The 53930-nt window shown below is 71.3% G+C and carries 52 protein-coding genes (1 of these 52 only partly in view); 32 read left to right on the top strand and 20 right to left on the bottom strand.

The genetic code is table 11. From position 1 onward, the window contains the following. The coding region (locus tag BLR02_RS30130) for a helix-turn-helix domain-containing protein (RefSeq protein ID WP_143018143.1) at positions 1-238 on the bottom strand (238 nt) is incomplete at its 3' end. A 149-nt stretch (positions 239-387) separates the two neighbouring features. Between BLR02_RS30130 and BLR02_RS28815 the strand changes: the two genes are divergently transcribed. Beyond that, positions 388-582 carry a hypothetical protein gene (locus BLR02_RS28815; protein WP_143018233.1) on the top strand — a complete coding sequence of 65 codons (195 nt, stop codon included), beginning with the start codon at positions 388-390 and terminating at the stop codon, positions 580-582. Between the two features lie 386 nt (positions 583-968). Here the strand turns inward: BLR02_RS28815 and BLR02_RS21575 are convergent, their stop codons facing one another. Continuing rightward, positions 969-1988: a phosphotransferase family protein gene (locus BLR02_RS21575; RefSeq protein WP_090664611.1), complete on the bottom strand. Its 1020-nt coding sequence runs from the start codon at positions 1986-1988 to the stop codon at positions 969-971. Positions 1989-2081: 93 nt separating this feature from the next. Between BLR02_RS21575 and BLR02_RS21570 the strand changes: the two genes are divergently transcribed. Continuing rightward, on the top strand, positions 2082-2543 hold the full coding sequence (locus tag BLR02_RS21570) for a TspO/MBR family protein (RefSeq protein WP_090570089.1): 462 nt from the start codon (positions 2082-2084) through the stop codon (positions 2541-2543). Here BLR02_RS21570 and BLR02_RS21565 read toward each other — a convergent pair whose 3' ends face one another. The 4 genes from BLR02_RS21565 to BLR02_RS21550 all read right to left on the bottom strand — a co-directional run bounded on the left by BLR02_RS21565 (position 2544) and on the right by BLR02_RS21550 (position 6177). Next, positions 2544-3494 carry a Bug family tripartite tricarboxylate transporter substrate binding protein gene (locus tag BLR02_RS21565; RefSeq protein ID WP_090570075.1) on the bottom strand — a complete coding sequence of 317 codons (951 nt, stop codon included), beginning with the start codon at positions 3492-3494 and terminating at the stop codon, positions 2544-2546. 63 nt (positions 3495-3557) lie between these two features. Then, complete coding sequence (locus tag BLR02_RS21560) at positions 3558-4334, bottom strand: enoyl-CoA hydratase-related protein (RefSeq protein WP_090570092.1); 777 nt, start codon at positions 4332-4334, stop codon at positions 3558-3560. A 14-nt stretch (positions 4335-4348) separates the two neighbouring features. Then, positions 4349-5416, bottom strand: coding sequence for an LLM class F420-dependent oxidoreductase (locus BLR02_RS21555; protein WP_218128021.1), 1068 nt, complete (start codon positions 5414-5416; stop codon positions 4349-4351). After that, positions 5413-6177, bottom strand: a complete 765-nt coding sequence (locus BLR02_RS21550) for a glutaredoxin domain-containing protein (RefSeq protein WP_176849726.1) — start codon at positions 6175-6177, stop codon at positions 5413-5415. Before BLR02_RS21550 ends, BLR02_RS21555 begins: the two co-directional genes overlap by 4 nt. A 151-nt stretch (positions 6178-6328) precedes the next feature. Here BLR02_RS21550 and BLR02_RS21545 point away from each other — a divergent pair, with 151 nt between their 5' ends. Beyond that, positions 6329-7417 (top strand): TRAP transporter substrate-binding protein, encoded by a 1089-nt coding sequence (locus tag BLR02_RS21545; RefSeq protein WP_090664609.1) that lies wholly within the window; start codon positions 6329-6331, stop codon positions 7415-7417. A 36-nt stretch (positions 7418-7453) separates the two neighbouring features. Here BLR02_RS21545 and BLR02_RS21540 read toward each other — a convergent pair whose 3' ends face one another. The 7 genes from BLR02_RS21540 to BLR02_RS21510 form a co-directional block, all read right to left on the bottom strand. Further along, entirely contained in the window at positions 7454-8833 is a 1380-nt protein-coding gene (locus BLR02_RS21540) for an HlyD family type I secretion periplasmic adaptor subunit (protein WP_176849725.1), read from the bottom strand. Continuing rightward, a complete protein-coding gene (locus BLR02_RS21535) occupies positions 8817-10520 on the bottom strand; it encodes an ATP-binding cassette domain-containing protein (protein ID WP_090664607.1) in 1704 nt (567 codons plus the stop codon). The genes BLR02_RS21540 and BLR02_RS21535 overlap by 17 nt, the downstream gene beginning before the upstream one ends. Beyond that, on the bottom strand, positions 10517-12253 hold the full coding sequence (locus BLR02_RS21530) for an ATP-binding cassette domain-containing protein (protein ID WP_090664606.1): 1737 nt from the start codon (positions 12251-12253) through the stop codon (positions 10517-10519). Before BLR02_RS21530 ends, BLR02_RS21535 begins: the two co-directional genes overlap by 4 nt. Before the next feature lie 4 nt (positions 12254-12257). After that, the gene (locus tag BLR02_RS21525; protein ID WP_143018231.1) at positions 12258-12974 is read right to left on the bottom strand and encodes a hypothetical protein; all 717 of its coding nucleotides are present in this window, start codon (positions 12972-12974) and stop codon (positions 12258-12260) included. A gap of 31 nt (positions 12975-13005) precedes the next feature. Then, a complete protein-coding gene (locus BLR02_RS21520) occupies positions 13006-14250 on the bottom strand; it encodes a glycosyltransferase family 4 protein (protein ID WP_090664604.1) in 1245 nt (414 codons plus the stop codon). Positions 14251-14253: 3 nt separating this feature from the next. Then, the gene (locus tag BLR02_RS21515; protein ID WP_090664603.1) at positions 14254-16449 is read right to left on the bottom strand and encodes a glycosyltransferase; all 2196 of its coding nucleotides are present in this window, start codon (positions 16447-16449) and stop codon (positions 14254-14256) included. Positions 16450-16538: 89 nt separating this feature from the next. Beyond that, positions 16539-17414 (bottom strand): calcium-binding protein, encoded by an 876-nt coding sequence (locus BLR02_RS21510; protein ID WP_143018230.1) that lies wholly within the window; start codon positions 17412-17414, stop codon positions 16539-16541. Positions 17415-17816: 402 nt separating this feature from the next. On the opposite strand from BLR02_RS21510, the gene BLR02_RS28810 reads away from it, so the two are divergent. Beyond that, positions 17817-20579, top strand: a complete 2763-nt coding sequence (locus BLR02_RS28810) for a beta strand repeat-containing protein (protein WP_143018229.1) — start codon at positions 17817-17819, stop codon at positions 20577-20579. Between the two features lie 72 nt (positions 20580-20651). On the opposite strand, the gene BLR02_RS21500 is transcribed toward BLR02_RS28810, so the two are convergent. Beyond that, positions 20652-21434 carry a class I SAM-dependent methyltransferase gene (locus BLR02_RS21500; protein WP_176849724.1) on the bottom strand — a complete coding sequence of 261 codons (783 nt, stop codon included), beginning with the start codon at positions 21432-21434 and terminating at the stop codon, positions 20652-20654. Positions 21435-21594: 160 nt separating this feature from the next. Here BLR02_RS21500 and BLR02_RS21495 point away from each other — a divergent pair, with 160 nt between their 5' ends. Next, the gene (locus BLR02_RS21495) at positions 21595-22968 is read left to right on the top strand and encodes a nucleotide sugar dehydrogenase (protein ID WP_090664600.1); all 1374 of its coding nucleotides are present in this window, start codon (positions 21595-21597) and stop codon (positions 22966-22968) included. 80 nt (positions 22969-23048) lie between these two features. Further along, positions 23049-23255, top strand: a complete 207-nt coding sequence (locus BLR02_RS21490; protein ID WP_090569708.1) for a hypothetical protein — start codon at positions 23049-23051, stop codon at positions 23253-23255. Between the two features lie 17 nt (positions 23256-23272). Here BLR02_RS21490 and BLR02_RS21485 read toward each other — a convergent pair whose 3' ends face one another. Next, positions 23273-23905 carry a pyridoxamine 5'-phosphate oxidase family protein gene (locus tag BLR02_RS21485; RefSeq protein WP_090569829.1) on the bottom strand — a complete coding sequence of 211 codons (633 nt, stop codon included), beginning with the start codon at positions 23903-23905 and terminating at the stop codon, positions 23273-23275. A gap of 157 nt (positions 23906-24062) precedes the next feature. On the opposite strand from BLR02_RS21485, the gene BLR02_RS21480 reads away from it, so the two are divergent. From BLR02_RS21480 to BLR02_RS21395, 18 genes are all read left to right on the top strand, one after another. Continuing rightward, positions 24063-24812, top strand: coding sequence for a YebC/PmpR family DNA-binding transcriptional regulator (locus tag BLR02_RS21480; RefSeq protein WP_090664599.1), 750 nt, complete (start codon positions 24063-24065; stop codon positions 24810-24812). A gap of 4 nt (positions 24813-24816) precedes the next feature. After that, the gene (ruvC, locus tag BLR02_RS21475) at positions 24817-25332 is read left to right on the top strand and encodes a crossover junction endodeoxyribonuclease RuvC (RefSeq protein WP_245704891.1); all 516 of its coding nucleotides are present in this window, start codon (positions 24817-24819) and stop codon (positions 25330-25332) included. Positions 25333-25387: 55 nt separating this feature from the next. Next, positions 25388-25996, top strand: a complete 609-nt coding sequence (ruvA, locus tag BLR02_RS21470) for a Holliday junction branch migration protein RuvA (RefSeq protein WP_090569715.1) — start codon at positions 25388-25390, stop codon at positions 25994-25996. A 47-nt stretch (positions 25997-26043) separates the two neighbouring features. Further along, positions 26044-27084, top strand: a complete 1041-nt coding sequence (gene ruvB, locus BLR02_RS21465; protein ID WP_090664616.1) for a Holliday junction branch migration DNA helicase RuvB — start codon at positions 26044-26046, stop codon at positions 27082-27084. Continuing rightward, positions 27081-27515 (top strand): tol-pal system-associated acyl-CoA thioesterase, encoded by a 435-nt coding sequence (gene ybgC / locus BLR02_RS21460; RefSeq protein ID WP_090664598.1) that lies wholly within the window; start codon positions 27081-27083, stop codon positions 27513-27515. The genes ruvB and ybgC overlap by 4 nt, the downstream gene beginning before the upstream one ends. Before the next feature lie 12 nt (positions 27516-27527). Further along, positions 27528-28286 carry a protein TolQ gene (gene tolQ, locus BLR02_RS21455; RefSeq protein WP_090569720.1) on the top strand — a complete coding sequence of 253 codons (759 nt, stop codon included), beginning with the start codon at positions 27528-27530 and terminating at the stop codon, positions 28284-28286. Positions 28287-28290: 4 nt separating this feature from the next. Beyond that, a complete protein-coding gene (gene tolR / locus BLR02_RS21450) occupies positions 28291-28809 on the top strand; it encodes a protein TolR (protein ID WP_090569724.1) in 519 nt (172 codons plus the stop codon). Positions 28810-28851: 42 nt separating this feature from the next. After that, positions 28852-30069: a hypothetical protein gene (locus tag BLR02_RS21445; RefSeq protein ID WP_090664597.1), complete on the top strand. Its 1218-nt coding sequence runs from the start codon at positions 28852-28854 to the stop codon at positions 30067-30069. 37 nt (positions 30070-30106) lie between these two features. Continuing rightward, positions 30107-31483 (top strand): Tol-Pal system beta propeller repeat protein TolB, encoded by a 1377-nt coding sequence (gene tolB, locus BLR02_RS21440; RefSeq protein ID WP_090569730.1) that lies wholly within the window; start codon positions 30107-30109, stop codon positions 31481-31483. Between the two features lie 212 nt (positions 31484-31695). After that, on the top strand, positions 31696-32175 hold the full coding sequence (gene pal / locus BLR02_RS21435) for a peptidoglycan-associated lipoprotein Pal (protein WP_176849727.1): 480 nt from the start codon (positions 31696-31698) through the stop codon (positions 32173-32175). Positions 32176-32324: 149 nt separating this feature from the next. Beyond that, positions 32325-33176, top strand: coding sequence for a tetratricopeptide repeat protein (locus tag BLR02_RS21430; RefSeq protein ID WP_090569735.1), 852 nt, complete (start codon positions 32325-32327; stop codon positions 33174-33176). Continuing rightward, positions 33148-34530 carry a tRNA lysidine(34) synthetase TilS gene (gene tilS, locus BLR02_RS21425; RefSeq protein ID WP_245704890.1) on the top strand — a complete coding sequence of 461 codons (1383 nt, stop codon included), beginning with the start codon at positions 33148-33150 and terminating at the stop codon, positions 34528-34530. The genes BLR02_RS21430 and tilS overlap by 29 nt, the downstream gene beginning before the upstream one ends. Before the next feature lie 69 nt (positions 34531-34599). Beyond that, complete coding sequence (gene ftsH, locus BLR02_RS21420) at positions 34600-36522, top strand: ATP-dependent zinc metalloprotease FtsH (RefSeq protein ID WP_090664596.1); 1923 nt, start codon at positions 34600-34602, stop codon at positions 36520-36522. Between the two features lie 10 nt (positions 36523-36532). Beyond that, complete coding sequence (folP, locus tag BLR02_RS21415; RefSeq protein WP_090664595.1) at positions 36533-37540, top strand: dihydropteroate synthase; 1008 nt, start codon at positions 36533-36535, stop codon at positions 37538-37540. A gap of 15 nt (positions 37541-37555) precedes the next feature. Continuing rightward, the gene (glmM, locus tag BLR02_RS21410; RefSeq protein ID WP_090569743.1) at positions 37556-38914 is read left to right on the top strand and encodes a phosphoglucosamine mutase; all 1359 of its coding nucleotides are present in this window, start codon (positions 37556-37558) and stop codon (positions 38912-38914) included. Beyond that, entirely contained in the window at positions 38911-39717 is an 807-nt protein-coding gene (gene thiD, locus BLR02_RS21405) for a bifunctional hydroxymethylpyrimidine kinase/phosphomethylpyrimidine kinase (RefSeq protein ID WP_090569747.1), read from the top strand. Before glmM ends, thiD begins: the two co-directional genes overlap by 4 nt. Beyond that, positions 39714-40598, top strand: a complete 885-nt coding sequence (locus BLR02_RS21400; protein ID WP_090569750.1) for a PhzF family phenazine biosynthesis protein — start codon at positions 39714-39716, stop codon at positions 40596-40598. The genes thiD and BLR02_RS21400 overlap by 4 nt, the downstream gene beginning before the upstream one ends. A 92-nt stretch (positions 40599-40690) precedes the next feature. Further along, entirely contained in the window at positions 40691-41329 is a 639-nt protein-coding gene (locus tag BLR02_RS21395) for a LysE family translocator (RefSeq protein ID WP_090664594.1), read from the top strand. Between the two features lie 19 nt (positions 41330-41348). Here BLR02_RS21395 and BLR02_RS21390 read toward each other — a convergent pair whose 3' ends face one another. Further along, positions 41349-42368: an AI-2E family transporter gene (locus BLR02_RS21390; RefSeq protein ID WP_090664593.1), complete on the bottom strand. Its 1020-nt coding sequence runs from the start codon at positions 42366-42368 to the stop codon at positions 41349-41351. Between the two features lie 107 nt (positions 42369-42475). Between BLR02_RS21390 and BLR02_RS21385 the strand changes: the two genes are divergently transcribed. The 5 genes from BLR02_RS21385 to BLR02_RS21365 all read left to right on the top strand — a co-directional run bounded on the left by BLR02_RS21385 (position 42476) and on the right by BLR02_RS21365 (position 48215). Further along, positions 42476-44110, top strand: a complete 1635-nt coding sequence (locus BLR02_RS21385) for an alpha-D-glucose phosphate-specific phosphoglucomutase (protein WP_090664592.1) — start codon at positions 42476-42478, stop codon at positions 44108-44110. A 47-nt stretch (positions 44111-44157) separates the two neighbouring features. After that, positions 44158-44943 carry a DUF1217 domain-containing protein gene (locus BLR02_RS21380; RefSeq protein WP_090664591.1) on the top strand — a complete coding sequence of 262 codons (786 nt, stop codon included), beginning with the start codon at positions 44158-44160 and terminating at the stop codon, positions 44941-44943. Positions 44944-45009: 66 nt separating this feature from the next. Continuing rightward, positions 45010-46188, top strand: a complete 1179-nt coding sequence (locus BLR02_RS21375; protein WP_090664590.1) for a phosphoserine transaminase — start codon at positions 45010-45012, stop codon at positions 46186-46188. After that, entirely contained in the window at positions 46188-47774 is a 1587-nt protein-coding gene (serA, locus tag BLR02_RS21370; protein WP_090664589.1) for a phosphoglycerate dehydrogenase, read from the top strand. Before BLR02_RS21375 ends, serA begins: the two co-directional genes overlap by 1 nt. A 72-nt stretch (positions 47775-47846) precedes the next feature. Beyond that, positions 47847-48215, top strand: a complete 369-nt coding sequence (locus BLR02_RS21365; protein WP_090664588.1) for a YybH family protein — start codon at positions 47847-47849, stop codon at positions 48213-48215. A gap of 179 nt (positions 48216-48394) precedes the next feature. Here BLR02_RS21365 and BLR02_RS21360 read toward each other — a convergent pair whose 3' ends face one another. Next, a complete protein-coding gene (locus BLR02_RS21360; RefSeq protein WP_090664587.1) occupies positions 48395-49183 on the bottom strand; it encodes an enoyl-CoA hydratase in 789 nt (262 codons plus the stop codon). A 72-nt stretch (positions 49184-49255) separates the two neighbouring features. On the opposite strand from BLR02_RS21360, the gene BLR02_RS21355 reads away from it, so the two are divergent. Next, on the top strand, positions 49256-50341 hold the full coding sequence (locus BLR02_RS21355) for a Zn-dependent alcohol dehydrogenase (protein WP_090664586.1): 1086 nt from the start codon (positions 49256-49258) through the stop codon (positions 50339-50341). Between the two features lie 36 nt (positions 50342-50377). On the opposite strand, the gene BLR02_RS21350 is transcribed toward BLR02_RS21355, so the two are convergent. After that, positions 50378-51214 (bottom strand): tetratricopeptide repeat protein, encoded by an 837-nt coding sequence (locus BLR02_RS21350; protein WP_245704889.1) that lies wholly within the window; start codon positions 51212-51214, stop codon positions 50378-50380. 36 nt (positions 51215-51250) lie between these two features. On the opposite strand from BLR02_RS21350, the gene BLR02_RS21345 reads away from it, so the two are divergent. Continuing rightward, a complete protein-coding gene (locus tag BLR02_RS21345) occupies positions 51251-52129 on the top strand; it encodes an SDR family oxidoreductase (protein WP_456303801.1) in 879 nt (292 codons plus the stop codon). Here BLR02_RS21345 and BLR02_RS21340 read toward each other — a convergent pair. Further along, entirely contained in the window at positions 52126-53274 is a 1149-nt protein-coding gene (locus BLR02_RS21340) for an HPP family protein (RefSeq protein ID WP_218128019.1), read from the bottom strand. The two genes, BLR02_RS21345 and BLR02_RS21340, sit on opposite strands and share 4 nt — an antisense overlap. 35 nt (positions 53275-53309) lie before the next feature. After that, complete coding sequence (locus tag BLR02_RS21335; RefSeq protein ID WP_090569787.1) at positions 53310-53798, bottom strand: RrF2 family transcriptional regulator; 489 nt, start codon at positions 53796-53798, stop codon at positions 53310-53312. A 76-nt stretch (positions 53799-53874) separates the two neighbouring features. Here BLR02_RS21335 and hmpA point away from each other — a divergent pair, with 76 nt between their 5' ends. Next, on the top strand, positions 53875-53930 hold the beginning of the coding sequence (gene hmpA / locus BLR02_RS21330) for an NO-inducible flavohemoprotein (RefSeq protein ID WP_090664584.1). The gene runs 1159 nt beyond the window's last position; the window shows 56 of its 1215 coding nt (coding positions 1-56); its start codon is at positions 53875-53877; its stop codon lies beyond the right edge, outside the window.

Raw genomic sequence — 53930 nt, 5'->3', positions numbered from 1 at the left:
CTTGGCCCGGCGCCTTGCGGTCAACCAGTCCAGTCGGGCCCTGGGCGTTGAACCGAACAACCCAGTCCCGGACGATCTGCACCGTCACCCCGCCGATCCGGGCGGCCTCAGTGCGCGACACTCCGTCGTAAACGGCAGCCAAGGCCAGCAGGCGACGGGCTTGGGCCGCATCCTTGGTCCGGCGAGCCGCAGCACGAAGCCCAGCTGCGTCAAAGTCAGCTCGGAGTGGGATGGGCATGGCGAAGCTCCCCTGTTCGCCATGTTGAATCAGAGCGACGCCAGTCTGGGAATCCCCAACGAGTCACGCTCTCGGAGACTTGGTATAACTTGTCCCATGTCGGTGACGTTAATGCCGTGCGTCCTCTCTGTCGGAAGGAGACCAGCACCGTGGATGACAAGACCAAGCCCACCGATGCCATGCCGCAACAGGTTGAAACAGATGCCGCACCGAAGGTTGGTGAAAGTTTAGCCAAGAGCGGGAACAGTCGCCGCCCTCCAGCCTCTGACCCCGCATCCAGCGAAACGAAAAGCAACGACATGAAGCCTGGGCCGCACCAACTGCAAGGCGGGATGCGCTCCTAAACCACGGGGTCGTGAGGCATCCTTGGCGGCTTCACCGATGCGGTGGCGGTGTCGTCCAGGCCAACTCGGCTTCTCGCCCGCTGCGGCTGAACTTGCGGCGGGGCGCTGGCACTCGCTCCGCCATGCCCTTCATTCGCGGCAGTGCGGCTCACTGTCGGGTTGGTCGTGTCTGTGACCGGGAACTTGGCTTGCGTACTCAGAAAACCTTGGGCCTCCGTCGTCCACATTCGTCTCGCCCCGCAGAACCCCTCACGCCGGAGCGAATCACGCGTGACCTAACGGATTCAAGATGTTCGCGGACAGACACTCAGGTCCGACCGGGCGGCGGCGGACCGAACATATCGGCGGGGTGTAGCGGGCCTGCGTAGCGGCACCTCCGGGTGCCGCTACGCCTCGATGCACTCCAGCCCGCGGCGGGCGAAGGCGACCGACAGCTCACCCACCGCCGCCGCATTCGCCGAGGCCGCCGTGCCCGTCCGTGCCCGCACCGCGATGCCCTCGAAGATCACCGCGAAGCGGAACATGGCGAAGGCCCGGTGGAAGGCCGTCAGCCGCGGCGCCGGCGTCCGCCGGCAGGCATAGTAATGCGCGACATACTCGTCCTCGCCCGGGATGCCGAGCGCGGCCAGGTCATGCCCGCGCATCCCGCCATACTCCTCCGGCGTGCTCCGCCAGGGGATGGTGCTGAAGGCGAGGTCCGCCATCGGATGGCCGATGGTCGAAAGCTCCCAGTCCAGCACCGCCACCACCTGCGGCCCGCCGGGGGCGAACATCACATTGCCAGGCCGGTAGTCGCCATGGACGATGCTGGCCTCGCCGTCATCGGCCGGGATATGCGCCGCGACCCAGCCCGCGAGGTCGGCCAGTTCCGGGATGTCGCGGAAGCGCTGCCCCTCCCACTGCTTCGTCCAGCGCCCCACCTGCCGCTCGAAGTAGTTGCCCGGCCGCCCGAACCCCTCGAGCCCCGCCTTCCGCCAGTCGACATCGTGCAGCCGCGCCAGCGTCTCGGCGAAGGAGAGATACATCGCCCGCCGCTCCGCCACCGCCGCGCCCGGCAGGTCGCAGGTGTCGAAGACGCGGCCCTCCACCCGGTCCATGACATAGAAGGGCGTCCCCACCACCTCCGGCCCCTCATGGAACAGCACGACGGGCGGCACGGGCACCGCGCTGCCGGCCAGCGCCCGCAGCACCCGCGCCTCGCGGTCCACCGCATGGGCCGAGGGCAGCACCTCGCCCGGCGGCTTCTTCCGCAGCACCAGGCGGCGATTGGCATAGCTGACGAAGAAGGTCGGGTTGGATTGCCCGCCGGAGATGCGCTGCAGCGCCATCTCCCCCTCAAGCCCAGGAATGGCCCCGCGCAGGAAGCCATCCAGCCGGGCGGCGTCGAATTCGGGCGCGTCGGCCATGGCTCCATCCTCCCCTTGTGCAGTCGCCGCGAGCATGGCGGCGGACGGGAAGGGGGGCAACCGCCCCGGCCGGGATTGCGCTATCCTGCCGCGATGACCAGCACCCTTGCCTTGCTCGGCTTCTTCGCCGCCTGCTTCCTCGTCGCCTGCTCCGGCGCGGTCTTCCGGCCGGATGCGTGGTACGAGGGGCTGGCCAAGCCGCGCTGGAACCCGCCCAACTGGCTCTTCGCCCCGGCCTGGACGGTGCTCTACATCCTGATCGCCATCGCCGGCTGGCTGGTCTGGCGCGAGGCGGGCTTCGGCCTGCCTCTCCTCGTCTATGCCGTGCAGCTCGTGCTGAACGCCGGCTGGTCCGGCCTCTTCTTCGGCATGAAGCGGCCGGACCTCGCCTTCGCCGAGCTGGTGCTGCTCTGGCTCTCCATCCTCGGCTGCATCCTGCTCTTCGCCCCGATCAGCGCGACGGCGGCCTGGCTGATGGTGCCCTACCTCGCCTGGGTCAGCTTCGCGGGCGCGCTGAACTTCGCCATCTGGCAGCGCAACCCGCGAGCCGCTTGATCAGCCGCTCTTGCGGCTCATCCCCGAGGCGATCAGTGCCGCCTCCACCCCCGGCTGCACCTCGCGGATCGCGGCCAGGGTCCGCGCTCCCTCGATCACCCGGCTGGCGATCCCGCCCGCCGCCTGACGCGCCAGCACCTCCGGGTCCCGCGCCGCGGCCATCAGCGCAGCCTCCAGCCGGTCCCGGATCGGCGCCGGCAGCCCCGCCGGCCCGGCCCAGATGATGAGCTGCCGCGTCGCCGTCTGGTATCCCTGCTCGATCAGCGTCGGCACATCGGGGAAGTCCGGCCAGCGATCGACGCTCGCACTCGCCAGCATCCGCAGATTGCCGCCCCGCACCAGCCCGATCATCTCGGAGGTGCCGGAATAGGTATCGACATGCCCGCCCGCCACCTGGCTCGCCGCCTCGGTGATGCTGGCGAAGGGCACATAGCTGATCTGGATGCCCGCCAGCCGCGCCAGGTCGAAGAAGCTGACCGCCGAGCCCGGGTTGGTGCTGGCGACCGTGAGCGTGCGCCGCCGCCCCTCCGCGATGAAATCGGCAAGCGTGCGAACATTCGGCATGGAGGGCCCGACCGGCACGCCGATCCGCAGCTCCGAGGTGCAGCCGAGGAAGTCGAAGCTCTCCCAAGGCTTGTAGGGCAGGTCCATGGTCAGCGGCGCCACCACCAGCGCCGAGAGCCCAACGAGGCCGAAGGTGTAGCCATCCGGCCGCGACTGCGCGATCCGCCCCGGACCCAAGGTCCCGCCCGCCCCCGGCGTGTTCCGCACCGGTATGGCGACGCCGAGCGTCCGCTCCATATGCGCGGCGATGGCGCGGGCCACCACATCCGTCCCGCCGCCGGGTCCGAAGCCGGTGACGAGGCTGATCTCCCGGCTCGGCCAACGGTCGGACTGGGCCAAGGCGGGCATGGCAAAAGTCACCCCGCCGAGGAGTGTTCTGCGCTTCATTCTTGTTTCCTCCCTGCCGGGAAGGCCTTGCCTCCCCGAACCCCTCTACAAGGCCGGTCGAGCCTACCTCCCCACCCAGCGGGGCGGCCGCTTTTCCACGAAAGCCTTCGGGCCTTCCTGGAAATCCTCGGTCTGCTTCACGCGGTCGCTGCCGGCACGGCTCAGCGCCCAGAGCTCGTCATCGCCCAGCACCAGCGCCTGGCGTGCGATCGCCAGGCTCTCGCGCACCGCGACCGGCGCATTGGCCGTGACGCGCCGCGCGAGGCCCAAGGCCGCCTCCCGCACCTCCGCCGCCGGCACCACCGCATTCACCAGCCCATGCTGCAGGGCAAGCGCCGCCGATATCGGCTCCCCAGTGGCGATCATCTGCAGCGCGATCGCCTTGGGCAGCGCCCGCGGCAGGCGGAACACCCCGCCCGCTGCCGCCACCAAACTCCGCTTCACCTCCGGCAGGCCGAAGGTCGCAGTCTCGGCGGCCACCGCCATGTCGCAGGAGAGCAGCAGCTCCAGCCCGCCGGCCAGCGCATGCCCCTGCGCGGCGGCGATCCAGAGCTTCGTCCGCGGCGCCCGCACGAAGCCGCCGAAGCCGTATCTCGCGCCTGCCAACCCGGCACTCCGCCCGGCCGAGACCTCCTTGAGGTCCGCCCCGGCGCAGAAGGCATGCGGCCCCGCCCCGGTCAGCACCACCGCCCAGATGTCGGGGTCGGCCTCGGCGCGATCCACCGCCGCCTCCATCCCGGCGGCGACGGCGCCGTTCACCGCGTTCCGTGCCTCCGGCCGGTTGATGGTGACGAGGGCGATATGCGGCTCCACCACCTCGTACAGCACAGCCTCGGTCATCGGATGCTCCCCCATCATGCTGCCGGGACCAGCCCCGCCGCTTCCGCCATCACCTCGATCGCCGCCGGCTGGCGCGAGCGCACGCTGAGCGCATCCGCCCCGCTCTCCGCCCAGGCGCGGAACCGCTCCCGGATCCGCGCCGGCGGCCCGACCAGCGACTTCATGTCCACCCAATCATCGGGCACGGCGGCGATCGCCTCCTCCTTCCGCCCGGCGAGATACAGCTCCTGGATGCGCACCGCAGCCTCGCCGAAGCCGCGCCGCTCCATCATGTCGCGGTGGAAATTCTTGTCCTTGTGCCCCATGCCGCCGACATAGAGCGCGATCTCCGGCTTCAGCTTCGCCAGCGCGCCGCGCACGTCGTCCGAGACCTCGACATGCACGCTGGCATGGATGGAGAAATCGGCCCGCGTCTTCGGCTTGCCCGTCGCCTTCTCGGCGCGGCGGAAGCCCTCCTCCAGCAGCGGCATGAAATGCGGCAGCGTCCCCGGCACGAAGCCGAGCGCCAGCCAGCCATCGGCGATCTCGCCGGTCAGCCGCACCATCGCATCCGTCTCCGTGCCCAGAAAGACCGGGATGGACGGGTTCATGTGCAGGATCGACTTCAGCGGCTTGCCGATGCCGAGCGCGCCCGGGCCGGTATAGGGCAGGGGAATCTCCGGCCCGTCATGCGTCACCGGGGCCTCGCGCGCCCAGATCTTCCGCATGATGGCGACATAGTCCTTCACCCGGTAATAGGGCTTGCCCCAGGGCTGGCCGTACCAGCCCTCGACGATCTGCGGCCCGCTGACGCCGAGCCCGGCGATGAACCGCCCGCCGCCCGCCAGGCTGTCCACCGTGCCCGCGCACATCGCCGCATTGGCGGGCGTCCGCGCCGCCAGCTGCATCACCCCGGTGCCGAGCCGGATGCGCTTCGTCACCGCCGCCAGATAGGCAAGGGGGGAGACGGCATCCGAGCCATAGGCCTCCGCCGTCCAGACGGAGTCATAGCCCAGCGCCTCCGCCCGCTGGACGAGCTCCACCGGCACGTCGAGCCGCGCGCCGGAATAGCCGATCGAGAGTCCGAGTTTCATCGCCGTCATCCCCACACCTCCTGCGGCATCGGCAGGCCGGCAAAGACCTCCGGCCCGAGCGGCCCATCGGGCTCGACCCCCATGCGCTCCAGCACCCAGATCAGCTGCCGCGTATGCTGGCCGCTGTGCCAGACCGTGCGCTCGAAGAACTCGTGCAGCGACTGCCGCCCGTAATAGACCTGCGCCGTCTCGGTCCAGTCGCGGGTCCGGCCCGGCCCGGCGAAGTACTGTTTCAGCCGTGCCTCGACATCCGCCGCATAGGCCAGCAGCGCGGCCCGCTCCGCCCGAGGCGGCAGGCGGAAATAGGCCTCATAGGCCAGCGGGATGCCCGCCTCGTGCTCGAGGAAGGCATCGACGATGTTGACGATGTGGTAGACGAGGTCGGCATGGCTGCGCGGCCGGTCCGGCAGCAGGGTGCCGAGGCTCCGCTCCGGCAGCTGCGCCGCGAAGCGCTGCACCCCGGCGAGGATCGCCTCCTGCCGCCGCCGCAGCTCCGCCACGGGCAGGATCTGCGGCGCGCCGAGATCGATCCCGACCAGCTCCGCCACGTCGCGCAGCACCTGCCCATTCGCCCAGGCCTCGCCGCGGGTGACGATCGGCACCTGCCGCAGCCCGAAGCGCTCCAGCTCGGCATAGGCCGCCCCATCCACCAGGACATTGCGGGATTGGAAGGGGATGCGGTGCCGCGCCAGGAACTCCTTCGTTCGCAGGCAGCTGGTGCAGCCGGTCATCCAATAGACCCGCACCTCCTCGTCCAGGGCGGCGGACATGGGCGTTCCCTCCGGTATTTTGCTCCAGCTTATACGCCCCGGCGCATTCGACCAGCCCGCAGCCTTCCTGCGGGGCACCTCCCTTGGGGGCTTCCCCGGCTCGCGCTTCCGTGGTTCACCCCGGGCCCGAAAGTTCCGGAGGAAACCCAATATGGACCGCAGAGCCATTCTCGGCCGGGGCGCGCTCGCTGCCGCCGCCCTCCCGCTGGCCACCCCAGCCCTCGCACAATCCGCACCGGCCATCCGCTGGCGCCTTACCAGCAGCTACCCGACGAGCCTCGACGCCATCCACGGCGCCGCGCATGTCTTCTCGCGCACCGTGGCCGAGCTCACCGAGGACCGCTTCCAGATCCGCGTCTTCGGCCCGGGCGAGGTGGTGCCCGCGTTGCAGGCGCTGGATGCGGTCCAGGCCGGCACGGTGGAGGCCTGCCACACCACCTCCTCCTTCTACACCGGCAAGAACCCGGCCTTCGCCTTCGCCACCGGCGTGCCCTTCGGCCTCAATACCCGCCAGCAGAATGCCTGGATGTATGAAGGCGGCGGGATCGACCTGCTGAACGAGCTCTTCCGCCAGTACAACGCCTATGCCCTGCCGCTCGGCACCACCGGCGCCCAGATGGGCGGCTGGTTCCGCCGCGAGGTGAAGACGGTCGAGGACCTGAAGGGCCTCAAGATGCGCATCGCCGGCCTCGGCGGCACGGTGCTGTCGCGCGTCGGCGGCGTGCCGCAGCAGCTCGCCGGCGGCGACATCTACCCGGCGCTGGAGCGTGGCACCATCGACGCCGTCGAGTGGCTCGGCCCCTATGACGACGAGAAGCTCGGCTTCAACAAGGTGGCGCCCTTCTACTACTACCCCGCCTGGTGGGAGGGCGCGGCGAACACCACCTTCGTCGCCAATCTCGACCAGTGGAACGCTCTGCCGAAAAGCTACCAGGCTGCCATCCGCACCGCCTGCGCCGAGGCGACGCATTGGATGGTCGCCCGCTACGACACCCGCAACCCGGAGGCGCTGCGCCGCCTGCTGGCGCAGGGCACCCAGCTTCGCGCCTTCCCGCGCGAGGTGATGGATGCCTGCTACCGCGAGGCCATGGCGCTGGAGACGGAGCTCGCGCAGAAAAGCCCGGAATACGCCAAGATCCATGCCGCCTGGTCGAAGTCCCGCGACGACATGCGGGCCTGGTTCCGTGTCGCGGAGTTGTCCTTCGACAACTACCTGGCGCAGGTTGCCGCCCGGCGCTGAACCCGTGCGGCGGGGCGGCAGGCCGCCCCGTTGCGCTCAATCCCGGAAGGCGCGCCGTGCCGCCGCATTGAGCGGGCCCCAGAGATAGGCCAACGGCGTCCGCCGCTCGCCGAGGATATAGAGCTCCGCCGGCATACCGGGCACCGGCGCCAGCTCCGCCACCTGCTCCAGCGCCGTGCCATCGAATTCGGCGCGGACGAGGAAGTAGGGCTCGCCGCTGTTGTTCGGTGGCTGCTGCACATCGGCGCCGACGACGATCACCTGACCCTCCAGCATCGGCACGCTGCGCATGCGGAAGGCGGTGAGGCGGATATTCGCCCGCTGCCCGACCGAGACCTGCTCGATATCCGTCGGCAACACCTTGCCCTCGACCACCAGCCGGTCGTTCAGCGGCACGAGGTCGAGGACCGGCTGGCCGGCCTGGATGCTCGCCCCTGGCGTGAAGGCCTGGATGTTGGTGACCTTGCCGGCCTCCGGCGCCAGCACCTCGCGCCGGGTGAGGATGTCCTGGGCGGAGCGGAGCTGCTGCAGCGCCGAGGCCGTCGTTGCCTCGGTGGTCTGGAGGTCGTTGGCGATCTCGGAAAGCCGCGTCAGCCGCAGCCCCTCGAGCTGCCGCTGCGCCTGGATGATGCCCTCGCGCAGCTGCGCCTCCTGCGCATTGGCCTGGCCGATGGTGGCGACGAAGCCGGCCTCCTGCTGCTGCAGGTTCAGCACGGTGAAGCGCGAGGCATAGCCCTGGGTCAGCAGCTGGTTGTAGCCGGCGATCTGCTCCCGCACCGCCATGAGCTGCCGCCCGGCACCCTCGCGCTGGGCGCGGGCACCCGCCACCTGCTCCTGCAGCTGGGTGATGGCGCGCTCCTGCACGCCCGTCTGGCCATCGAAATTGGCCCAGCGGGCGGCGAAGAAGGTCTGCTCCGCCTTGAGGAAGACCTGGATGGCCGGGTCGGCCGCCGCCGCCGTCTCGAGGTCGACGGGGAAGGGGAGCTGGCGCTGCTCGGCCTGCTCCGCCCGCAGCCGGGCGATGCGGGCACGGCCGCTCCAATAGGCGGCACGGGCCTGGCCCGCCATGGCCTCGGCCTGCGTGACGTCGAGGCGCAGCAAGGGCTGGCCTGCCTGCACGACGGAGCCCTCCTGCACCAGCATCTGCCGCAGGATGCCGGGCTCCAGCAGGTTCACCGTCTTCCGCCGGCCTTCGGGGACAAGCTGCGCCGAGGCCAGCACGGCACGTTCCGACCGCGTCATCGTCGCCCAGCCGACCACCGGCAGCAGGGTGAGCGCCAGGGTCAGGAGGGACCGGCGGACCAGCCGGTCAACCGGCGGGCTCTTCACCGCCAGCTCCATCTGCCGCTGCAGCGTCTCCTGCGGAACGGGCGGCGGCAGCGCCGCGACCCGCCCTTGCTCAACCAGCTGCTGCAAGGTGCAACTCCTGTCCATGGCCGGACGGGCCGGGCCCGTCGGCATCCCATTCCCAGGCCCCGCCCTCGCCGAGCCGCAACCGGCGATCGGCAAGGTCGGCCCAGGTCGCCGGCTCATGCGTCACCACCAGCACCACCGCTCCGTTGAGCCGGGCATGCTCCACCGCGGCACGCATCGCCTGCCGTGCGGCCCCGTCGAGGCCGATCTCCGGTTCGTCCAGCACCAGCAGCCGCGGGTTGCCGTAGAGGGCGCGGGCCAGCGCCACCAGCCGCCGCTGCCCGGCCGAAAGCCCTGCGCTGCTGCCGGCCGGGGTCTGGTAGCCCATCGGCTGCCGCCCGATCATGTCATGCGCGCCCGCCGCCCGCGCCGCTGCCACCACCAGCTCCGGCGGCGCCCCCGGCCCGCGGCCGATATTGGTGACGATATCCGCCTCGAGCAGCTGGATGTCCTGCGGCAGGTAGCCGATCCGGGCGCCGAGGGTGCCGCGATCGCAGAACCAGGTGTCCTGCCCGTCGAGCAGCACCCGCCCGCTGCCCGGCGGCAGCAGCCCAAGGATGAGGCGGAGCAGCGTCGTCTTGCCGGTGCCGTTCGCCCCCTCGATCAGCAGCACGCTACCAAGCGGCAGGGCGAAGCCCAGCCCGGCGATGACCGGCCGTTCCCGCCCCGGTGGCTGGAAGCCGAGCCCCTCGACCACGAGGCCAGCCGGCGCATCCGCCACCACCGGCTTCGGCGCCACCTCGCCATCCTCCTCCAGCACCCGGCGCAGCCGCGCCCAGGCGCGCAGCCCGGCCTGCCAGCCGCGCCAGTGGCGGATGAGGATCGCGCAGGGCGCCAGTGCGAAGCGGGCCAGCAACAGCGCCGCCAGCACCAGCCCGATCGTGCCCCGCCCCTCGATGACCAGCAGGATGCCCGTGCCGAGGATGCCGAAGCCGGTCAGCAGGGCGACCACGCCCTGCAACTCGCGCAGCGCGTCGCCCCGCGCCTCCGCGGCCTCGGCGAGGCCGAGCGCCGTCTCGTGGCGGCGCTGCCACCGCGTCAGGATGGCCGGCATCTGGCCGAGGCCGCGCACCACATCGGCATGCAGCAGCCGGCCGGAGAGCGCATCGGCGCCGGCCCCGATCGCCGCCTCGGCCTCGGCCGCCGCCGGGCCCACCACCCGGCCCATCAGCCATGCCAGCAGCCCGGTGGCCGCCATGCCCCCGGCGAGGATCCAGCCGAACCCGTCATTCAGATAGAAGACCAGCGCCAGCGCCGCGGCCGCCCCCACCAGGTCGAGCAGGCCGGATACCGCCTCGCCGGTGAGGAGGCGCTGCACCGCCGCGATGTCGCGCAGGGCGCCGAGGCCAGCGGCGGAATCGGTACGCGCCGCACGGCGGATCGCCGCCTGCATCGCCCGGACCCGCATCGCCACGCCGAAGCGCTCGGCAACCGCCTGCAGCAGCGCCTCGCGGCGGTGGCGGTACCAGGCCGAGAGCAGCACCGCCAGGAGGAAGACCAGCATCAGGGCCAGGACGGTGCTGCCGTTCTTCGTCTCCAGCACGCCATCGGTGATGTGGAAGACGCTCAGCACCAGGTCGAGCAGCCCCAGCATGCCGCCGAGGCTCAGCAGCAGCAGGGTGAGCACGGTGCCGGGCCCGAGGCCGAGCGAGCGCAGCCGGCCGGGCTGCCTGGGCAGGGCGGCGCTCATGCCGCGGCTGCCTTGCGGCCCGGCAGGCGCTGCTGCGCCGGCCCGCCGGCGCCGATCTGCCGCGCGGCCTCCTGCCCGGCCGGCACCAGCGCGCCGTTGCGCAGCGCCAGCACCCGGTCGGCCGCCCTGACCAGGGCCGGCCGGTGGGTGGTGAAGACCACCGCCACCCCCTCGCGCCGCAGCCGGTCGAGCAGGGCGATGACCTGCGCCTCGCCGGCGGCATCGAGCGCCCCGGCGAGTTCATCGAGCACCAGCAGCCGCGGCCGCCCATAGAGCGCCCGGGCGATGGCCAGGCGCTGCTGCTGCCCCATGGAGAGCTGGCCCATGCCGCCGAGCGGCGTGGCATAGCCGAGCGGCAGCCGGGCGATGGCCTCATGCAGCCCGGCCCGCCGCGCTGCCTCCAGCACCTGCGCCATGTCGGGCGTGCCGAGCCGGGCGATGACCTCGGCGACGGTGCCCTGGGCCAGCATCGGCTGCTGCGGCAGGAAGCCGACATAGCGCGCCAGATCCTCGCGGTCCCACTGATGGATGGCGTGGCCGTCGAGATAGGCGCCCCCCGCCGCCGGCGGATAGAGGCCGATCAGCAGCCGCAGCAGGGTGGACTTGCCGCAGCCCGACGGGCCGACGATGGCAATCACCTGCGCCGGCTCGACCGTGAGGTCGATATTGCGGAGGAGCACGGGCTGCACCCCGCGGAAGGTGAAGGTGAGGTGCTCCACCACCAGCCGTCCATGCGGGCAGGGGAAGGCAAGGCCGCGCGTCTGGCTGGGCGTATCCGCCAGCAGCTTCCGCAGCCGCTGCCAGGCGGCCATGGCCTCCGCCACCTCGCGGCTGGTGCCGGCGAAGCTGGCGAAAGGTCCGGCAATGGCGAGGGTGAGGAAGAAGAAGCCCGGCCCGATGCTGATCCCGGCCATGCCGGAGAGCACCAGCGCGCCCATCAGGAACAGGAAGCTGCCACCGAAAAGGGCGAGCAGCGCATCCAGCAGCAGCCCCAGCCGATTGGCCCGGCGCCGCGCGAGGAAGGCTTCGCCCCCCGCCTCGGCTTCGGTCCTGAGGAGCTGGCCGGCAAGCCGCGGCAACATGCCCATGGCCAGGACCGCCTCGCCCGCCCGCATGGCATCGGCGGCCATGCCCTGGGCCTCCGCCGCCTGGCCGGTCGCCAGCTCCATCTCCCGCCGCTGCGCGCGGATGAGGGCGAGGCTGAGGGCGCCCGCCGCACCGTAGAAGCCCATGGCGAGAAGGCCGAAGGACCAATGCACCGCGAAGCTCAGCAGGATGAGCAGCGGCAGGGTAATGATCTGCACCAGCGCCCGCCCGGCGAGGCCGGCGATGCCGCGGCGCACGGTCTCGAGGTCGTTCAGCGCCGTGCTTGCCAGGACATCGGGCCGGCCGGGCCGCTGCGCCACGCCGAGCGCGGCCGCCACGCCGAGCCGCTGGGCGGCGAAGCGGGCAAGCTGCCGCAGCCCCGCCCCCTGCTGGAGGCCAAGCACGACCGTGATGACCAGCAGCAGGCCCCAGAGGCAGGCGATGGTCGCCGCCGTCTCGCCGCTGCGCGTCCGCGGTACCGAGGCGAGCAGCGTCCAGTTGGCATAGGCCAGGGCGAAGCCGAGCGCCGCGCCGAACATCCCGAGCATGCCGAGGAACCAGCCAAGGCGGCGCGCCGTGGCGCCGACCGACGCCATCGCCTCCGCCAGCGTGGAGCGGAGGCCGATCTCGACCGGGGCCCGTGCCAAGGCGCTAGCTCCCGTAGCGGGCGACGATGAAGGCCATGACGCCGCAGACGGCCCCGACCAGCAGGGCGATCAGCACCACCTGCCAGGGGTCGAGCCCACCCTTGGTCTCCTGGGCGGGCGTGGTGAGCTGGGCAAGCTTCTCGTCCAGCCGGGTGATCCAGAGCTCCAGCGAGTCCAGGCGCCGTTGCAGCTCCTGCCCGGCCTGGGCGATGGCCTGCACCGCGGCTTGGTCCGGGAGTGCGGCGCTGCGCTCGCGCAGCTCCTCCATCTCGCGCCGGATGGCCCGGTGTTCGGTCAGCAGCGATTCCGCGGCGCTCTGCAGCTGCGCCGTGGCCTGGGCCGGCACCAGCATCTCATCCTGTTGCCGCCGCGCATGCACCGGCACGGGGCAGGCGACGCCATCCTTGCCGTAGGCGATGACGGTCAACTCGCGCAGCTGGCGGAACCACTGGCGCTGCAGCGAGAATTCGAAGGCATGGCAGCCATCGCCGATGCCGTGCTTGGCAAGGTCCGGCCGGGCATTCTCGGCCACCGTGCTGGCGACCACCTCGCCGGCCAGGCGCAGCTCGACCGGCACGCGGAAGCCGGGATGCGTGGCATCCCAGACCCAGCCATAGAGCCGGTCGGCCGTGGCATTGTCGATCAGCCCGCGCACCTCGGACGGGGTGACCAACGTGGCGGCCGGCTCGGCATCCTCGGTCAGCATGGCGTCCATTGGCATCGGCGTAGTAACCCCAGGGTTGGGTGGCATGCTAAACGGTCGCGTCCGCCAGCGCAGCTTTATACAACTTAAGGTGCCGGCAAGCCGCCTCCGCGAGGCTGACCGGCGGCCGGATCCCGGCCACCAGCCTGCTCCAGAGCCCCTCCGTCTCGATCGCCCTGCGCATGACCTCGGCGAGGCCGGCCGGGTCCTTCACCGGCGCATGCAGCCCGTCCACGCCGTCGCGCACCATCTCGGCGGTGCCGCCGATGCCGCTGCAGATCACGGGCCGGCGGTGGCGGAAGGCTTCCTGCACCACCAGCGGCGCATTCTCCCACCAGATGGAGGGGATCACGACCCAATCCACCTGCTCCATCAGCCCGGCCAGCTCCTCGGCCGTGTAGGCGCCGCGATAGGTCGCCGCCGGCGCCCCGGCCAGCGCCGCATTGAACTCCGCCATGAAGGCATCGGACTGGTAGGCCGCCCCGCCATGTAGCGTGACCCGATGCGCGAGGCCGGCCTCGCTCAGCTGGTGCGAGGCCTGGAGCAGCATGAGGCTGCCCTTGAAGCGGTTGACATGGCCGAAGAAGCCGAACCGGTCCCGCCGCCCGTCCGCCGCGATGCGGTGCGGCGCCGGCGGCCGCTCCGGCACGCCATTCGGCATGACGCTGAAGCGCTCGGCCGGCCAGCCGCTCGCCACATAGCGGCCGCGGGCGAATTCGCTCGGCACCAGGATGTGGTCGAAATCCCCCAGCACGTCCCGCATCTCGAGCTGGCGCATGACGAGGTCGGTGGCGCCCCGGTCCGGAAAGCAGCGCAGGCACCCATCCAGCGTCGGCCCGTGGCAGAGCCGCCCATCGGTGGTGAGCAACTGCCCTTCCTGCGGGCAGATCGGGAAGAAGTCATGCGCGGTGAAGATGAACCGCGCCCGCGGCGCCAGCCGGCGGATCAGGTCGATGGTCTCGGCGCCGACCTGCAGCATGTGGTGCACGTGAACCACATCGGGCGCCAGCGCCTCGATCAGCGGCGCCAGGGTGGCAAGGCCGTAGGTGTCCGGCTGGGAGAGGAAGAACCGGTCGAACCGGTCCAGCCAGAGCAGCATCTCGTCCGTCGCCTCGCCAACCGCCTGGACGACGGTGCCCGGCAGCATCTCCCGATGCGTGCTGGTCACGGCGGCGAGGAACAGGCCCTCCACCCCATGCTGGTCCCGCAACTTGCGGAACAGGTTGCGGGCGAAGACCTCGGTTCCCCCGGCCTGGATGGTCGGGTGGTTATGGCACAGGAACAGCACGCGCATGGGTCAGCCCGCCCCGCTGGGGATGGTGTCCAGTGGCCAGTCCCGCGCCATCAGCGCCTCCATATCGGGGGCCCAACGGCGGTGGTGCAGGCCACGGTTATAGGCGGCCGCCAGGGTGCGGGCGTAGCCGCCATGCAGGGCGATCGACTGCCGCTCGAAGTGGTAGAGCTCGGATGCCGGCACATAGCCGATGCCATGCCCCGCGGCGCGCAGCTTGAGGCAGAGATCTGAATCCTCGTAGTCACCCACCACATAGTCGGTGGTGACGCCGCCCACCGCCTCGAGCGCAGCGCGGCGCACGCAGAAAGCGGCGCCGGTCACGCCCGGCACCTCCCGCGCATGCGTCGCGGCCGGGTAATGCCGTGGCAGGCCCTTGTGGTAGTGGCTGTTGTACCATTCGCCCATGCCGCCGATCTGCTCGAAATACAGCCCGGCATGCTGCAGCGAGTCGTTGCCGTAGAGCAGCTTCGGCCCCACCGCCGCCAGCTGCGGCGCCGCCTCGAGCACCTCCAGCAGCGGCCGGGCCCAACCACGGCGGGCCGGCACCACATCGGAGTTCAGCAGCAGCACGACCGGCGCCCGTGCCTCCGCCGTGCCGGCATTGCAGGCGCTGCCATACCCGTAATTGGTCGGCTGCACGACGAGCGTCACCGGCATCCTGGTGATGCCGTGATAGCCGCGCAGATTGTGCTCGACATCCTCCCGCTGCTCGGGGCTGTCGAGCACATAGATCACCTCCGCCTCGCGCAGGCCCGGATCCCGCGCGAAGGCGGCGAGCTGGTGGCGGAGGTAGAAGACGTTGCGGTAGATCGGCACCACCAGGCTGACCGCCGGCGCCGCCACCGGCGTCCCGATCCGTACCACCTCCGGCGCCTGCCGGGCTGCCATCACCCGGCGGTGCAGCCGCTCGACCGGCGGGGCGATGCAGCGGGCCATGATCTCCGGCGTGACATGCACCGGGGCGATGCCGCCCAGCACGCGGTCGCGGGCCAGCAGCGGCGTGGTGATGGCCGGCGGGGCCAGGAGAGAGACCTCCTCCCCCGTGCTCAGCTCTACCTTCAGCCGCCACTGCGCCGAAGGCCGCAGCGCCACGCGCGGCAGGTGGGCGATGAAGCCGGCCTTGAGGCCCGGGCTGCCATGCGGGGACTCGGCGAATTTCTTGACGAGGTCCGGCCGCGGGAAGCGCAGCAGCTCCGCCATCGCCAGCCGCTGCTCGCCGAATCGCCCCTGCAGCGTCAGCCTGGCCACCAGCCCCAGCGGGTCCCGCAGCCAGCCGCGGAGGAAGAGCCCGCCGCCATGGTCGTCGAGCGCCAGTTCGAGCGCGCCGCCGAAGGGCTCCTCGGCTTGGCTCATCAGCGTGGCGGGCTGCGCCGGCACCAGCAGCTGATGGTCGCGCAGCAGCCGCCGCGCCTCCTCCTCGGTCACGGCGCGGCGGGCAAGCTCGGTGGTCGCGCTGCGGTAGAGCGCGCGGCCGGGCGCATCGGTGCGGCGCGAGAGCTCACCGAGGGTCGGCAGACGTCCAGCAGGGGGCGCCAGGTGGATCGGCCCCTCCGCCCCGCCCGGCAACAGGAATCCGTCCTCGAACCCCTCCTCGGTGAGGATCAGCGCGCCGCCCGTATGGCTGACCTGGCGCATGCGGCCCCGGCCGAGGACGAAGGAGATGGCGGGTGCCGCCGGCAGGCCGCGCGGCAGCGCCCAGAGCACCGCATCCGCCCCGCAGCGCGCCACCGGCACGGCCCTGTGCTCGGCCGACTGGCCGAGGCTGGCGATGGCGTGGCAGGCCCCGGCCAAAGCGGCATCCTCGGTGCCCCGGAACAGCCGCCGCCCGCGCGAGGCGACGAAGCCGGCCACGCGGGCCAGGGCAGGGGGCAGGAGCGGCCCCAGCAGCGCGCCGATACCCTCGGCGGCGACAGGCACCACCCGAAGCCGCCCGCCGGCGTCATCGGCGGCCTGCAGCGGCTCGCCGGCGGCGAGGCCGGGCTGGGCACGAACGATGAGAAGGGAGAGCTGCGGCTCGGTCCCTGGCACGGTCTGCCAGGACATCGGCGGCTCGATGGGCCCGAGGGCCGAGGCCAGCGACAGGCTGCCCATGTCGATGCCCGGCAACCTGCCCTGGAAGGCCAGCAGGACGACGGCCGGCGAGAGGGTCAGCAGGGCGGCAGAAGCGGAACCGGCGACATCCGAAGATGTCGCCGGCATTGGGTCGAAAGTATCCAGAACCCTTGCCCCCGTCTTCATGAGACACGGGTATCAGCGAAAGGTTTCCGCTGTCTTTACCCTGGCGAGGATCAGGGTGCGATCTTGATCCACTGCTCCGGATTGGCCGCGAGATCGGCCGCGCTGGTGCCCGTGATGCCCTTGATGACGATGGTATCGCCGCTGCCCAGGCTGATCTTCACGCTGCTGCCCTCGACGGTGATCTTGCCGTCGAGATCGTCGAGGCTCGAGACGCCATCCATGCCGGCCTTGATCTGCACGACATCGCCGTAGCTGAAGCCGACGATCGTGTCGGCGCCGCCATAGCCCGCCTCGTAGGAGAAGACGTCGTTGCCGGCACCACCCATGAGCATGTCATCGCCCGCACCGCCCGCGAGGCTATCATTGCCGTCGCCGCCCAGCAGGGTGTCGTTACCAGCGCCGCCCCAGATGCTGTCGGAGCCGCTGCCGCCGGAGATGTAATCGCTGCCCGAGCCGCCAGCGAGGGTGTCGTCGCCGTCGCCACCCTGGATGCTGTTGTTGCCGTCACCGCCGAAGATCTGGTCGTTGCCAGCACCACCGAGCAGAGTGTCATTGTCGGCGCCGGCTATGATCGTGTCATTGCCGTCGCCACCGCTGACGTAGTTGTTGCCCGCGCCAGCGAGGATGCTGTCATCGCCACCGCCGGCGTTGACCGTGTCGGCATGCCTGCTGCCCTCAAAGACCCACTCGGGGCTGTTATTGCCGACCGAGCTGTCCTTGAAGGCGATCCCGCCGGTCGCCTCGGTGGCATCGACACGGGTATGGCCGGTAGCGAAGCTGCGGTCGAGGAAGAGCCCGCCGGTCTCGATGTGATAGAAGGCATCGACCCCACCCAGCACATTGCTGAAAGGGATCTCAGCCCCTCCACCGCCCGCTATCGAAGCAAAATCTGCCATGACCACCACCCCATCGCCGATGTCAGGCACCGGTAAGGCGCCGTTCAATGGGGGTAACCTTTAACCAGCGGTTGCGCTTTGGTCAATCTGGAGGCACTGCTGGCGACAAGTCTTTACACCAGAGAGTGTGCTGCCGGAGCCTGGGGGCAGGAGGCATTGCTGCGCCGCAACAATTAGTAAATTCCCTTATGCCGCCGACCTTCTTGCAGGAGACTAACCGTATCGACTTCGATATCACAAAGTCGCGAAGTGGGTGGCGGGGCCTGATCTTAACAGAAGGTTTCCCGGCGACGCTTCCATCAGCGGTACAAATTGAGACGGCATGCCTCCTTCACCAGCGGTTGTGAACGACGTATAAAGTCCGGGTATCGGTTGAATGGGGCGTCCCAGGCGGGGTGGCTCCCGTTCGCTTCAGAGCTGCGGAGGCGCCTTATGGCAAACATTGTTGGGACGTTCGGGTCCGATAGCATTCCGGGTACGTCGGATGACGACCTGATCTACATGCTCACCGGTCAGGACACCGTCTCGGGCGGCAATGGCAACGACACCATCTACGGCGATGGCGGTGGTGCGGATTCGGTGAGCGGTGGCGCAGGCCTCGACTTCATCTATCTCGCCAACAGCAACTCCGGCGCGACGGTCGATGGTGGCACCGAGGCCGATACCATCATCGGCAGCGCTGGCGCCGACAGCATCATTGCCGGCGACGGCAACGACTATGTCTATGGCAACCTCGGTGCCGACACCATCCTGGGCGGTCTCGGCAATGATACGCTCTTTGCCGGCGTTGGCGCCTCGACGGTCGATGGCGGTCTCGGCAACGACCTTATCGTCGGCAGCAATGACGGCCAGGCCGACAGCCTGAGCGGCGGCGACGGCGACGACTATATCGACGGCCTTGGCGGTGCCGACACCATTGATGGTGGCGTCGGTTCGGATACCATCTTCGGCAGCGGCACCCTGCAGGGCGGCGCGGACGCTGACGTGGTCATCGGCGGCGCGGGCTCCGACAGCATCACCGGCGACGACGGCAACGATTACATCAACGGCAATGGTGGCGTTGACACGATCAGTGGCGGCGAAGGTGCCGACAGCATCTATGGCCGCGGCATCCTGCAGGGTGGTGCGGGCGCCGACGTCGTCATCGGTAGCGCGGACGCCGACAACATCGCTGGCGACGATGGTGATGACTGGATCGTAGGCAGTGGCGGCGCCGACACGATCGATGGCGGTGCAGGGGCCGATAACATCAACGGCAGCGGCACCATCCATGGTGGTGCGGACGCCGATACCATCAACGGCAGCTCGGGCGCTGACAGCATCACCGGCGACGACGGCGCCGATTACATCATCGGCAATGGCGGCGCCGACACGATCGATGGTGGTGAAGGTGCTGATACCATCTTCGGCAGCGGCACCCTGCAAGGTGGTGCGGGCGCCGACGTCATCATCGGCAGCGAGAGCGCCGACAGCATCGCCGGTAACGACGACGCTGACTACATCGCCGGCAATGGCGGCGCCGATACGATCGACGGCGGTGCGGGGCTGGATACCATCTACGGCAGCGGCACCATCCATGGCGGTGCGGATGCCGATGCCATCAATGGCAGCGCGGGCGCTGACAGCATCACCGGTGACGATGGTGATGACTGGATCGTCGGCAATGGCGGCGCCGACCTGATCGATGGCGGCGAAGGCTCCGATAACATCAACGGCAGCGGCACCCTGCAGGGTGGCGCGGGTGCCGACGTCGTCACCGGCAGCTCGGGCGCTGACAGCATCACCGGTGATGCCGGTGATGACTGGCTCGTCGGCAACGGCGGTGCCGATACGATCGACGGCGGCGCAGGCGCCGATGTGATCTACGGCAGCGGCACCCTTCATGGCGGTGCGGACGCCGATATCATCAATGGCAGCGCGGGCGCTGACAGCATGACCGGCGACGACGGCGCCGATTACATCATCGGCAACGGCGGTGCCGATACGATCGACGGCGGTGCCGGATCCGACAGCATCTTCGGTGGCGACGACGGAGCCGCTCTCGGTGGTGGCGCCGATAACGACACGGTCGTCGGTGGTGCGGGCGCTGACACGATCACTGGCGACGATGGCGACGATTACATCGCCGGGAATGCCGGGGCCGACAGCATCGATGGCGATATCGGCAACGATACGGTCTACGGCGGCGAAGGGAATGATACGCTTGGAGGTGGTGCCGGCAGCAACTTCCTGGATGCCGGCCTGGGTGATGACCTTCTCGTCGCGGGTGGCGGCAGCGACACCGCTTATGGTGGCGAGGGCAATGACACCTTCCTCGGCTTCCTGACCGGTGAGCTGAATGGTGGCGATGGTTTCGACATCCTCGACCTGAGCGCCGAGACGTCCAACCTGGCGATCGACCTCACGCAGCCCTTCAGCCCGGCTTTCGACCTGAACCTCCGCTCGGTCGAAGGCGTGCTGGCCGGCAGCGGTTCGGACACCATCACCGGTGACGATGCCGGCAACCGCATCGATGGCGGCGCCGGCAATGACGAGCTGAACGGCGGCGGCGGCGACGATATCTTCCTGGTGGGCGAGGGTGACGACACCGTCGATGGCGGCAGCGGCTACAACACCCTGAGCTTCGAGAAGGTCGCATCGCCCGTCACGATCCAGGGCGACGGCGTGGTCATCGGTGCCGACTTCATGACCATCTACACCGTCGGCACCATCAACACCTTCGTGGGCGGCAGTGGCTTCGATACCTTCGACCAGAGCTACGAGACGTCCAACCTGGTGGTCGATCTTACCCAGCCCATCAGCCCGGCCTCCGATGTCAATCTCGTCTCCATCGAGGGTGTGACGACCGGCAGCGGTTCCGACACCATCACGGGCGACGATATCGGCAACCTGCTGGACGGTGCGGCTGGCAATGACGAGATCAATGGCGGTGGCGGCAACGACACCCTCGTCGGTGGCACCGGCGACGATGTCCTCACCGGCGGCGCCGGCGCCGACGTGTTCCGCTTCGAGGGTGACTTCGGCGGCGACATCGTCCTCGACTTCGAGGTCGGCCAGGACAAGCTGAGCTTCAAGGCCGGTCTGGTGGTGGAGATCAACGAGAGCGGCGACACCATCACCGTCGGGGGCAACCAGGTCTTCATCCTGACCCAGGACGGCCAGCCGATCACGGTCAGCGATTACGACTTCTACTGAAAAGGGCGGGGGCCCCGTGCCCCCGCATCCTGCCATCCCGATCGGGGCCGGGCCGCAAGGCCCGGCCCTTTTTCATGCCCCCTCCCGCACCACCGCCGCCGGCTGCACCGCCTCGCCCGGCTGCGGCTTCCGCAGCACGCAGAGCGACTGGCCGAGCGGATAGCGCCCCGGCGGCACCCGGTCGCTGGCCGAATCCGCATCCACGGCGACGATCGGCTGGTCGCCGTAGAGCATCTCCACCACGTTGAAGCCCAGCCTCTCGGCCCAGATCCGCAGATCGGCCCGGTGCAGGAAGATGTTGAGATGCCCGGCCAGAGCCTGGCTGCGCGCCCAGGCCACGCAATTCTGGAAGATCGGCCAGTTCACCGGCACCGCGAATTCCAGGAAGGAGAAGATCACCCGCCCGCCTGGCCGCAAGGCATCCCGTGCCGCCTCGAGATAGGCATAGGATTCCTCATGGAGCAGGTGGGTGAAGACGGAGAAGAACACCACGAGGTCGGCATGTCCGGCCTCGACCGGCACGCGGTTCTCCTTCTCCACCAGGAACCGGAAATCCTCCCGCCCCGTCTTGCGCTGTGCATAGTCGACCAGCTGCGGCACCGGGTCCGTCCCCAGATAGCGCAGCGCCGGGTAGCGCTTGAGCTGATTGGCCAGCCGGCCGGAGCCGCAGCCGACATCGACCACGAATGAATCGTCCCGCAACCCATGCGTCCGCAGCAGCGCATGCTCGTAGACGCCGATATCCTCATAGTCGCCGCCCACCGCGATGGAGATCGCCTTCTCCTCGGGGAAATTCGCCAGGAGGTAGGTCACCCACTGCTCATAGCTGGCAACGCTGTGGAGCTTGCGACTCATGCATGATCCCCGGAAGCGGAGGCTGTCCTGCTGGCGGACCATGCCCCCAGCCAGTGCCGGAGTACCCGCTGCGCCGGGCTAAGCCCAGCAAGCATTGCGCGGATCACGAGTCGTTCCGATCTGGGTTGATCTGAACGTAACGATATCGCAAGAATGCCGCATGCCGGATACCTTGCCTCCGTCCCTGCTGCCCTTCCGGGTCGGCCCTCCCGTCCAGGTCGAGGCGCTCGCTGCCCGGTTCCGCAGCCGGCAGGCAAGGGTGGCCGTCATCGGGCTCGGCTATGTCGGCCTGCCGCTCACCCTCGCCCTGGTCGAGGCCGGTTTCCACACCCTTGGAGTCGATGCGGACCCGGCGCGGCTCGCCCAGCTCGGCGCCGGCCGGAGCCCCCTGCGCCAGATTCCGGCGGAGGTCATCCGGGGCGCCCTCGCCACCGGCCGCCTCCGCTTCGCCGCCGAGGGCCTCGCCGAGGCCGATGCCGTGCTGGTCTGTGTTCCCACGCCCCTCGGACCGCACCGGGAGCCCGACCTTTCAGCCGTCGAGGCCGCCACCTGCCGCATTGCGGCGACGCTCCGCCCCGGCCAGCTCATCGTGCTGGAATCGACCAGCTATCCCGGCACCACCCGCCTGGTGATGCGTCCCATTCTGGAGGAGACCGGCCTCCGCTGCGGGCAGGATTTCTTCCTCGCCCATGCGCCGGAGCGGGAGGACCCCGGCAATGCCCAGCACCCCACCGCCAGCATCCCCCGCGTCATCGGCGGCACCGACCCCGCCTCGCTCGACCTGGCCCTTGCCCTGTATGGCGCCGTCGTCAGCCGCACCGTCCCCGTTGCCTCGGCCGATGTGGCGGAGGCGGTGAAGCTCACCGAGAACACCTTCCGCGCCGTGAACATCGCCCTGATGAACGAGCTGAAGCTGGTCTTCGACGCCATGGGCATCGATGTCTGGGAGGTCATCGAGGCCGCCCGGACCAAGCCCTTCGGCTATATGCCGTTCTTCCCGGGGCCCGGGCTCGGCGGCCACTGCATCCCGATCGACCCGCACTACCTCGCCTGGCAGGCCCGGGCGCATGGGGTTGCCACCCGCTTCATCGACCTCGCCAGCGAGATCAACGCCGCCATGCCCCGCCATGTGCTGGACCGGCTGGCCGAGGCGCTGGACCGCCAGCAGGGCAGGGGGCTCCGCGGCAGCCGCATCCTCGTCATCGGCCTCGGCTACAAGCGCAACCTCGAGGATCTGCGCCACAGCCCCGCCCTGCAGCTCATGGAGATGCTGGAGTCGCGCGGCGCCGAGATCCGCCACCTCGACCCGCTGGTGCCGATCATCCCGCCGCTGGCGGAGCATCCCGGCCTCGCGGGCCGCCATGCCATCACGGGCGCAGCCGAGTCCCTGGCCGGATTCCAGGCCGGGCTGATCGTCACCGACCATGACGGCGTGGATTACCGGACCCTGGCTGCCACCCTGCCGCTGCTGGTGGATACCCGGAATGTCTGCGCCCGGCTCGGCCTCGCCGGGCCACATATTGTCAGGGCGTAAGTTCCCTGGGGCTCACCGGCTTGTTATCGCGATCGGGCGGCTGGATATGCACGATTACGCCAGACAGCAGGGATGGCGCCATGCATCGCCAGGATCCGCCTCGCTTTGGCTCCGGAACCTCGATCCTCGGCGGCGCGGCCTGCGGGCTGAGCTATGAGGGCGCTCTGCGCGACGCCATGGCCCGTGAGGAAGCGGCCCGCCGCCGCGAGGCCGGCCGCACCCGCCGCGTTCCGGCCCCTCAGACCCAGCCCAGCCGCGAACGGGTGCCGGAACCAGCCTCCAGCTGAGGGCCAGCCGGGCCGATCTAGTACATCGTGTCGAGCAGCCGCTGCGGCGCCTCGACATCATAGGATGCCGGGTCCACGGCGCCCCCGGTATGGGCGGCGATGAGCTCGCCCATGCTCGGCACCGCCGCCGGGCGTGCCCGCTCGCCCCAGAGCTTCGAGCGCATCACCGCCTTGGCGCATTGCATATAGGCCTCGCGCACCGTCACCAGCACGACGGTCGCCGGCACCTTGCCCTGTTCGGTGAAGCGCTCGCGCAGCGCCGGGTCGGCGGTGATCCGCGCCGTGCCGTTCACCCGCAATGCCTCGCCCGCCCCGGGCACCAGGAAAAGCAGGGCGACGGCCGGGTTGGCGATGATGTCCCGCAGCGCATCCAGCCGGTTGTTGCCCCGCCGGTCCGGCAGCGCCAGCGTCCGGTCGTCGAGCGGGACGATGAAGCCCGGCGCATCCCCCCGCGGCGTCGCATGGCATCCCTCCGGCCCTACCGTCGCCAGCACGGCGAAGGGGGAGGCGGCGATGAAGGCCATGGCCTTCGGCTCCAGCCGGGGGATCACCTTCTTCAGCACCAGCTCCCGCGGCGGGTCGTAATGCTCGGCGAGCTGCTCGAGGGTGGTGATGGCGAAGGGGTCGGCGATGGGGGGCAGGGCATCCATGGCCGGGCAGCCTGCCAGCGCGGCGGCCGGCCGTGCAAGCCTCGCCGCCGCTGCCTGGCCAGCCCATTTAACCATCCCGGGTGATTTCACCGCTCCGTGGTTTGCTCTATAAGCCGCCCTTCAATCGGAATCTCAGGATCGGGAGAAGGCTGGGGCCATGGCCGGCCACTCGCACGCCAAGAACATCATGCACCGCAAGGCGGCCCAGGGCGCCAAAAAGGCCCGCGCCTTCGGCAAGCTGATCCGTGAAATCACGGTCTCCGCCAAGCAGGGCTTGCCGGACCCGGCGATGAACCCGCGCCTCCGCGCCGCGGTCAAGGCCGCGCTCATCGCCAACATGACGCGCGACACGATCGATCGCGCCATCAAACGGGCCAGCCAGGGCGGCCAGGGCGAGGACTACCAGGAGGTCCGCTACGAGGGCTACGGCCCGAACGGCGTGGCGATCATCGTGGAAGCCCTGACCGACAACCGCAACCGCACCGCGGGCGACCTGCGCTCCGCCTTCGCCAAGCATGGCGGGGCGCTGGGCGAGACCAATTCCGTGGCCTTCCAGTTCGAGCGGAAGGGCGTGATCTCCTACCCCGCCAAGGCCGCCAGCGCCGACGCCATGCTGGAAGCCGCCGTCGAAGCCGGCGCCCAGGATGTCGAGAGCGACGAGGAGGGCCACGAGGTCTCGACGGCGGTCGAGGATTTCTTCGCCGTCCGCGACGCGCTGGAGACGGCCTTCGGCCCGGCGGACTCCGCCAGGCTCGAATGGGTGCCGACCACCACCGTCGATCTTGACGAGGAGAAGGCCCGCGACGTCCTCAAGCTCGTCGACATCCTCGACGACAATGACGACGTGCAGAACGTCTTCGCCAATTTCGAGGTCTCGGACGCCGTCATGCAGCGGCTCTCGGACTAGCCCGTTGCACGGCTCCGTCCGCCTGCTGGGCCTCGACCCCGGCCTGCAGCATACCGGCTGGGGGCTCGTCGAGAGCGCCGGCAGCCGGCTGCGCCATCTGGGCGATGGCGTCATCTCCACCGATGCCACGCAGCCCCTGGCCGAGCGCCTCTGCACCCTCCATCGCGGCCTCCTCGCCCTGATCGAGCAGTGGCAGCCGGACGAGGCGGCGGTCGAGCATACCTATGTCAACAAGAACCCCGGCGCCGCCCTCAAGCTCGGCCAGGCGCGCGGCGTGGTGCTGGTGACGCCGGCGCTCTCCGGCATCCGCGTCGCCGAGTACCAGGCGATGGAGGTCAAGCGCGCCGTGGTCGGCACCGGCCATGCCGAGAAGGCGCAGGTGGAGGCGATGGTCCGCCGCCTCCTCCCCGGCGCCGTCATCCGCCGGGCGGATGCCGCCGACGCGCTGGCCGTCGCCATCTGCCACGCCCATCACCGCGGCACGCGGCTCGCCTTCGCCAAGGGCTACGTGCCGGCATGAGCCCGCCGATTCAGACCTCCGGGCCTGCCGGCCCTCCGGTCATCGGAGGGCAAGTATGATCGGGAAACTAACCGGCAAGCTCGACGGGCTACTCGAGGGCGGCTGCATCTTCGACGTCAACGGCGTGGGCTACCTGTTGTCCTGTTCCACCAAGACCCTCGACCGGCTGCGGGACGTGCAGGGCCAGGCCGCGATGCTGGTCGAGACCCAGGTGCGGCAGGACGCCATCGTGCTGGTCGGCTTCGGCAGCGCGGCGGAGCGCGACACCTTCCGCAAGCTCACCTCCGTGCAGGGCGTCGGCACCAAGCTGGCGCTGGACATCCTCTCCGCCTTCGCCCCCGAGGACCTGGCCGAGGCGGTCCGCCGTGGCGACCGCACCGGGCTGCGGCAGGCCAATGGCGTCGGCGCCAAGCTGGCCGACCGCCTGGTGACCGAGCTGCGCGACTGGGCAGGCGGCATCCAGCCGCCGAGCGGCATCGCCACCGGCCCCGCCACGGCCGCGCCGCCCGCCGGTGCCGCCGCGGATGCGGTCTCCGCGCTGATCAATCTCGGCTGGAAGCGCCCCGAGGCCCAGGCCGCCGTGAACCGCGCCCAGTCCCGCCTGGGCGAGGACGTGCCGCTCGAATCGCTGATCCGCGACAGCCTGAAGGAGCTCGCCCGATGAGCGGCTCCCGCCGCCGCGGTCCGCCCGCGCCGCCCCCGCCGCCGGAGATGGCGCCGGACGACCGCATCACCACGCCCGCGCGCACCGATGAGGATGCCGCCGAGGCCACGCTCCGCCCGCAGGTCCTGGCCGACTTCACCGGCCAGCCGGCGCTGCGCGAGAACCTCGCCGTCTTCATCCAGGCCGCCAAGGCGCGCGGCGAGGCGCTCGACCATGTCCTGCTGCATGGCCCGCCCGGCCTCGGCAAGACGACCCTCGCCCAGATCGTGGCGCGCGAGCTCGGCGTCGGCTTCCGCGCCACCTCCGGCCCCATCCTGCAGCGCGCCGGCGACCTCGCCGCCATCCTCACCAACCTGCAGCCGCGCGACGTGCTCTTCGTCGACGAGATCCATCGCCTGCAGCCGGCGCTGGAGGAAACCCTCTATCCGGCGATGGAGGATTTCCAGCTCGACCTCATCATCGGCGAGGGCCCGGCCGCGCGCACCGTGCGGATCGACCTGCCGCCCTTCACCCTGGTGGGTGCTACGACCCGCGCGGGCCTGCTGGCGACGCCGCTGCGCGACCGCTTCGGCATCCCGCTGCGCCTGCAATTCTACACGCCGGAGGAGCTGCTGCGGATCGTCCGGCGCGGCGCGCAGAAGCTTGGCTTCGAGCTGGCCGAGGCCGGGGCGCTGGAGATCGCCCGCCGCTCCCGCGGCACGCCGCGCATCGCCGGCCGCCTGCTGCGCCGGGTGCGGGACTTCTCCAGCGTGACAGGGATGGCCGCCGACCGCGCCATGGTCGATGGCGCGCTGACCCGCCTCGAGGTCGACAGCAAGGGCCTCGATGCGATGGACCGCCGCTACCTGCGGCGGATCGCCGAGCACCACAACGGCGGCCCGGTGGGCGTCGAGACGCTGGCCGCGGCCCTCGCCGAGAGCCGCGACACGATCGAGGATGTCATCGAGCCCTACCTGATCCAGGAAGGGCTGGTGCTGCGCACGCCGCGCGGCCGCGTCCTCGGCATGCCCGGCTGGACGCATCTCGGCCTCAGCCCGCCGGCGAGCTTCGCCATCCAGCCCGACCTGCTCCTGGGCGGCGATCCGTGAAGCTCCCGCCGCCCGGCCCGGCTCATGGATTCCCGATTCGGGTCTATTTCGAGGACACCGATGCGGGCGGCGTGGCCTATCACGCCAACTATCTGCGCTGGGCCGAACGTGCCCGGACGGAATCCTTGCGCGACATGGGCTTGCCGCATCAGCTTATGGTGGAGCGTCACCATTCGATACTCGTGGTGCGGCGCATCGAAGTGGAGTATTGGCGCCCCGCGCGGCTCGATGACGCCATCGTGGTCGAGACGCGGGTGATCGCGGTTCGCGGTGTCACCCTCCTGCTCGACCAGCGCATGGTCCGGGCGGAGGAGACCCTCGCCGCGCTCCATGTGGAATTGGCCTGCATCGACCGGCACACGCTGCGGCCGAGGCGCATACCCGAGCCCTGGCGCGCCGCCCTCGGCGGTGCACCGGGCGAGGCTGGATAGAGGAGAGACGCGGTGGACCGCAGCGTGACGGCGACGGATCTGGGCGGCGCATTGCACGACCTGTCCCTCTGGGGCCTGTTCCTGCAGGCCGATTGGGTGGTGAAGCTCGTGATGGTCGGGCTGCTGCTCGCCTCCGTCTGGGTCTGGGCCATCGTCTTCGAGAAGATCACCAGCCTGCGCCGGGCCAACCGCGCGGCGGATGCCTTCGAGGATGCCTTCTGGTCGGGCGGCAGCCTCGACGACCTCTATCGCAAGGAGGGCGAGCAGCCCTCACATCCGATGGCCGCCGTCTTCGGCGCCGCCATGCGCGAATGGCGCCGCAGCGCCCAGCGCCTCGCCGGCTCCGACCTCGTCGCCGCCGGGCTGAAGGAGCGCATCGACCGCAGCATGAACCTGGCCGTGCAGCGCGAGATGGACCGGATGGAACGCTGGATGGTCTTCCTCGCCTCGGTCGGCTCGGTCGGGCCCTTCGTCGGTCTCTTCGGTACGGTCTGGGGCATCATGAACAGCTTCGCCGCCATCGCGGGGATGCAGAACACCAACCTCGCCGTCGTCGCGCCGGGCATCGCGGAGGCGCTCTTCGCCACCGCCATCGGCCTCGTCGCCGCCATCCCGGCGGTGCTCGCCTACAACAAGATCAGCACCGACCTCGCCCGCTTCGCCAGCCGGCTGGAGGGTTTCGCGGCCGAGTTCGGCGGCATCCTCTCCCGCCAGTCCGAGAGCGCGGTGATCGGCGCCGAGGCCCGCACCCCGGCCGCGGTGGCGGAGTAGTCCCATGGCCGCTTCCCTGAACGCCGGCCGTGGCAAGGGCCGCGGCCGCTACCGCCCGATGGCCGAGATCAACGTGACGCCGCTGGTCGACGTCATGCTCGTGCTGCTCATCATCTTCATGGTCGCCGCCCCGCTGATGACGGTCGGCGTGCCCGTCGACCTGCCGAAGACCCAGGCGAGCGCGCTCAACCAGGACAACGAGCCGATCACCATCACGGTGAACCCCGAGGGCAAGATCTTCCTGCAGGAGACCGAGGTGCCGATCGAGAACCTGGTCGCCCAGCTCCAGGCCATCGCCGGCGCCAATGCCGAGGGGCCGAACGCGCAGGAACGCCGGATCTTCGTCCGCGGCGACAAGGCGATCAGCTATGGCCGGGTGATGGAGGTGATGGGCACCATCAGCGCCGGCGGCTTCAGCAAGGTGGCGCTGCTGGCCGAGCAGCCCGCCGGCCGCCCACCCGCCACCGGTACCGGGGCTGGCACCACGCCGGCGGCCCGGCCCGCCGCACGCCCGACACGCTGAGCGGAGGCCACGCGCGGGGGCGCGGTCATGCAACACAGGGGAATGCGTTTCTGGGCCCTGGTCTCGGCGGCGTTGCACGTCGTCGCCCTCCTGCTCGGCCTCGTCTTCGGCCTGCCGCCGAAGCTGGAGGAGCCGAAGGAACAGGCCATCGCCGTCGAGATCGTCGCCAGCCTGCCGGCGCAGGAGGCCCAGGGCGAGTCGGAGTCCGCCTCCGTCGCTGCCCCGGCCTCGGTGCCGCAGCCGCCGCGCCCCGAAGCGCCGGCCGCCGAGGCCGCCCGCGAGGACCGGCTGCCATCCCCGCCACCGCCGCCGCCCCCGCCTCCGGCCGCCCCGCCGCCGCCCGCGCCGCAGGCCCAGGCCGCGCCGCCGCGCCCGAGCCCGCCCACCCCCGCGCCGCAGGCCGCGCCCAGCCCGCCGCCGCCGACGCCGGCCCCGCCGCGTCCGCAGCCGGCGCCGCAGCAGATGGCCGAGATCGCGCCCCTGCCGCCGCCGCCGCCCGAGCCGCCGCGCCCGCAGCCGCAGACCCCGCCGACGCCACCCACGCCGCCGCGGCCGCAGCAGCAGGCCCAGCCCGCGCCGCCCACGCCGCCGAAGCCGCAGCAGCAGGCCCAGCCGGTGCCGCCCGCGCCGCCGCAGCCGCCGCGCCCGCAGCAGCAGGCCCAGCCCGCGCCGCCTGCACCGCCGCGTCCCGACGCCCGGCCGGCGCCGCCGACGCCCGTGCCGCCCCCGCCGACCACCAGCCAGCAGGCCGGCACCGGCCGCACCCCGCCGGTCGCCCGCCCCGCGGAGCAGAGCAGCAGCGTGCAGAACACGCTCGACCGGCTGCGCCAGATGCAGGCCATGAACCAGGCGCAGAGCGGCCGGCCGCAGCCGAGCGCGGGCGGGGCGCCGGCGAACGCAAGCGCCGGCGCGCCGCGCCCGGGCGGCGGCACGCCGACCGGCACCGCCAGCCTCAGCTCCGGCGAGAAGGCCGGCCTCGCCGAGAAGATCAGCGAGTGCTGGAGCGTCGATGCCGGTGGCCTCAACATCCAGAGCGTCATCGTCGAATTCCGGGTCGAGGTGGATGCCGGCGGCACCGTCCGCAACGTTCGCCCGAATGGCTCGCCGCCCTCCGAGCCGCGTGCCCGCGCGGTCTATGAGGCGGCTCGCCGCGCCCTGCTCGACCCGAAATGCAACCCGCTGCCCCTTCCGCGGGAGAGGCTGGCGGCGCTGCGCGACACCATATTCCGCTTCAACCCACGCGACCTCGGCCTGCGCTGACGCCCGAGGATCGCGTCACCAATGGAGGAAGAGCCCCATGACCTGGAAGGATGAGGCTGCGATCCGCCGGCTCTCCCGCCGCGCCGCCCTGTTCGGCGGTGCCGCGCTCGGCCTGCCGCTGATCGGCGGCCTGCCCGCCTTCGCCCAGGGCGGTCCGAGCTCGGTCGTCGACATCACCAAGGCACGCACCGACCCTATCCCGATCGCCGTGCCGAATTTCGCCGGCAATTCCGGGGAGGCGCAGCGCGTCGGCCAGAACATCGCCGGCGTGGTGCTGAACAACCTGCGCAATTCCGGCCTGTTCCGCCCAGTGGACCGCGCCGCCTATATCCAGACCGCCGAGGCCGCGGCGCAGACGCCGCGCTTCCAGGACTGGCGCGTCATCGGCGCCCAGGCGCTGACCACCGGCCGTGCCGAGCTGTCGGGCGACCGCCTCCGCGTCGAATTCCGCCTCTGGGACGTGCTGCCCGAGGCGCAGATCCAGGGCACCGCCTTCACCGCCCCGGCCGCCAACTGGCGCCGCATCGCGCATCTGATCTCCGACGTGATCTATGAGCGGCTGCTCGGCGAGAAGGGCTATTTCGACACCCGCGTCGTCTATGTCGCCGAGACCGGGCCGCGCGACCGCCGCACCCGGCGCCTCGCCATCATGGACCAGGACGGCGAGAACCAGCGCTACCTGACCGATGGCAGCGCCGCCGCGCTGACGCCGCGCTTCCACCCGAACGCGCAGCAGATCGCCTTCATGTCCTATGCGCGCGGCGAGCCGCGGGTCTATCTCTTCAACCTCGACAGCGGCCGGCAGGAGGTGCTCGGCACCTTCGCCGGTATGACCCTCTCGCCGCGCTTCTCGCCCGACGGGCGCAGCGTGGTGCTGTCCTCGACCCGCGGCAACGATGCCAACATCTATGTCGTCGATCTTGGCAGCCGGCGCGAGCGGCAGCTGACCTCGGGCGGTGGCCTCGACGTCTCGCCCTGCTTCTCGCCCGACGGCTCGCAGATCGTCTTCAACTCCGACCGTGGCGGCGACCAGCAGATCTACGTCATGGATGCCGGGGGCGGCGGCATCCGCCGCATCTCCTTCGGCCGCGGCCGCTATGCGACGCCGGTCTGGTCGCCGCGTGGCGACCTCATCGCCTTCACCCGCATCTCGGGGGGGCAGTTCGCCATCGGCGTCATGCGGCCGGACGGCTCGGGCGAGCGCATCCTCTCCGAGGGCTGGGGCATGGAAGGCCCGACCTTCGCGCCGAACGGGCGGGTGATGATGTACTTCCGCGAGACGCCGGCCCGCGACGCGCGGGGCGGCGGCTACTCCGCGCGCCTCTCCAGCATCGACATCGCCGGCTTCAACGAGCGCCAGATCGTCACGCCGACCGATGCGTCGGACCCTGCCTGGTCGCCGCTGCTGGCGTGATTTGGGGTGACGGGAAACAACTGGAAACAAATAACGATCCAGCCGATCGTGGGAGTAATGGCCATGTTGCGACATAAACGTCGGGCATGGCCGTTATTGCCAGGTTTGCGCCCCTTTTCCTTGACCCTCTAGCGCGCTGGTTGTAACGGCCCCGGCAGTAATTCCGCAGTGCCGGGCTGCGCGATGCCAGAAGGAAAGGGACGATACCGATGCTGAATTCCAAGGTCATGAGCGCCTTCGCCGCTCTCGCGCTGCTCACCGCCTGCGGCTCCTCGACCACCGACACCGCGGCCACCGGCGCCGGCGCCGCCGCCGGCACCTCCGCCGGTCCGCGCCCGGGCAGCCAGGAAGACCTCGTCGCCAATGTCGGCGACCGCGTCTTCTTCGACACCGACCAGGCCAGCGTCCGCGCCGACCAGCGCTCCGTCCTCGAGCGCCAGGCCGGCTGGCTCTCCCGCTACCCGCAGGTGACGGTGCAGGTCGAGGGCCATGCCGACGAGCGCGGCACCCGCGAGTACAACCTCGCCCTCGGCCAGCGCCGCGCCAATGCCGCGCGCGACGTGCTGGTGGCGAGCGGTGCCGCCGGTGCCCGCATCTCCACCATCTCCTATGGCAAGGACCGCCCGGCGGCGCTCGGCTCGACCGAGGAAGCCTGGGCGCAGAACCGCCGCGCCGTCACCGTCGTCCGCTGAGGCGGGCCGCCGTCACGCCGCGGGGCATTGTCCCCGGCGTGATGGCAAAAGCGACCATCCGGGGGCCGGACCCCCCTGGCCGATGCGGGCCGGCTGCCCTATCCAGCCGGCCCGTATCCCTTTCCGCGCCGTGCTCCACCGGAGGCCCCGTGATCCGCCCCCTGCTCGCCGCCCTGATCCTCGCCGCATCGCTGCTGCTGCCCGCCTCGGGCGCCTGGGCCCAGGCCGAGAGCCGCGAGGGCATCTACCTGCAGAACCAGATCCTCCAGCTCCGGCAGGAGCTGGACCAGCTGCGCCGCAGCGGCGGCAGCGTCGTCCCTGCGCCCACCGTCGCCCCGTCCCGCGGTGTCGCGCCGCAGGGCGAGCTGGTCGGCGCCCTCCTAGACCGCGTCACCGCGCTCGAGGAGGAGACCCGCCGCATGCGCGGCCGGCTCGAGGAGAGCGAGTACCGCAACCGCACCCTGGCGCAGACCGTCGAGAAGATGCAGGGCGACCTCGACTACCGCCTGCAGCAGATCGAGAACCAGCCCTCCGGCCGCGCCGCCCCGGCACCCGCCCCGGCGCCCCGCGCCCCCGCCGCGGCGAGCCCGGCGCCCGCCCCGGCCCCGGCCGCTGTCCGCACCCCGGAACGCATCATCGCCGATGGCCAGGCGGCGCTCGGCCGCCGCGACTTCGCCGGCGCCGAGGCCGCGGCCCGCGAGGCGCTGGCCAACCGCAACTCGCCTCGCGCGACCGATGCCCAGCTCCTGCTCGGCGATGCGCTCTCCGGCAAGCGCGACTATGCCGGCGCCGCGCTGGCCTATAACGACGCCTTCACCCGCAGCCGCACCGGCCCGCGCGCACCGGAGGCCCTGCTCGGCCTCGCCAATTCCTTCAACAGCCTCGGCAACAAGCGCGAGTCCTGCGACACGCTGGACGACCTGAGGAGCAACTTCCCCAACCTCCGGGGCGCCATCGCCGAGCGGGCCGCCGATGCCCGCCGCCGCGCCGGCTGCCGCTGAACCTCTCTCGGGGGAGGAATTCGCGGCGCTGATGGCGCCGCTCGGCCCCTTCGGGCCGGCACCCTGCCTGGCGGCCGGCGTCTCCGGCGGTCCCGACAGCCTGGCCCTTGCCCTGCTGGCCGATGACTGGGCCCGGCGGCGCGGCGGCAGCCTCCTCGCCCTGGTGGCCGATCATGGCCTCCGCCCCGGCAGTGCCGCCGAGGCCGCGGGTGTTGCGGCCCAGCTCGCCCGCCGGGGCATCCCGGCCCGCCTGATCCGGCTCGGGCTCGCTCCCGGCCCCGGCCTGCAGGAACGGGCGCGGGAGGCCCGCCACGCGGCCCTCCTCGCCGCCTGCAGGGAGGCGGGGCGGCCCTGGCTGCTGCTCGGCCATCACCGCGCGGACCAGGCCGAGACGCTGCTCTTCCGGGCGCTGCGCGGCAGCGGCCCGGCCGGCCTCGCCGCCATGGCGCCGGTTCGCCCGGCGCCCGAGGCGCTGATCCTCCGCCCGCTGCTCGGCGTGCCGCCGGCCCGCCTCGCCGCCCTGGTCGCCGCGGCCGGGCTCGAGCCGGTGCAGGACCCGAGCAATGCCGATCCCCGCTTCGCCCGGGCCCGGCTGCGCGCAGCCCTGGCCGAGCCGGGCGGCATCGGCCCCGCCACCGCGGCCCTGGCCGAGGCCGCCGCCGCCTTCGCGGGGCGCCGCGCCCGGCAGGAGGCCGCCATCGCCACCCGCCTCGCCGCCTGCGCCACGCTCCGCCCCGCCGGCTTCGCCGAGATCGACCTCGCCCGCCTTGGCGAGGATGCCGTGGCCGGGGCGGTGCTCGCCCATCTGCTCCGTCTCGTCGGCGGCGCCCGCCATGCCCCGCCCGCCGCCGCCGTCACCGCCCTCCGCAACCGGGGGGAGGGGACGCTGGCCGGCGCCTGGCTCCGCCCCTGGCGCGGCCGCTGGCTGCTGCTGCGCGAGCCGGCCGGCCTCGCCCCGCCGGTCGAAGCCCTGCGCGGCGCCAGCTGGGACCGCCGCTTCCGCCTCCTCGGCCCCGGCGCGCCCGGTCACGAGTTGGGCGGGCTGGGATTTGCCGCGGCCGCCGGGCTGCGCCGCCTCGCGCCGCCCTGGCCCGCCGCCCTGCTCGCGGGAATGCCGGCCATCCGCCATAAGGGAAAGCTGGTGGCCGTGCCGGGACTGGATTATCCTGAGGGGGAACGCTGCATGGCCTTCCAGACAGTGTTCGCTCCGGCAGGGTTCGCTCCGGCAGGGTCCGCCCCGGAAGGGATTGTTCCGGCCGGGGGTGCCGCCGCGGAGGTCAATTCCGCGGGCGACACGGTCATGCGAGCATCGGGGGCATTCACGGCCGGGGTTGGCCTTCCTATCTTACGATAGGCTGGCCTCGGGCAAAGCCTGAGGCACCATGGCCCGATCGGGGCCATGGCGGGAACGGGATACGCATCGGTGAACAATTTCGGCCGGAATCTGGCGCTTTGGGTGATCGTGGCGCTGCTGCTCGTCGCGCTCTTCAACGTGTTCCAGCCCAGTGGAACGGCGCAACGGGGCGCCCAGCAGGTCGCTTACTCGGATTTTCTCAATGAGGTGGGCGCCGGCCATGTCCGGGACGTCACCATCCAGGGGCGGACCGTCAGCGGTCAGCTCTCGGACGGGCGGACCTTCCAGACCTATACTCCGGAAGATCCCAACCTCGTCTCCCGCCTGACGGAAAAGGGCGTCCGCGTCGTCGCCCGGCCGGAGGAGAGCGACGTCAACCCGCTCTTCCACTACCTCCTCAGCTGGTTCCCGATGCTGCTGCTCATCGGCGTCTGGGTCTTCTTCATGCGCCAGATGCAGTCGGGCGGCGGCCGGGCCATGGGCTTCGGCAAGTCCCGCGCCCGGCTGCTGACCGAGAAGCAGGGCCGCGTCACCTTCGAGGACGTCGCCGGCATCGACGAGGCCAAGAGCGAGCTCGAGGAGATCGTGGAATTCCTGCGCGACCCGCAGAAGTTCCAGCGCCTCGGCGGCAAGATCCCGAAGGGCTGCTTGCTGGTGGGCCCGCCGGGCACGGGTAAGACCCTGCTCGCCCGCGCCATCGCCGGCGAGGCGAACGTGCCCTTCTTCACCATCTCGGGCTCCGACTTCGTCGAGATGTTCGTGGGCGTCGGCGCCAGCCGCGTGCGCGACATGTTCGAGCAGGGCAAGAAGAACGCCCCCTGCATCATCTTCATCGACGAGATCGACGCCGTCGGCCGCCATCGCGGCGCCGGCCTCGGCGGCGGCAATGACGAGCGCGAGCAGACCCTCAACCAGATGCTGGTCGAGATGGACGGCTTCGAGTCGAATGAGGGCGTCATCCTCATCGCCGCGACCAACCGGCCGGACGTGCTCGACCCCGCCCTGCTGCGCCCCGGCCGCTTCGACCGCCAGGTCGTCGTGCCGAACCCGGACGTGTCGGGCCGCGAGAAGATCCTCCGCGTCCATATGCGGAAGGTCCCGCTCGCTTCGGACGTCGACCCGAAGGTGATCGCCCGCGGCACCCCCGGCTTCTCCGGCGCCGACCTGGCGAACCTCGTCAACGAGGCCGCCCTGCTCGCCGCCCGCACCGGCCGCCGCACCGTCGGCATGCATGAGTTCGAGCAGGCCAAGGACAAGGTGCTGATGGGCGCCGAGCGGCGTTCGCTGGTCATGTCCGAGGACGAGAAGCGCATGACCGCCTATCACGAGGCCGGCCACGCCCTCTGCGCCATGAAGCTGCCGGAATGCGACCCCGTCCATAAGGCGACCATCATCCCCCGCGGCCGTGCCCTGGGCCTGGTGATGTCCCTGCCGGAGGGCGACCGCTACTCCAAGCACAAGTCGAAGCTGCTGTCGGAGCTGGCCATGGCCATGGGCGGCCGCGTGGCGGAGGAGCTGATCTTCGGCCCGGACAAGGTCTCGAACGGCGCCTCGGGCGACATCAAGATGGCCACCAACCAGGCCCGCATGATGGTCACCGAATGGGGCATGAGCGAGAAGCTCGGCATGATCGCCTATGGCGAGAACAGCCAGGAGGTCTTCCTCGGCCACTCCGTGACCCAGTCGAAGAACCTCTCGGAGAACACGGCGCAGATGATCGACGGCGAGATCCGCCGCATCATCGACGAGGCCTATACCAAGTCGAAGCAGCTGCTCTCCGAGAATATCGACGAGCTGCACCTGCTGGCGAAGGGCCTGCTGGAGCACGAGACCATCTCGGGCGACGAGATCAAGCTGATCATCCGGGGCGAGCCCATCGTCCGCGACCGTCCGGACGAGCCCGTGTCGCAGGGCCGCGGCAGCGTGCCCACCAGCGGCCGTTCCCCGCGTCCGAGCGGCGGGCTGAACCCCGGCCCGGCGCCCGCCACCTAGTCCAGCCCGCATGACGGACTGGATCGAACCGCTGGGCCTGGTGACGGGCCCGGCGGTTTCCAATTCCGGCCTGCCCCTCCAGGGCGGGCCGCTCCGCTTCCTGCTCGCCCGCAAGGGCGACCGCACCATGCCGGCCGAGGCGGTGCCGGAGCCATGGCGCAGCCGCCTCATCACCCGCCCGGCCCCCTTCGCTGACCTGCCCGGTCCCGGCCGCCCGCTGGTCATGGGCATCGTCAACGTCACGCCCGACAGCTTCTCCGGCGACGGCCTCGCCGCCGACCAGTCCCGCGCCATCGCCCAGGGCGAGGCGATGCGCGCAGCGGGCGCCGACATCCTCGATGTCGGTGGCGAATCGACCCGCCCCGGCGCCGATCCCGTCCCGCCGGAGGAGGAGATCCACCGCATCCTCCCCGTGGTCCGGGCACTGGCCCGGATCGCCCCCATCTCCATCGACACCCGCAACGCCGCCACCATGGCGGCGGCACTGGCGGCCGGCGCCCGCATCGTCAACGACGTCACCAGCCTCCGCCATGACCCGGCGGCGCTCCGCGTCGTGGCGGAGTCCAGGGCCCCCGTCATCCTCATGCACATGCCGACGACCGACCCGCGCACCATGCAGGCCCATGCCGGCTACCGCGATGTCGCGCTGGAGGTCGCCGGTTTCCTCGCCGCCCGTGTGGAGGCGCTGGAGGCCGCCGGCATCCCCCGCAGCCGCATCGCCGTCGATCCCGGCATCGGCTTCGGCAAGACCCTGCCGGAGAACCTGGAGCTGGTGGACCGCCTGCCGCTGCTCGCCGGCCTCGGCTGCACGATCCTGCTCGGCGCCTCCCGCAAGGGCTTCCTCGGCCGCATCGCCGGCATCCCGGAGGCCGGCCGCCGCCTTGCCCCGAGCCTCGCCATCGCCCTCGCCGGGGCGGGCAGGGGGGCCGCCATCCTCCGCGTCCATGATGTGGCGGAGACCGTCCAGGCCCTCCGCCTCTGGCAGGCCATGCAATCCGGTGACATGCCGCCCGGCTAGGGCTAATCCCTCAGCATGACCCAGCCCACCCGTCGCCTCTTCGGCACCGATGGCATCCGCGGCAAGGCCAACCAGGCGCCGATGGATGCCGCCACCGCCCTCCGGCTCGGCCAGGCGGCGGGACAGTATTTCAACCGCGGCACCCACCGGCACCGCGTCGTCATCGGCAAGGACACCCGCCTCTCGGGCTACATGCTGGAGCCGGCGCTGACCGCAGGCTTCATCGGCGCCGGGATGGATGTCGTCATCGTCGGCCCCATGCCGACCCCGGCCATCGCCCTGCTGACACGCAGCCTCCGCGCCGATCTCGGCGTCATGGTCAGCGCCTCGCACAACCCCTTCGAGGACAATGGCATCAAGCTCTTCGGCCCCGATGGGCTGAAGCTCTCCGACGCGCAGGAAGCCGAGATCGAGGCGCTGATGGCCGGCGACCTCTCCGCCTCCCAGGTCGCCCCCGCCCGCCTCGGCCGCGCCAGCCGCCTCGAGGATGCCCCGGGCCGCTATATCGAGGCCGCCAAGCAGAGCTTCCCCCGCCGCCTGACGCTGGAGGGTCTCCGCGTCGTCGTGGACTGCGCCCATGGCGCCGCCTATCGCGTCGCGCCCACCGTGCTGTGGGAGCTCGGCGCCGAGGTCGTCTCCATCGGCGTCGCGCCGGACGGCTTCAACATCAACCAGGGCGTCGGCTCCACCGCCCCCGGCCAGCTCGCCGCCCTGGTGCGGGAGCGCCGCGCCGATATCGGCATCGCCCTCGATGGCGATGCGGACCGGCTGGTCCTGGTGGACGAGGCCGGCACCATCATCGATGGCGACCAGATCCTCGCCCTCATCGCCGGCTCCTGGCAGGGCGAGGGCCGGCTGCGCGGCGGTGCCGTCGTCGCCACCGTCATGTCCAACATGGGCCTCGAGCGCCACCTGCGGGGCCTCGGCCTCGGCCTGCTCCGCACCGCGGTCGGCGACCGCTATGTCGGCGAGCGGATGCGCGATGCCGGCTGCAACCTCGGCGGCGAGCAATCGGGCCATGTCATCATGGCCGACTTCGCCACCACCGGGGACGGCCTCATCGCTGCCCTCCAGGTCCTCTCCGTGCTGGTACAGGAGGGCAAGCCGGCCAGCGAGGTCTGCCGCCGCTTCACGCCCCTGCCGCAGCGCCTGGTCAATGTCCGCTTCGCCGGCGCCTCGCCGCTGAAGGACGACGTCGTGCAGCGCGAGATCGCCGCCTTCGAGGAGCGCCTCGGTGAGCGCGGCCGCATCCTCATCCGCGCCAGCGGCACGGAGCCGCTGATCCGCGTCATGGCCGAGGCCGAGGACGAGGCGCTGGTCACCGAGACGGTCGAGACGCTGGCCGCCACCATCCGCGCCCGGATCGCGGCATGACCGGCAGGGTCCTGATCATCGCCGGCTCCGATTCCGGCGGCGGCGCCGGCATCCAGGCCGACCTCAAATCCGTCACCGCCCTCGGCGGCTACGCCGCGACGGCCATCACCGCGCTGACGGCGCAGAATACCGAGGGCGTCCACGGCGTCCTCCCCATCCCGCCCGCCTTCATCCGCCAGCAGATGGATGTCGTGCTCCGCGACATCGGCGCCGATGCGCTGAAGACCGGCATGCTGCATGACAGCCCGACCATCGCGGCGGTCTGCGACGGCATCGCCGTCGAGGCCCCCGGCATCCCCCTCGTCGCCGATCCGGTGATGGTGGCGAAGGGCGGCCACCCCCTGCTGCAGCCCGATGCAGTGGAGGCGCTGAAGCGCCGCCTCATCCCGCTCGCCACCCTCATCACCCCGAACCTGCCGGAAGCCGAGGTGCTGACCGGCCTCCGCATCACCGACGAGGCGGAGATGCAGGCGGCCATGTCCAGCCTGCTCGCCCTCGGCGCCCGGGCGGTGCTGCTGAAGGGCGGCCATCTCGAGGGCCCCCGCGTCATCGACCTGCTCGGCACGCCGCAGGGCATCACCCGCTTCGAGGACAGCCGCATCGAGACGCGCCATACCCATGGCACCGGCTGCACGCTGGCCAGCGCCATCGCCGCCGGCCTCGCCCAGGGGATGCCGTTGGCGGAGGCCGTCGCCCGCGCCCGCCGCTATGTCCGCGCCGCCATCCTCGCCGCTCCCGGCCTCGGCCGCGGCCATGGCCCGCTGAACCACGCCGTCACCGTCGATCCGGCACGCCTGCCATGAGGCGCTTTCCCTTCGTCACGGTCGATGTCTTCACCGACCGCCGCTTCGGCGGCAACCAGCTGGCCGTCTTCCCCGATGCGCGCGGCCTCTCGGATGCCGAGATGCAATCCCTCGCCGCCGAGTTCAACCTGAGCGAGACCACCTTCGTCCTCCCGCCGGAGGACCCGGCGAACACCGCCCGCGTCCGCATCTTCAACCGCACCGCCGAGATGCCCTTCGCCGGCCACCCCAATGTCGGCACGGCCCATGTGCTGGCCGACCGCGCCCGCGACGGCCTCCTCCGCTTCGAGCAGATCGCCGGCCTGGTCGAGATCCGGGTCGAGCGCGACGCCGCCGGCACCGTCCTCGGGGCCACCATCACCGCGCCGCAGCCCCTCGCGGTCGGCGCGGCGCTACCGGTCGCGCCCATCGCCGCCTGCGCCGGCATCGACCCTGCCGGCATCCTCACCACGCGCCATCCGCCGACCCTCGCCGCCGATGGCGGCAACCCGCGCGTCCTGCTGGAGGTGACGCCGGAGGCCCTCACCGCCGCCGCCCCCGACCACGCCGCCTTCCGCCGCGCCGTCGAGACCCTGCCGGAGCTCGGCGGCCGCCTCTCCCTCTACCTCTACCGCTGGGACGGGCCGCGCCTCCGCGCCCGCATGTTCTCGCCGCTCTCCGGCACGCCGGAGGATGCCGCGACCGGCAGCGCCGCCACGCCCCTCACCGGTTTCCTGCTCTCGCTGAGCGGCGCGGGGCAGCATGCCCTCGACATCCTCCAGGGCGTCGAGATGGGCCGCCCGAGCCTGCTCCGCACCACCGCCCGCCGCGGCGCGGAGGGTATCCGCGCCACGGTCGGGGGCGCCTGCGTGCCCGTGCTCCAGGGCGAGGCCATGCTCTGACGCCGCGCCCGATCGGGGCCGATCCGGAATGACCTTGCGCATCGCCTGACCGCAGCGCCAAACACCGGCATCACGACCGCGTACCGGGTGCCATGTCGCTGCTGGCCGAGTTCTTCCCCACCGTCCTGCTGCTGGAGCTGACGCCAGGGCCGAACATGGCCTATCTGGCCCTGCTCTCGCTTTCCCGTGGCGCAAGGCCGGCGCTTGTCGCGGTGCTCGGCGTCGCCATGGGGCTGACGGTGCATGCCCTCGTCGCCGCCCTCGGTGCCGGCGCGCTCATCGCCCGCTCGCCGCCCCTCTACGAGACGCTTCGCTGGTGCGGCGTCGCCTACCTGCTGTGGCTGGCCTATGAGGGCTGGCGCGGGGAGGCGGACAGCGCGCCCGGCACCGCAGGGTTCGGCGATGCGGGCTCGCGGCTGCTCTGGCGCGGCTTCGCCACCAACCTGCTCAACCCGAAATCCGTCCTCTTCTTCGTCTCGGTCGTCCCGCGCTTCGTCATCGAGCCGCAGGGGGAGCCGCAAGGTGCGGTGCCCACCGTCATCGTCCAGATGGCCATTCTCGGCACGCTCTACGTCGCGGTGGCGACGGCGGTGCATGTCCTCGTCGTGCTGCTCGCGGCGCAGCTCCGGCCCTGGCTCGTCGCCGGCGCCCGCCGCGACCGCGTGCGGCGGATGCTCTCCCTGCTGCTCGCCGGCGTCGCGGCCTGGCTCGCCCTCAGCACCGGCCGGTGACGGCGGCGCCGTTGCCGCTCTACGCGGTCGGCCTCGGCGGCCAGCCCAGCCAGCCCTCCACATAGCCACGCCGCACCAGCACCAGCGCCAGCGCCGAGATCGGCGCCGCCAGCGCCACGCCGAGCAGGCCGAACAGCGCGCCGGTCAGCACCTGCGTCACCAGCAGCAGGGCAGGGGGGAGGTCCGCGGTGCGGCTCTGCACCATGGGCGTCAGGAAATTCCCCTCGATATTCTGCACCAGCACGACGATGCCGAGCACCCAGAGCGGCATCAGCGGATCCTGCGTCAGCGCCAGCAGCATGGCCGGCACCGCGCCGATCAGCGGGCCGATGACGGGGATGAAATTCAGCACCGCGATGATCGTCGCCAGCAGCCCCGCCAGCGGCACGCCGAGGATCAGGAAGCCGATCCAGGTCAGCACCCCCGCGACGACCATGGCGAAGGCCTGGCCCAGCAGCCAGCCACGCAGCGTGTGCCCCGCATCCTCCAGCGTGTCGCGCACCCGCCCCTCGATCTCCGGCGCGAAGAGATGCCGGAGGCCGCTGAGATACCCCTCGGGCTGCACCGCCAGGTAGAGGGCGAGCAGCACCACCAGCACCGCATTGCCGAGGCCGCCGAGCGTCGTGCTCGCCGCCGAGGCCGCCGCCGCCGCCGCATTCTCCGCCCCGCCGCCGCCGAGGATCCGGCCCGGATCCAGCTGCCGCAGCACCCAGTCGCCCCAGCCGGTATCGGCGAGCTTGCCGCGCAGCGTCTCCAGGCTGCGCGGCAACTGCTGCGCCAGCTCCTTCGCCTGCTCCGTCAGCGGGGCCGCCGCCGCCCAGCCTGCCAGCCCGATCGCCAGCATCACCAGCGTGGCGACGATCAGCACCGCCGCCCAGGGCGGCAGGCCGGTGCGCCGGGCCAGCGGCTCGCCCCCGGCGCGCAGCGCGAGGGCAAGCAGCACCGCGGCGAAGCCGAGCAGCGGCACCTCCGGCGCCAGCCAGAACAACGCCAGCAGGAGGCCGAGCAGGATGAGGACGGAAGCCTGGGATCGCGTCATGCAGCGCGAACAGCCGGGCACCGGATCGGTTCCCAGGCGTTCCGTCCGGCGTGAATCGCCAAGCCTGTACCCTTGGCTATGATGCGCCCGCCTGCCGGAGACCCCGTATGACCGTCCGCCACATCGCCACCCGCCCCTTCGCCGACCAGAAGCCCGGCACCTCCGGCCTGCGCAAGAAGGTCGCGGTCTTCCAGCAGCCGCATTACCTCGAGAACTTCATCCAGGCGATCCTCGACACGGCGGGCGAAGGGCTGCGCGGCGCGACCCTCGTGCTCGGCGGCGACGGCCGCTTCCTGAACCGCGAGGCCATCCAGACGGCCATCCGCATGGCCGCCGCCAATGGCGCCGGCCGGCTGCTGGTCGGCCGCGGCGGCCTGCTCTCGACCCCCGCCGCCTCCGCCCTCATCCGCAGCTCGGGCGCGATCGGCGGCATCATCCTCTCGGCCAGCCACAATCCTGGCGGGCCGGATGGCGATTTCGGCATCAAGTACAACATGGCGAATGGCGGCCCGGCGCCGGAGGAGGTGACGGGCGCCATCCACCGCCGCGCCGCCGCCATCAACGAATACCGCGTCACCGACACGCCCGACCTCGACCTCGACGCCATCGGCGAGACCCGCGTCGAGGCGATGGTCGTGATGGTGGCCGACCCGGTCGAGAATTACGCCGCGCTGATGGAGACGCTGGTCGACTTCCCGCGCATCGCCGGCCTGTTCCGCCGCGGCTTCCGCATGCGCTTCGACGCGCTGAGCGCGGTGACCGGCCCCTATGCGCAGGAGATCCTGGAACGCCGCCTCGGCGCCCCCGCCGGCACGGTGGTGAACGCGACCCCGCTGCCCGATTTCGGCGGCCACCACCCGGACCCCAACCCGGTCCATGCCGAGGCGCTGATGGCCGAGATGATGGGCGCCGACGCGCCCGATTTCGGCGCCGCCTCGGACGGTGATGGCGACCGCAACATGATCGTCGCCCCCGGCCTCTTCGTCACGCCGAGCGACAGCCTCGCCATCCTCGCCGCCCAGGCCCGTCACGCGCCCGGCTATGCGCGGGGGCTGGCCGGCGTCGCCCGCTCCATGCCGACCAGCCGGGCGGTGGACCGCGTGGCGAAGCATCTCGGCATCCCCTGCTACGAGACGCCGACGGGGTGGAAATTCTTCGGCAACCTGCTCGATTCCGGCCGCATCACCCTTTGCGGCGAGGAGAGCGCCGGCACCGGCTCCGACCATGTGCGGGAGAAGGACGGGCTCTGGGCCGTGCTGCTCTGGCTCGACATCCTCGCCGCCACCGGCAAGCGGGCCGATGCCGTCGTCCGCGAGCATTGGACGACCCATGGCCGCGACTACTACACCCGCCACGACTACGAGGAGGTGGATGCCGCGGCCGCTCAGGGGCTGATGACCGCGCTGCGCGAGCGCCTTGCCACGCTGCCCGGCCAGAGCTTCGCCGGCCTCACCGTCTCGGAGGCCGACGACTTCGCCTATACGGACCCGGTGGATGGCTCCGTCACCGCGGCGCAAGGCGTCCGCATCCTCTTCGCCGAGGATGCCCGCGCCGTCTTCCGCCTCTCCGGCACCGGCACGGTGGGCGCCACGCTCCGCGTCTATCTCGAGCGCTTCGAGCCGGACCCGGCGCGCCACGACCTGCCGGTGCAGGAGGTGCTGGCCCCGGTGATCGCCGCGGCACGGGAGATCGCCGGGATCGAGCGCCATACCGGCCGCGCCGCCCCCTCCGTCATCACCTGACGGGCCTTTACCTCGCGGCAACCCGGGCGGCGCAGTATGGCGCCGCCATGCAGCTCTCCGCCACCCTGGCCTCGGCCCTCCTCGGCGGGCTGGATGCCGGCGCCGCCAGCAGCGACCCGGCCGCGGGCCTCGCCGCGCTGAAGGCCGCCCAGGCCAAGGGCGCCACCGAGAAGGGCGTGGCGCGGGAGCGGCGGGACCCGGTCACCCTCACCGCGATCAAGCAGTTCCAGGCCGCCATCGCCAAGGCGAAGGACGTGAAATCCGCCTTGCAGGACCCACGGGTGCTGGCGGTGATCCTCCCCGCCCTCGGCCTCTCCGACCAGGCTGCCTATCCTGGCCTGGTGCAGAAGGCCCTGCTCGCCGACCCAGGCGATACCAAGGGCCTGCTAGCCAGCCTCGATCCCCGCTTCGGCACCGCCGCCAGGACGCTGAACCTGCGCGCGAAGGGCCTCGCCGCCCTTAAGGACCCGACGCTGCAGCGGCAGCTGACCGACGGCTATGTGGAATACCAGTACCGCACCGGGCTGGACGCGCAGACGCCCGGCATCTCCGACGCGCTCTACTTCCTGCAGAACGCCAAGGGCGAGACCAATGTCTACAACCTTCTCGGCAATACCGTGCTGCGCCGCGTCGTCGCCGGCGCGCTCGGCCTGCCGGACGCCATGGTCGTGCAGCCGGTCGAGACCCAGGCCCGCGCCATCACCAGCCGTCTGAAGATGGCCGACCTCAAGGACAGCCGCGCCCTGCAGAAGCTGGCCGAGCGCTATGTCATCGCCGCTGCCGGCACCACGTCCGGCGGCAGCGGCAGCCCCTTGCTCTCCCTCCTCGCCTGATCTACGGCTTGCGGTGGGCCACGCCCCCCCACCGGGGCGCATTCGCTTCTGGAAGGGAGCTGCATCATGGCAAGCGCCACCAAGCCCGGACTCCGTCCGGCGAATCCCCAGTTTTCGTCCGGCCCCTGCGCCAAGCGCCCCGGCTGGAGCCTCGACGCCCTCGCCGGCGCCTATCTCGGCCGCAGCCACCGCGCCGTCGGCCCCAAATCCCGCCTCGCCGAGGTCATCACCCGCAGCAAGGCCATCCTCGGCATGCCGGAGGGCTGGCGCCTCGGCATCGTCCCCGCCTCCGATACCGGTGCGGTGGAGATGGCGCTCTGGTCCCTGCTCGGCCCCCGCGGCGTCGATGTGCTGGCCTGGGAGAGCTTCTCCAAGGATTGGGGCACGGATGTCGTCAAGCAGCTGAAGCTGCCCGATGCCCGGGTCATCGCCGCCCCCTACGGCCAGTTGCCCGACCTCGCCTCGGTCGATGCCGCCCGTGACGTGGTCTTCGTCTGGAACGGCACCACCAGCGGCGTCCGCCTCTCCGATGTCGACTGGATCGCCGCTGACCGCCAGGGCCTCGCCATCTGCGACGCCACCAGCGCCGCCTTCGCCATGGACCTCCCCTGGGACCGGCTCGATGTCGTCACCTGGTCCTGGCAGAAGGTCCTCGGCGGCGAAGCGGCGCATGGCATGCTCGCCCTGAGCCCCCGCGCGGTGGAACGCCTGGAATCCCACAAGCCCGCCTGGCCCATGCCGAAGATCTTCCGCATGACCAAGGACGGCAAGCTGAACGAGGGCATCTTCCGGGGCGAGACCATCAACACGCCCTCCATGCTCGCCGTCGAGGATGCGCTGGACGGCCTGCGCTGGGCCGAGCAGATCGGTGGCCTTCCGGCCCTGATCGCCCGCTCCGAGGCCAACCTCGCCGCCATCGCCGGCTGGGTCGGGCGCACCCCCTGGGTGGACTTCCTGGCCGAGGTCCCGGCAACGCGCTCCTGCACCTCCATCTGCCTGAAGATCGTCGCCCCCTGGTTCACCGCGCTCGGCGCCGAGGCCCAGGCCAAGGTGGCGAAGAGCCTCGCCGCGCTGCTGGAGAAGGAAGGCGTCGCCCTCGACGCCGCCAATTACCGCGACGCGCCCCCGGGCCTCCGCATCTGGGGCGGCGCCACGGTCGAGACCAGCGACATCGAAGCCCTGCTTCCCTGGATCGACTGGGCCTTCACCCAGGTCGAGGCCGACCGGCAGAAGGCCGCCGCCTGATGCCCCGCGTCCTCATCTCCGACAAGCTCTCCCCCGCCGCCATCGAGATCTTCCGGCGGCGTGGGCTGGAGGTCGACGTCAGGCCCGGCCTCTCCCCCGCCGAGCTCCGCGCCATCATCGCGCCCTATGACGGCCTCGCCATCCGCAGCGCGACCAAGGTGACGCGCGAGCTGCTGGATGCCGCACCCAACCTCAAGGTCGTCGGCCGCGCCGGCATCGGCGTCGACAATGTCGATGTCACCAGTGCGACCGCGCGCGGCGTCGTGGTGATGAACACGCCTTACGGCAACGCCATCACCACCGCCGAGCATGCGATTGCGATGATGTTCGCCCTCGCCCGGCAGATCCCGGAGGCGAGCGCATCGACCAAGGCCGGGAAGTGGGAGAAGAACCGCTTCATGGGCGTCGAGCTCTTCGGCAAGACGCTCGGCCTGATCGGCTGCGGCAATATCGGCTCCATCGTCGCCGACCGCGCGGTCGGGCTGAAGATGAAGGTCGCGGCCTTCGACCCCTTCCTCTCCGAGAAGCGCGCCGTCGAGCTGGGCGTCGAGAAGGTCGAGCTGAACGAGCTGCTCGAGCGCGCCGACTTCGTCACCCTGCACACGCCGCTGACCGAGCAGACGCGCAACATCCTGAGCCGCCAGAACATCGCCCGGCTCAAGCGGGGCGTGCGCATCGTCAACTGCGCCCGCGGCGGCCTGGTCGATGAGCAGGCGCTGTTCGAGGCGCTGCAATCCGGCCATGTCGCCGGCGCCGCGCTCGATGTCTTCGAGACGGAGCCGGCCACCGACAGCCCGCTCTTCGCCCTCGAGAACGTCGTCTGCACCCCGCATCTCGGCGCCGCCACCGCCGAGGCGCAGGAGAATGTCGCCCTCCAGGTCGCCGACCAGATGGCCGACTACCTGCTGACCGGCGCCGTCTCCAACGCCATCAACATGCCGAGCGTGACGGCGGAGGAGGCCCCGCGCCTCAAGCCCTATATGGAGCTCGCCCGCCTGCTCGGCGCCATGGCCGGCCAGCTCACGGCCGCGCAGGACGACGCCATCCGCTCCATCCGCGTCGAGTATGAGGGCCATGTGGCGGAGCTCAACCGCCGCCCGCTGACCGCCGCCGCGCTCGCTGGCGTGCTGACCCCGCTGATGGGCGCGGTCAACATGGTGAACGCGCCGGTGGTGGCGAAGGAACGCGGCATGGAGGTCGCCGAGACCGTCCATGAGCGCCGCGGCGACTACGCGACGCTGCTCCGCGTCACCGTGGTGACGGAGGGACGCACCCGCAGCGTCGCCGGCACGCTGGTCGGCGATGCGCGGCCGCGCCTGGTCGAGATCAAGGGCATCCCGGTCGAGGCGGATTTCGCGCCCGACATGCTCTATGTCACCAACCAGGACAAGCCCGGCTTCATCGGCCGCTTCGGCATGGCGCTGGCGAATGCCGGCATCAACATCGCCACCTTCCATCTGGGTCGCGCGGCCCAGGGTGGCGATGCCATCTGCCTGGTCTCGCTGGACGGCCCCCTGCCGGAGCCGGTCCTGGCCGAGGTGCGCGCCCTGCCGCTGGTGGTGCAGGCGACCGCCTTGCGGTTCTGAGCTTCGTCACCCAGGCGTGATGAATATTACCCTCCTGCCGGTGCAAGCTGCGCCGGCAGGAGGAGGCAAAACATGTCCAACGAGGCATTCGGCAAGACCAATCTTCTTTTCGAACAGGCCATAGCCGGGCGTGACTTCGGCATCCTGGCCGAGGTCTACACCGCGGAAGCCCGGCTGCTGTCACCCGGGGTCCCGGCGATCACCGGCCTCACCGGCATCCAGGACTACTGGCGCTCCGCCGTCAGCGCGCTCGGCGTGTCCAGGGCCAAGCTGCATTCGCTCGAGGTGACCGTCACTGGCGACCGTGCCGCGGAAGTCGGCCGCGCCGAGATCTTCACGGCCCCGGACGCGCCGCCGGTGCCCCTGAAATACGTCGTCCTCTGGAAGCAGGAGGGCGGTTCCTGGAAATGGGACGTCGACTGCTGGAACATGGACGGCTGATCCGTCCGGCGGCGCCAGTGGGCGGGCTGTCGGTCAGGCCCGGTCACCGGCAGCCGAGGATGCTGCAGCGGCTTCGGCGCGACCTGGCGCCGAGGCCCGCTGCAGCTCCTCGCCCAGCCGGGGCGATATCTCCGTCCGGCCGCACCACCTGACCGGAGGGCGGGGACGGCAGGGGCCGCCTACTTCCCCTGGAACCGCGGCGGCCGCTTCTCCATGAAGGCCCTGAGCGCCTCCTTGTGGTCCTCGGTCATCTGCGTCCGCATCATGCCGATCGCCTCGGCATCCAGCGCCTCGGTCAGCGTGCCTTCCTCGGCCACCTTCATGTTGCGCTTCATGTAGCGCCAGGCGACGCGCGGCCCCCCGCCAAGCTGCCGCGCCAGCGCCTCCGTCTCCGCCCGCAGATGCTCGTCCGGCACCAGCCGGTTGACCAGCCCAAGCTTCTCCATCTGCACCGCATCCAGCTTGGCGCTGGTGAAATACAGCTCCCGCGCCCTGGCCGGCCCGACAAGCTTGGCCAGGAAGTAATGCCCGCCGAAATCGCCCGAGAAGCCCATATTGGCGAAGGCCGTCGTCATCCGCGCGCTGGTGCCGGCGATCCGCATGTCGCAGGCGAGGGCGAGGGACATCCCGGCCCCCGCCGCCACGCCATTGACCATGGCGATGGTGGGCTTCGGCATCTCATGCAGCAGGCGGGAGCATTCCATGCGGCTGCGCAGGTCGTCGGAACCCGCTTCCGGCGTCGCCGGCGGCGGGCGGGAGCCGGTCGCCCGTGCCTTCATGTCGCCGCCGGCGGAGAAGCCGCGCCCGGCGCCCGTCAGCACCACGCAGCCGATCTCGGGGTCGGTCGCAGCCGCGGTCAGCGCCGCCAGAAGGTCGCCCATCATGGTGCTGCCGAGGGCGTTCAGCACCTCCGGCCGGTTCATGGTGAGCCACAGCACGCCATCGGCGCGCTCCTGCAACAGCTCCATTCGGCGTTCCTCCCGCTCTGGTGCCGGGGAGCCTAGGTGGTATCGTCCAGGGGTCCAAGAGGGAGAGACCCCATGAAAGCCGCGGTCCTGCACGAGGTGAACCAGCCGCTGACCATTGAGGAGGTCACGCTGCAGAAACCCAAGGCGCGGGAGGTGCTGGTGCGCACCGCCTATGCCGGCCTCTGCCACTCCGACCTGCATTTCATCGAGGGCCTCTACCCCCATCCGCTGCCGACCGTCCCCGGCCATGAGGTGGCGGGCGTGGTCGAGGCCGTCGGCTCCGACGTCACCTACCTCAAGCCCGGCGACCACGTCATCGGCTGCCTCTCGGTGTTCTGCGGCGCCTGCTCGCAATGCACCACCGGCCACACGGTGCTCTGCGAGAACACCGAGGTGAAGATGGTGCCCGGCCAATCGCGCCGCCTGTCCTGGAAGGGCGGGGAGGTGATGAACCAGTTCCTCAACCTCTCCGCCTTCGCCGAGCAGATGGTCGTCCACGAGAATGCGCTGGTGAAGATCGACCGGGACATCCCGCTCGACCGCGCGACGCTGGTCGGCTGCGGCGTCATCACCGGCGTCGGCGCCGTCATCAACACCGCCCGCATCGAGGCCGGCTCCACCGTCGCCGTCATCGGTTGCGGCGGCGTCGGCCTCTCGGCGGTGAACGGCGCGGCGCTGGCCGGCGCCTCGCGCATCATCGCCATCGACCGGCTGCAATCGAAGCTCGACCTCGCCCGCATCATGGGCGCGACGGACACCATCCTCGTCGGGAATGACGATCCGGTGCAGCAGGTGCGGGAGCTGACCGGCGGCGGCGTCCACTACAGCTTCGAGGCGCTTGGCCTCAAGGCCACGGCGGAGCAGAGCTTCAGCATGCTCCGCCCCGGCGGCACGGCGACGATCATCGGCATGGTGCCCTTCGGCGTGAAGATCGAGCTGCATGGCTTCGACTTCCTGCGCGAGCGGAAGATCCAGGGCTCGTCGATGGGCTCCAACCATTTCCGGGTGGACATGCCGCGCCTGCTGGCGCTCTGGCAGCAGGGAAAGCTGCATCTCGACCACCTGATCACCGGCACCCTGCCGCTGTCGGAGATCAACACCGGCTTCGCCCGGCTGAAATCCGGCGAGGCGGTGCGCCAGCTCGTCGCCTTCTCCTGAGGCGATAGGGGGGGCCGGGGCGCCGGGCGGCCTGGCCTACCGCCGCTGCGGCCCGGCCTCGTTCAGCGCCAGGTTCTGCTGCGCGAGGTCGGCCGTCGCGCTGTCCGGGGCGAGGGTGATGGCCCGCTCCCAATCCTGCTTCGCGCCCGCGCCATCGCCCCGGAGCTGGCGGATGATCCCCCGCTCCAGCAGCGCCTCGGCATTGTCCGGCGCCAGCGTCAGCGCCCGGCCGACATCCTCCGCCGCCTGATCGGCCTTATCGAGGTGCCGGTTCGCCGCGGCGCGGAACACCCAGGCCTCCGCCCGGTTCGGGTCGAGCGCCACGATCCGGTTCAGGTCGTCCATTGAATCCGCGTAGCGGCCGAGCGTGCCGAGCGCCACGGCCCGGTCCAGCATCAGGTCGGTATCGTCGGGCGTCAGCGTCAGCCCCATGGTCGCGGCGCCATAGGCCCGGCCCACCTCGCCCGCCATCATCCAGGCCTGCCCGGCCTGGGCGAAGATCGAGGCCCGCGTCGCCGCGCTGCCCCGGCTGGCGCGGGCGAGGCCTTCCAGCCGCTCCGCCGCCCGCTCCGCCTCGCCCGCCGCCAGCAGGGCCAGCGCGCCGCAATGCCGCGCGCCCTCGCCACCGCCGCCACCCGTCTCCCAGGCCTCGGCGAAGCTGCGCGCCTCCACGGGATCGGTGCGGATGAGGCCAAGGCAGCGGTCGTATTCCGGACCCTCCGCCAGGCGCGGCACATCGGGCGGCAAGGGAAGGCTGTCGCTCGCCGCCTCGGCCTCGGCCGGCGCCCGCAGCGCCACCCAGCCAACCCCGCCGGCCATGGCGAGCAGGGCGGCGGCGAACACGCCGAGCAGGACGGGACGGGCAGACTTCACACGCCCAGTCTAGCCCTCCGGCCCCACCCACGCCAGATGAGCCGCATGACCGACCCGACGCCCCCCCATCTCTTGATCGCCGGCCTCGGCTACAGCGGCAGCGCCGTGGCGCGGGAGGCCGCGGCGCTCGGCTTCCGCGTCACCGGCACCGCGCGGGACCCGTCCCGCGCCGCCCCGCCCGCGGGCGCGGAGGTCATCGCCTTCGCCGAGGCCGGGCATGCGCTCGGCGGCGTCACCCACCTCCTCGTCACTGCGGCGCCGGGGGAGGCGGGAGATCCGATGCTCGCCGCCCATGGCCCGGCCCTGGCCGCGGCCCCGGCGCTGCGCTGGATCGGCTACCTCTCCACCACCGGCGTCTATGGCGACCGCGGCGGCGCCTGGGTGGACGAGGCGACGCCGCCCGCGCCCGGCCAGGAGCGCAGCCGCCGCCGCCTGGAGGCGGAGGAGGCGTGGCGGGCGCTCGCCGGGCCGGGGCGGGCGCTCGACATCTTCCGGGTGGGCGGCATCTACGGCCCCGGCCGCAGCGCCATCGAGGAGATGCGCGAGGGCACCGCCCACCGCAGGCTGAAGCCCGGCCACGCCTTCAGCCGCATCCACCGCGACGACATCGCCCTCGCCGTCGCCGCCGCCCTGCGCCAGGGCCCGCCGCCGGGGCTGCGCATCCTCCACTTGGTGGATGACGAACCCGCCGAGAGCGCCCTGGTGGTCGAGGAGGCCGCCCGCCTGCTCGGCCTGCCACCCCCGCCGGCGGTGCCCTATGAGCAGGCCGCCGCCACCATGTCGCCGATGGGCCGCAGCTTCTGGGCGGAGAACCGGCGGGTGTCGAACGCGCGGACCAAGGCGGCGCTGGGGATCGCCTGGCGGTATCCGACCTACCGGGAGGGGCTGGCGGCGATCCTCGCAGGAGGGGCCTAAGCCGCCTTGCGCTGCTCCCCGGCCTCCTCCGAATTGAGGCCGCCCCGGTAGAGGGCCGCAATCAGGTCCGACTGGGAGATGATGCCGGACAGCCGCCGATGGCCGTCCACGACCGGCACGTGGCGGAACCCCGCATCGGCCATCAGCGGCACCAGCTCCGCCACATGGGTGGTCTCGGCCACGGTGCGGATCGTGCGTGGCATGATCTGCCCGACCACCTCCGGCCGTTCGGCATGCACCGTCGTCAGCCGGCGGATCGATTGCCGGAAGCGCGCGCCGAGCCCCTCGAAATGGTCGAGCTCCGCGTTCCGCATGAAATCCACGTCCGAGACCATGCCGATCACCCGCCGGGCGGGATCGAGCACCGGCAGCGCCCGGATGTCGTGCCGGCGCAGCAGCCGCCAGGCCTCCGCCAGCGGCGTGCCGAACTGCACCGCGACCACGTCGCGCGACATGACATCGGCGCAGGTGATCTCCCCGAAGCGCCGCCGATAGGCGTGCATCTCCGCCTTCTGCACCAGCTCGTCCAGATCATCGCGGCTGACATCGAGCACGGCGTGGTAGTCGCGCATGACGGCATCGAGATCCTCCGTCCGGATGCCGAGGCGCTCGGTCGGGTTGCGGTCGGCCGTCTCGTGCGGATTGCTGCGGGACACCTGCTGGGCATGCGGGTAGGGGCGGCGGGTCGCGTTGTTGAAGGCGATCGCGGCCAGCATCAGCACCGCCGAGTTCAGCGCGACCGGCGAGAGCACGAAGCCGTATTTCGCCGCCGTCACCGCCGGCCCGCCGAGCACCGCCGTCAGCGCGATCGCCCCGCCGGGCGGATGCAGGCAGCGCAGGGCGAACATCGCGCCGATCGCCAGCGCCGCGGCCAGCGGCGCGGCCAGCAGCGGGTCCCCGATCCACTGCGCGCAGGTCACCCCGACCAGGGCGGAGACGGTATTGCCACCGATGATCGACCAGGGCTGCGCGAGCGGGCTGCCCGGCACGGCGAAGAGCAGGACTGCGGAGGCACCGAGTGGCGCGATCAGCATCGGCGTGCTCGCCGCCGGGCCCGCCAGCCAGGTGCAAAGGAAGCCCGTGACGAGGACGCCGACCAGGGCACCGCAGCAGCCGAGCAGCCGCTCGGTCCTGCTGGCGCTCATCGCGGCCGGCAGGAAGGCACGCAACCAGGTTTGCCTCATGCAGTGGCGGCTCCGCCTGCTGCCAATTCCTGAGGCGCCGCTCCCGCCAGGCCGAGCCGCTCCGCCATGGACTCCCGGTTCGGCTGGGCCAGCAGGTCGGCCAGCGTATGGCGGTCGAGCACAGCGAGGAAGGCGCCCAGCGCCTCCCCCAGCAGCGATTGCAGCCGGCAGGCATTGGCCAGGACGCAGCCGCCGCCCTCCGCGCCCTGGAAGCAGGCGACCAGGGCCATGTCCTCCTCGGTGAAGCGGACGACATCGCCGATGCGGATCGTCTCCGGCGCGCGGGCCAGGCGCAGGCCGCCGCCCTTGCCCCGGGTGGTCTCGATGAAGCCGCCGCGGCCGAGCTGATGCACCACCTTCACCAGATGGTTCTCCGAGATGCGGTTCGCCGTGGCCACATCCCGGATGGAGACGCGCCGGTCGGATCGCAGGCCGAGATAGACCAGCGTCCGCAGCGCGTAATCCGTGTAGAGCGTGAGCCTCATCCCGAAGATATAGCAGCTTTACACCTTCTGCCCAGGGCAGCATAAGGTATACGAAGAATACACCTTAGAGGCCAGCATGCCCCGTTCGCTCAGCCCGCAGACCATCTCCCTGGTGAAGGCCACCGTCCCCGC

The organism is Belnapia rosea, from assembly GCF_900101615.1.
Taxonomy (GTDB): Bacteria; Pseudomonadota; Alphaproteobacteria; order Acetobacterales; family Acetobacteraceae; genus Belnapia; species Belnapia rosea.
Note: the sequence above shows the minus strand (reverse complement) of the source record. Positions and strands in the feature narration are given on the sequence as shown.

Bases quoted from the DNA above. Each gene is read 5' to 3' on its own strand.
- tilS (WP_245704890.1), top strand. From the start codon at position 33,148: ATGCCCGCCGCCGCGCCGGCTGCCGCTGAACCTCTCTCGGGGGAGGAA.
- thiD (WP_090569747.1), top strand. From the start codon at position 38,911: ATGACCGGCAGGGTCCTGATCATCGCCGGCTCCGATTCCGGCGGCGGC.
- BLR02_RS21485 (WP_090569829.1), bottom strand. From the start codon at position 23,905: ATGGATGCCCTGCCCCCCATCGCCGACCCCTTCGCCATCACCACCCTC.
- BLR02_RS21365 (WP_090664588.1), top strand. From the start codon at position 47,847: ATGTCCAACGAGGCATTCGGCAAGACCAATCTTCTTTTCGAACAGGCC.
- tolB (WP_090569730.1), top strand. From the start codon at position 30,107: ATGACCTGGAAGGATGAGGCTGCGATCCGCCGGCTCTCCCGCCGCGCC.
- BLR02_RS21490 (WP_090569708.1), top strand. From the start codon at position 23,049: ATGCATCGCCAGGATCCGCCTCGCTTTGGCTCCGGAACCTCGATCCTC.
- BLR02_RS28810 (WP_143018229.1), top strand. From the start codon at position 17,817: ATGGCAAACATTGTTGGGACGTTCGGGTCCGATAGCATTCCGGGTACG.
- BLR02_RS21520 (WP_090664604.1), bottom strand. From the start codon at position 14,250: ATGCGCGTGCTGTTCCTGTGCCATAACCACCCGACCATCCAGGCCGGG.
- BLR02_RS21515 (WP_090664603.1), bottom strand. From the start codon at position 16,449: ATGCCGGCGACATCTTCGGATGTCGCCGGTTCCGCTTCTGCCGCCCTG.
- BLR02_RS21550 (WP_176849726.1), bottom strand. From the start codon at position 6,177: ATGTCCGCCGCCCTGGACGAGGAGGTGCGGGTCTATTGGATGACCGGC.
- BLR02_RS21375 (WP_090664590.1), top strand. From the start codon at position 45,010: ATGGCAAGCGCCACCAAGCCCGGACTCCGTCCGGCGAATCCCCAGTTT.
- ruvB (WP_090664616.1), top strand. From the start codon at position 26,044: ATGGCGCCGGACGACCGCATCACCACGCCCGCGCGCACCGATGAGGAT.
- tolR (WP_090569724.1), top strand. From the start codon at position 28,291: ATGGCCGCTTCCCTGAACGCCGGCCGTGGCAAGGGCCGCGGCCGCTAC.
- BLR02_RS21335 (WP_090569787.1), bottom strand. From the start codon at position 53,798: ATGAGGCTCACGCTCTACACGGATTACGCGCTGCGGACGCTGGTCTAT.
- ruvA (WP_090569715.1), top strand. From the start codon at position 25,388: ATGATCGGGAAACTAACCGGCAAGCTCGACGGGCTACTCGAGGGCGGC.
- BLR02_RS21445 (WP_090664597.1), top strand. From the start codon at position 28,852: ATGCGTTTCTGGGCCCTGGTCTCGGCGGCGTTGCACGTCGTCGCCCTC.
- BLR02_RS21345 (WP_456303801.1), top strand. From the start codon at position 51,251: ATGAGCCGCATGACCGACCCGACGCCCCCCCATCTCTTGATCGCCGGC.
- BLR02_RS21555 (WP_218128021.1), bottom strand. From the start codon at position 5,416: ATGACGGCGATGAAACTCGGACTCTCGATCGGCTATTCCGGCGCGCGG.
- BLR02_RS21340 (WP_218128019.1), bottom strand. From the start codon at position 53,274: ATGAGCGCCAGCAGGACCGAGCGGCTGCTCGGCTGCTGCGGTGCCCTG.
- BLR02_RS21560 (WP_090570092.1), bottom strand. From the start codon at position 4,334: ATGACCGAGGCTGTGCTGTACGAGGTGGTGGAGCCGCATATCGCCCTC.
- BLR02_RS21400 (WP_090569750.1), top strand. From the start codon at position 39,714: ATGAGGCGCTTTCCCTTCGTCACGGTCGATGTCTTCACCGACCGCCGC.
- serA (WP_090664589.1), top strand. From the start codon at position 46,188: ATGCCCCGCGTCCTCATCTCCGACAAGCTCTCCCCCGCCGCCATCGAG.
- BLR02_RS21385 (WP_090664592.1), top strand. From the start codon at position 42,476: ATGACCGTCCGCCACATCGCCACCCGCCCCTTCGCCGACCAGAAGCCC.
- folP (WP_090664595.1), top strand. From the start codon at position 36,533: ATGACGGACTGGATCGAACCGCTGGGCCTGGTGACGGGCCCGGCGGTT.
- BLR02_RS21380 (WP_090664591.1), top strand. From the start codon at position 44,158: ATGCAGCTCTCCGCCACCCTGGCCTCGGCCCTCCTCGGCGGGCTGGAT.
- BLR02_RS21495 (WP_090664600.1), top strand. From the start codon at position 21,595: ATGCCGGATACCTTGCCTCCGTCCCTGCTGCCCTTCCGGGTCGGCCCT.
- BLR02_RS21565 (WP_090570075.1), bottom strand. From the start codon at position 3,494: ATGAAGCGCAGAACACTCCTCGGCGGGGTGACTTTTGCCATGCCCGCC.
- BLR02_RS21355 (WP_090664586.1), top strand. From the start codon at position 49,256: ATGAAAGCCGCGGTCCTGCACGAGGTGAACCAGCCGCTGACCATTGAG.
- BLR02_RS21480 (WP_090664599.1), top strand. From the start codon at position 24,063: ATGGCCGGCCACTCGCACGCCAAGAACATCATGCACCGCAAGGCGGCC.
- BLR02_RS21570 (WP_090570089.1), top strand. From the start codon at position 2,082: ATGACCAGCACCCTTGCCTTGCTCGGCTTCTTCGCCGCCTGCTTCCTC.
- BLR02_RS21545 (WP_090664609.1), top strand. From the start codon at position 6,329: ATGGACCGCAGAGCCATTCTCGGCCGGGGCGCGCTCGCTGCCGCCGCC.
- BLR02_RS21525 (WP_143018231.1), bottom strand. From the start codon at position 12,974: ATGCCAATGGACGCCATGCTGACCGAGGATGCCGAGCCGGCCGCCACG.
- BLR02_RS21535 (WP_090664607.1), bottom strand. From the start codon at position 10,520: ATGAGCGCCGCCCTGCCCAGGCAGCCCGGCCGGCTGCGCTCGCTCGGC.
- glmM (WP_090569743.1), top strand. From the start codon at position 37,556: ATGACCCAGCCCACCCGTCGCCTCTTCGGCACCGATGGCATCCGCGGC.
- BLR02_RS21395 (WP_090664594.1), top strand. From the start codon at position 40,691: ATGTCGCTGCTGGCCGAGTTCTTCCCCACCGTCCTGCTGCTGGAGCTG.
- BLR02_RS21575 (WP_090664611.1), bottom strand. From the start codon at position 1,988: ATGGCCGACGCGCCCGAATTCGACGCCGCCCGGCTGGATGGCTTCCTG.
- BLR02_RS21360 (WP_090664587.1), bottom strand. From the start codon at position 49,183: ATGGAGCTGTTGCAGGAGCGCGCCGATGGCGTGCTGTGGCTCACCATG.
- BLR02_RS21390 (WP_090664593.1), bottom strand. From the start codon at position 42,368: ATGACGCGATCCCAGGCTTCCGTCCTCATCCTGCTCGGCCTCCTGCTG.
- BLR02_RS21500 (WP_176849724.1), bottom strand. From the start codon at position 21,434: ATGAGTCGCAAGCTCCACAGCGTTGCCAGCTATGAGCAGTGGGTGACC.